Annotated in this window: 51 protein-coding genes (1 of these 51 cut by a window edge); 26 read left to right on the top strand and 25 right to left on the bottom strand. The window is 70.9% G+C overall.

What is annotated here, in order from left to right:
• The 7 genes from EHO50_RS40615 to EHO50_RS40585 all read right to left on the bottom strand — a co-directional run.
• Positions 1-2,669, bottom strand: the 5' portion of a protein-coding gene (locus tag EHO50_RS40615; RefSeq protein ID WP_128436884.1) for a lipopolysaccharide biosynthesis protein. Its footprint begins 1,189 nt before the window's first position; the window shows 2,669 of its 3,858 coding nt (coding positions 1-2,669); the start codon lies at positions 2,667-2,669; its stop codon lies beyond the left edge, outside the window.
• Complete coding sequence (locus EHO50_RS40610; RefSeq protein WP_128436883.1) at positions 2,662-3,462, bottom strand: polysaccharide deacetylase family protein; 801 nt, start codon at positions 3,460-3,462, stop codon at positions 2,662-2,664. Before EHO50_RS40610 ends, EHO50_RS40615 begins: the two co-directional genes overlap by 8 nt.
• On the bottom strand, positions 3,459-4,517 hold the full coding sequence (locus EHO50_RS40605) for a glycosyltransferase family 2 protein (protein WP_246101825.1): 1,059 nt from the start codon (positions 4,515-4,517) through the stop codon (positions 3,459-3,461). Before EHO50_RS40605 ends, EHO50_RS40610 begins: the two co-directional genes overlap by 4 nt.
• Positions 4,514-5,335, bottom strand: a complete 822-nt coding sequence (locus EHO50_RS40600) for a glycosyltransferase family 2 protein (protein WP_128436882.1) — start codon at positions 5,333-5,335, stop codon at positions 4,514-4,516. Before EHO50_RS40600 ends, EHO50_RS40605 begins: the two co-directional genes overlap by 4 nt.
• 385 nt (positions 5,336-5,720) lie before the next feature.
• Positions 5,721-6,818, bottom strand: a complete 1,098-nt coding sequence (locus EHO50_RS40595) for a GNAT family N-acetyltransferase (protein WP_128436881.1) — start codon at positions 6,816-6,818, stop codon at positions 5,721-5,723.
• A gap of 1 nt (position 6,819) precedes the next feature.
• Complete coding sequence (locus EHO50_RS40590; protein ID WP_246101824.1) at positions 6,820-7,257, bottom strand: hypothetical protein; 438 nt, start codon at positions 7,255-7,257, stop codon at positions 6,820-6,822.
• 156 nt (positions 7,258-7,413) lie between these two features.
• Positions 7,414-8,619, bottom strand: coding sequence for a S8 family peptidase (locus tag EHO50_RS40585; protein WP_128436880.1), 1,206 nt, complete (start codon positions 8,617-8,619; stop codon positions 7,414-7,416).
• 314 nt (positions 8,620-8,933) lie between these two features.
• Here EHO50_RS40585 and EHO50_RS40580 point away from each other — a divergent pair, with 314 nt between their 5' ends.
• Complete coding sequence (locus EHO50_RS40580; protein WP_128436879.1) at positions 8,934-9,743, top strand: SGNH/GDSL hydrolase family protein; 810 nt, start codon at positions 8,934-8,936, stop codon at positions 9,741-9,743.
• A gap of 20 nt (positions 9,744-9,763) precedes the next feature.
• On the opposite strand, the gene EHO50_RS40575 is transcribed toward EHO50_RS40580, so the two are convergent.
• The 4 genes from EHO50_RS40575 to EHO50_RS40560 form a co-directional block, all read right to left on the bottom strand.
• Complete coding sequence (locus tag EHO50_RS40575) at positions 9,764-11,401, bottom strand: serine/threonine-protein kinase (protein WP_128436878.1); 1,638 nt, start codon at positions 11,399-11,401, stop codon at positions 9,764-9,766.
• 63 nt (positions 11,402-11,464) lie between these two features.
• Entirely contained in the window at positions 11,465-13,096 is a 1,632-nt protein-coding gene (locus EHO50_RS40570) for an urease accessory protein UreH domain-containing protein (protein ID WP_128436877.1), read from the bottom strand.
• On the bottom strand, positions 13,093-14,649 hold the full coding sequence (locus tag EHO50_RS40565) for a tetratricopeptide repeat protein (RefSeq protein WP_128436876.1): 1,557 nt from the start codon (positions 14,647-14,649) through the stop codon (positions 13,093-13,095). The genes EHO50_RS40570 and EHO50_RS40565 overlap by 4 nt, the downstream gene beginning before the upstream one ends.
• A 118-nt stretch (positions 14,650-14,767) precedes the next feature.
• Complete coding sequence (locus EHO50_RS40560; protein ID WP_128436875.1) at positions 14,768-16,303, bottom strand: DUF4331 domain-containing protein; 1,536 nt, start codon at positions 16,301-16,303, stop codon at positions 14,768-14,770.
• A 231-nt stretch (positions 16,304-16,534) separates the two neighbouring features.
• On the opposite strand from EHO50_RS40560, the gene EHO50_RS40555 reads away from it, so the two are divergent.
• From EHO50_RS40555 to EHO50_RS40545, 3 genes are all read left to right on the top strand, one after another.
• The gene (locus tag EHO50_RS40555) at positions 16,535-17,077 is read left to right on the top strand and encodes a sigma-70 family RNA polymerase sigma factor (protein WP_128436874.1); all 543 of its coding nucleotides are present in this window, start codon (positions 16,535-16,537) and stop codon (positions 17,075-17,077) included.
• A 5-nt stretch (positions 17,078-17,082) separates the two neighbouring features.
• A complete protein-coding gene (locus tag EHO50_RS40550) occupies positions 17,083-17,892 on the top strand; it encodes an anti-sigma factor (RefSeq protein ID WP_128436873.1) in 810 nt (269 codons plus the stop codon).
• A gap of 126 nt (positions 17,893-18,018) precedes the next feature.
• Complete coding sequence (locus tag EHO50_RS40545; protein ID WP_128436872.1) at positions 18,019-18,288, top strand: hypothetical protein; 270 nt, start codon at positions 18,019-18,021, stop codon at positions 18,286-18,288.
• Between the two features lie 180 nt (positions 18,289-18,468).
• On the opposite strand, the gene EHO50_RS40540 is transcribed toward EHO50_RS40545, so the two are convergent.
• Together EHO50_RS40540 and EHO50_RS40535 are read right to left on the bottom strand one after the other, a co-directional pair.
• The gene (locus tag EHO50_RS40540; RefSeq protein ID WP_128436871.1) at positions 18,469-19,251 is read right to left on the bottom strand and encodes an ABC transporter permease; all 783 of its coding nucleotides are present in this window, start codon (positions 19,249-19,251) and stop codon (positions 18,469-18,471) included.
• Positions 19,248-20,228: an ATP-binding cassette domain-containing protein gene (locus EHO50_RS40535; RefSeq protein ID WP_128436870.1), complete on the bottom strand. Its 981-nt coding sequence runs from the start codon at positions 20,226-20,228 to the stop codon at positions 19,248-19,250. The genes EHO50_RS40540 and EHO50_RS40535 overlap by 4 nt, the downstream gene beginning before the upstream one ends.
• A gap of 63 nt (positions 20,229-20,291) precedes the next feature.
• Between EHO50_RS40535 and EHO50_RS40530 the strand changes: the two genes are divergently transcribed.
• On the top strand, positions 20,292-21,005 hold the full coding sequence (locus tag EHO50_RS40530; protein WP_128436869.1) for a TetR/AcrR family transcriptional regulator: 714 nt from the start codon (positions 20,292-20,294) through the stop codon (positions 21,003-21,005).
• Here the strand turns inward: EHO50_RS40530 and EHO50_RS40525 are convergent.
• The 3 genes from EHO50_RS40525 to hmgA are packed head-to-tail and all read right to left on the bottom strand — an operon-like array spanning position 21,002 to position 24,292.
• Positions 21,002-22,150 (bottom strand): type ISP restriction/modification enzyme, encoded by a 1,149-nt coding sequence (locus tag EHO50_RS40525; RefSeq protein WP_128436868.1) that lies wholly within the window; start codon positions 22,148-22,150, stop codon positions 21,002-21,004. The two genes, EHO50_RS40530 and EHO50_RS40525, sit on opposite strands and share 4 nt — an antisense overlap.
• Positions 22,151-22,189: 39 nt before the next feature.
• Positions 22,190-22,939: a GntR family transcriptional regulator gene (locus EHO50_RS40520; RefSeq protein WP_128436867.1), complete on the bottom strand. Its 750-nt coding sequence runs from the start codon at positions 22,937-22,939 to the stop codon at positions 22,190-22,192.
• A gap of 27 nt (positions 22,940-22,966) precedes the next feature.
• Positions 22,967-24,292, bottom strand: a complete 1,326-nt coding sequence (hmgA, locus tag EHO50_RS40515) for a homogentisate 1,2-dioxygenase (RefSeq protein ID WP_128436866.1) — start codon at positions 24,290-24,292, stop codon at positions 22,967-22,969.
• Positions 24,293-24,452: 160 nt separating this feature from the next.
• Here hmgA and EHO50_RS40510 point away from each other — a divergent pair, with 160 nt between their 5' ends.
• The 12 genes from EHO50_RS40510 to EHO50_RS40455 all read left to right on the top strand — a co-directional run bounded on the left by EHO50_RS40510 (position 24,453) and on the right by EHO50_RS40455 (position 38,502).
• Positions 24,453-25,091, top strand: a complete 639-nt coding sequence (locus EHO50_RS40510; protein WP_128436865.1) for a hypothetical protein — start codon at positions 24,453-24,455, stop codon at positions 25,089-25,091.
• Entirely contained in the window at positions 25,088-25,702 is a 615-nt protein-coding gene (locus tag EHO50_RS40505; RefSeq protein WP_128436864.1) for a TetR/AcrR family transcriptional regulator, read from the top strand. Before EHO50_RS40510 ends, EHO50_RS40505 begins: the two co-directional genes overlap by 4 nt.
• A gap of 209 nt (positions 25,703-25,911) precedes the next feature.
• Complete coding sequence (locus EHO50_RS40500) at positions 25,912-28,164, top strand: molybdopterin oxidoreductase family protein (RefSeq protein ID WP_128436863.1); 2,253 nt, start codon at positions 25,912-25,914, stop codon at positions 28,162-28,164.
• Positions 28,165-28,298: 134 nt separating this feature from the next.
• Positions 28,299-29,711, top strand: coding sequence for a CitMHS family transporter (locus EHO50_RS40495; RefSeq protein ID WP_128436862.1), 1,413 nt, complete (start codon positions 28,299-28,301; stop codon positions 29,709-29,711).
• A gap of 102 nt (positions 29,712-29,813) precedes the next feature.
• Positions 29,814-31,058: an MFS transporter gene (locus EHO50_RS40490; protein WP_128436861.1), complete on the top strand. Its 1,245-nt coding sequence runs from the start codon at positions 29,814-29,816 to the stop codon at positions 31,056-31,058.
• 101 nt (positions 31,059-31,159) lie between these two features.
• Positions 31,160-31,819, top strand: coding sequence for a hypothetical protein (locus tag EHO50_RS40485; protein WP_128436860.1), 660 nt, complete (start codon positions 31,160-31,162; stop codon positions 31,817-31,819).
• Positions 31,806-32,486, top strand: coding sequence for a class F sortase (locus tag EHO50_RS40480; protein ID WP_128436859.1), 681 nt, complete (start codon positions 31,806-31,808; stop codon positions 32,484-32,486). Before EHO50_RS40485 ends, EHO50_RS40480 begins: the two co-directional genes overlap by 14 nt.
• 125 nt (positions 32,487-32,611) lie before the next feature.
• The gene (locus EHO50_RS40475) at positions 32,612-33,961 is read left to right on the top strand and encodes an ABC transporter ATP-binding protein (protein WP_128436858.1); all 1,350 of its coding nucleotides are present in this window, start codon (positions 32,612-32,614) and stop codon (positions 33,959-33,961) included.
• A 29-nt stretch (positions 33,962-33,990) separates the two neighbouring features.
• Positions 33,991-34,461: a DUF3574 domain-containing protein gene (locus tag EHO50_RS40470; RefSeq protein ID WP_128436857.1), complete on the top strand. Its 471-nt coding sequence runs from the start codon at positions 33,991-33,993 to the stop codon at positions 34,459-34,461.
• A gap of 111 nt (positions 34,462-34,572) precedes the next feature.
• A complete protein-coding gene (locus EHO50_RS40465; protein ID WP_128436856.1) occupies positions 34,573-35,961 on the top strand; it encodes an aldehyde dehydrogenase family protein in 1,389 nt (462 codons plus the stop codon).
• 11 nt (positions 35,962-35,972) lie between these two features.
• On the top strand, positions 35,973-37,052 hold the full coding sequence (locus tag EHO50_RS40460; protein WP_128436855.1) for a Zn-dependent alcohol dehydrogenase: 1,080 nt from the start codon (positions 35,973-35,975) through the stop codon (positions 37,050-37,052).
• Between the two features lie 124 nt (positions 37,053-37,176).
• Positions 37,177-38,502 (top strand): MFS transporter, encoded by a 1,326-nt coding sequence (locus EHO50_RS40455; RefSeq protein WP_128436854.1) that lies wholly within the window; start codon positions 37,177-37,179, stop codon positions 38,500-38,502.
• Here EHO50_RS40455 and EHO50_RS40450 read toward each other — a convergent pair.
• The 3 genes from EHO50_RS40450 to EHO50_RS40435 form a co-directional block, all read right to left on the bottom strand.
• Positions 38,494-39,435: a DMT family transporter gene (locus tag EHO50_RS40450; RefSeq protein ID WP_128436853.1), complete on the bottom strand. Its 942-nt coding sequence runs from the start codon at positions 39,433-39,435 to the stop codon at positions 38,494-38,496. The two genes, EHO50_RS40455 and EHO50_RS40450, sit on opposite strands and share 9 nt — an antisense overlap.
• Before the next feature lie 227 nt (positions 39,436-39,662).
• Positions 39,663-40,373, bottom strand: a complete 711-nt coding sequence (locus EHO50_RS40440) for an ArsR/SmtB family transcription factor (protein ID WP_128436852.1) — start codon at positions 40,371-40,373, stop codon at positions 39,663-39,665.
• 47 nt (positions 40,374-40,420) lie between these two features.
• A complete protein-coding gene (locus EHO50_RS40435; protein WP_128436851.1) occupies positions 40,421-41,062 on the bottom strand; it encodes a TetR/AcrR family transcriptional regulator in 642 nt (213 codons plus the stop codon).
• A 102-nt stretch (positions 41,063-41,164) separates the two neighbouring features.
• Between EHO50_RS40435 and EHO50_RS40430 the strand changes: the two genes are divergently transcribed.
• The 3 genes from EHO50_RS40430 to EHO50_RS40420 all read left to right on the top strand — a co-directional run bounded on the left by EHO50_RS40430 (position 41,165) and on the right by EHO50_RS40420 (position 43,379).
• Positions 41,165-42,316, top strand: coding sequence for an acyl-CoA dehydrogenase family protein (locus EHO50_RS40430; RefSeq protein WP_128436850.1), 1,152 nt, complete (start codon positions 41,165-41,167; stop codon positions 42,314-42,316).
• A gap of 60 nt (positions 42,317-42,376) precedes the next feature.
• Positions 42,377-42,664, top strand: coding sequence for a YiaA/YiaB family inner membrane protein (locus tag EHO50_RS40425; RefSeq protein WP_128436849.1), 288 nt, complete (start codon positions 42,377-42,379; stop codon positions 42,662-42,664).
• A 91-nt stretch (positions 42,665-42,755) separates the two neighbouring features.
• Positions 42,756-43,379: a TetR/AcrR family transcriptional regulator gene (locus EHO50_RS40420; protein WP_128436848.1), complete on the top strand. Its 624-nt coding sequence runs from the start codon at positions 42,756-42,758 to the stop codon at positions 43,377-43,379.
• Positions 43,380-43,391: 12 nt separating this feature from the next.
• Here EHO50_RS40420 and EHO50_RS40415 read toward each other — a convergent pair whose 3' ends face one another.
• Positions 43,392-43,853, bottom strand: coding sequence for a MaoC family dehydratase (locus EHO50_RS40415; protein WP_128436847.1), 462 nt, complete (start codon positions 43,851-43,853; stop codon positions 43,392-43,394).
• 113 nt (positions 43,854-43,966) lie between these two features.
• On the opposite strand from EHO50_RS40415, the gene soxR reads away from it, so the two are divergent.
• Positions 43,967-44,482 (top strand): redox-sensitive transcriptional activator SoxR, encoded by a 516-nt coding sequence (gene soxR / locus EHO50_RS40410; protein ID WP_128436846.1) that lies wholly within the window; start codon positions 43,967-43,969, stop codon positions 44,480-44,482.
• 73 nt (positions 44,483-44,555) lie between these two features.
• Here soxR and EHO50_RS40405 read toward each other — a convergent pair whose 3' ends face one another.
• A complete protein-coding gene (locus EHO50_RS40405) occupies positions 44,556-45,623 on the bottom strand; it encodes an RNA ligase (ATP) (RefSeq protein WP_128436845.1) in 1,068 nt (355 codons plus the stop codon).
• A 151-nt stretch (positions 45,624-45,774) separates the two neighbouring features.
• On the opposite strand from EHO50_RS40405, the gene EHO50_RS40400 reads away from it, so the two are divergent.
• Positions 45,775-46,506, top strand: a complete 732-nt coding sequence (locus tag EHO50_RS40400) for a hypothetical protein (RefSeq protein WP_128436844.1) — start codon at positions 45,775-45,777, stop codon at positions 46,504-46,506.
• Here the strand turns inward: EHO50_RS40400 and EHO50_RS40395 are convergent.
• The gene (locus EHO50_RS40395; RefSeq protein WP_164905091.1) at positions 46,452-47,189 is read right to left on the bottom strand and encodes a 3-keto-5-aminohexanoate cleavage protein; all 738 of its coding nucleotides are present in this window, start codon (positions 47,187-47,189) and stop codon (positions 46,452-46,454) included. The genes EHO50_RS40400 and EHO50_RS40395 overlap by 55 nt on opposite strands.
• A 131-nt stretch (positions 47,190-47,320) precedes the next feature.
• Positions 47,321-47,926 (bottom strand): hypothetical protein, encoded by a 606-nt coding sequence (locus EHO50_RS40390; protein ID WP_128436843.1) that lies wholly within the window; start codon positions 47,924-47,926, stop codon positions 47,321-47,323.
• 230 nt (positions 47,927-48,156) lie between these two features.
• Here EHO50_RS40390 and EHO50_RS40380 point away from each other — a divergent pair, with 230 nt between their 5' ends.
• A complete protein-coding gene (locus EHO50_RS40380; protein WP_128436842.1) occupies positions 48,157-50,961 on the top strand; it encodes a penicillin acylase family protein in 2,805 nt (934 codons plus the stop codon).
• Positions 50,962-50,979: 18 nt separating this feature from the next.
• Here the strand turns inward: EHO50_RS40380 and EHO50_RS40375 are convergent, their stop codons facing one another.
• Together EHO50_RS40375 and EHO50_RS40370 are read right to left on the bottom strand one after the other, a co-directional pair.
• The gene (locus EHO50_RS40375) at positions 50,980-52,308 is read right to left on the bottom strand and encodes a serine-threonine protein kinase (protein ID WP_128436841.1); all 1,329 of its coding nucleotides are present in this window, start codon (positions 52,306-52,308) and stop codon (positions 50,980-50,982) included.
• 107 nt (positions 52,309-52,415) lie between these two features.
• Positions 52,416-53,654: an exo-beta-N-acetylmuramidase NamZ family protein gene (locus EHO50_RS40370; protein WP_128436840.1), complete on the bottom strand. Its 1,239-nt coding sequence runs from the start codon at positions 53,652-53,654 to the stop codon at positions 52,416-52,418.
• Positions 53,655-53,818: 164 nt separating this feature from the next.
• Here EHO50_RS40370 and EHO50_RS40365 point away from each other — a divergent pair, with 164 nt between their 5' ends.
• Genes EHO50_RS40365 through EHO50_RS40355 form a run of 3 tightly spaced genes read left to right on the top strand, consistent with a single transcriptional unit; the run spans position 53,819 to position 56,889 of the window.
• The gene (locus EHO50_RS40365; RefSeq protein WP_128436839.1) at positions 53,819-54,592 is read left to right on the top strand and encodes an SDR family oxidoreductase; all 774 of its coding nucleotides are present in this window, start codon (positions 53,819-53,821) and stop codon (positions 54,590-54,592) included.
• Positions 54,589-56,256: a class I adenylate-forming enzyme family protein gene (locus EHO50_RS40360; RefSeq protein WP_128436838.1), complete on the top strand. Its 1,668-nt coding sequence runs from the start codon at positions 54,589-54,591 to the stop codon at positions 56,254-56,256. Before EHO50_RS40365 ends, EHO50_RS40360 begins: the two co-directional genes overlap by 4 nt.
• 39 nt (positions 56,257-56,295) lie before the next feature.
• Entirely contained in the window at positions 56,296-56,889 is a 594-nt protein-coding gene (locus EHO50_RS40355) for a TetR/AcrR family transcriptional regulator (protein WP_128436837.1), read from the top strand.
• Positions 56,890-57,058: the final 169 nt, after the last annotated feature.

Below are 57,058 nucleotides of genomic sequence, written 5' to 3'. Positions count from 1 at the left end.
ACGAGCGCCGTCAGCACGCCCAGCATCACGAACGGCGTGAGCTGGTGGGCCGGGACGCTCGCCGCGAACAGGCCGGTGACGACCATGAGCAGGACGGCCTGCTGCCGCCGGTTCGTCGGCTCGACCTCGATCTCGCCGGGGCGCCGCTTCGTCCAGATCACATGCGGCGCGCGGAACCAGACCAGCAGGATCGCCGCGAACACCAGGTACAGCAGATAGGTGAAGCCCTGCGGCGAGAAGTAGTCCTGGCCCACCCAGCCGCTGAGCACGAAGATCCAGATGCCGGTCCACTTGGCCCGCCAGCTCGCCCGCATCGAGCGCACGAGAAGGAACATCGGGACCAGGTACAGCAGTTGCATGGCCAGCGGCCACCAGCGGATGACCGCGGTGAGGTCGCTGACCCCGCACGCCTTCGCGGCGAACGCGGCCACCGCGAAGAAGCCCGGCCAGCTCCAGCGCGCGTCCAGGTCGGGCACGGCGGACCCGGTGCGGTCGATGTAGTCGAGGAAGCCGAGGTGCTGCCAGGCCGTCGCGAACCGCGGCTCGGTCTCGATCAGGGCGGGCAGGGAGTGCAGCGACACGACCGTCGCGAGCAGGGTGACCAGCAGCAGCGCCTTGTGCTCGCGGCCCAGCCACAGCAGCGAGGCGAACACCACCGCCAGCAGCGCGGCGCCGACCAGCGTCGGCAGCGGCAGCACGGAGATCAGCCCGAGCCCGCCCATCGCGTCCAGATCGGCCTCGCCGAGCCGCAGCGCCGGCACCCAGTACAGCAGCAGCGCGGCGACCAGCAGACAGCCGAGGACGACCCCGAGACGCGTCGGCAGCAGCCGCTCACGCCGGCTCGACGAGGGCGCCTCGGGCTGTCGTACGGCCTCTTCGGACGGCATGGGCGGCTCTTCCCGTACGGCGGACTCCTGCCGTACGACGGCCTCCTCCCGTACGGCAGCCTCCTCGCGCTCCTCCGGTAGGGACTCTTCGCCCTTGCCCACGTCGAAGTCGGCCTCGAACGGCGCGTCCACCTCGGCGGGCCCCAGCGAGGCCTCCGAGCCCGGCTCGCGATCCTGGACCGGCAGCCCGACTTCCGGCTTGCGCGCCCAGGTCGGCCGGTGTTCCGGGCGTACCGGCGGCGTGCCCGTGGGCGGCGTTCCCGGGCCCGGGCGGACGTCCGGCCGGCGTTCCAGGTGGTCGAAGTCGACGTGGACGCCGAGGGCGAGCGTGTCGGTGTCGAGCGCCCAGCCGGGCATGCGCCCCCGCGCCCCCTCGGGCACCTCACGCGCCCCCAGGTCGGCGAGGTCACCGTCCGGGGCCGCGTCCTCGGGCACCTCGGCCGACGACGCCCGCGCGGTCCGGTACAGCTTGGGCGCGGCGATCGCGACGATCACCGCGAGGGAGAAGATCTCGGCGACACCGGCGCCGGTCAGACCCATGCGGGGAAGCAGCAGCAGCGTCAGGCCGAGTACCAGGGCGCAGAGCAGGCCCTGCAGCCAGGCCAGTCCGGCGGTGCGGCTCTGGGCCCGCAGGACCGCGAAGTACGTCTCCATCACGACCCGCAGCAGCGCGCCGACGGCGAACCAGCGCAGCAGCGGGGTGGCCGCGTCCGCGTAGCCCTGGCCGAAGACGCCCAGGATCCAGGGCGCCCCGAAGAACAGGATCGCGGCGACCGGCAGCATGATCCGCGCCATGCGCCGCAGCGCGGCACGGGTGTTGGCCGCCAGCCGTCCCGGGTCGTGCGAGCCCTCGACCGTGAGGGAGGCGCCCATGTTGATGGCGAGCAGATTGACCGTGCCGCCGATGGTGGCCGTGATGTAGAAGTACGCGTTGTCCTCCGAGGAGACCTGCGCCGCCACGATCACGGGGATCAGATAGACCACGGCGAGGGAGAACAGCGAGCCCGTGTAGTCGCCCGCCAGGAACTTCCCGATCTCCCTCAGCGACGGGGGAGTGGTGCGCTCTTCGGTCGCCTCCATATGGCGTGGCACCAGGCGCCGGAACACCAGCCAGCCCAGCGGCAGCACCGACACCGCGATCGCCGCGACCCACGACACGAAGACACCGGCGGTGGGGATCGCCACCGCGAAGGCCACCAGCAGACCCAGCTTCACCGCGGAGAACACGGTGTTGCCGACCGGCACCCACACCGCACTGCGCAGCCCGGTCAGCACACCGTCCTGGAGGGTGAGCAGGTTCCAGGCGATGACGGCCACGACGAAGAAGAGCCCGCCCGCCGCCCCGTTCAGGAAGCGGTACGACGGCCCCCACAAATCCAGCGTCAGCAGGAAGGCGCCCGCAGCGAGAGCGACGACCACGCAACTGCCCGCGTACGTCTGGAAGATCAGGCGGAGGCTCCTGCGTCCCGCCACCGGGATGAAGCGGGCCAGCGCCCCCGTCAGCGTCACCGCCGTCAGTCCCGCGAGGAACTTCATCGCGGCGATCGCGGCGGAGCCCTGGCCGACCGCGGACTCGGAGTAGTAGCGGGCGGCGGCCAGCCAGAAACCGAGCCCCAGCACGGCGGAGATGCCCGTGTTGATCATCAGGGCGTAGGCGTTGCGGAACAGCTGACTGCCCCCGGAGGGCCCGCCCATGCCGGGCAGGCGAAGCCGGCGCCCCGACTGCTCGGGCGCCGCCGCGTCCGTCGACGCGGGCTCGGTCGTGGTCGTCGTGTCAGACACGGGAACGGCTGGCCTTCCGGCGGACCTGTCGGGCTCTGCGGACCACGGCGTACCCCTTGGTCAGGGCGCGGTCCCTGGCGAAAGTGCGGGTGATCGCACGGCCCTCGACCATCCGCCGGAACTCCTCGATTCCGGTGCCTCGGCGCACGGTCAGGCGGGTGAGGGCGTACGGCCCCTGCCGCCGCCGTGCGAGGCCGTTGTTGACGGCGAGCGCCTGGGCGTACCCCGTCTCGTGCACCGCCTCGCGCACCCGGCGGCTGGAGTAGCCGTACGGGTAGGCGAACGAGGCCGGGACGGTGCCGAGTTCGTCCGAGATGATCTCCTTGCAGAGGATCAGCTCGGAGCGCAGCCTGCCGTCCGGGAGCTGGTCGAGCTGGGGGTGCGTGTGGCTGTGGCCGCCGATCTCGACGTCCGCCTCGGCGAGTTCGCGGACCTGGTCCCAGTCGAGCATGGTGTCCAGGCCGCCGCCGGTGTCGTGCGGGCCCTTCAGCCAGCCCGTGGAGACGAACAGCGTGGCCGGGAAGCCCTGCTTGGCGAGCACGGGCAGGGCGTGTCGGTGCACGCCCTCGTAGCCGTCGTCGAAGGTGATCAGCACCGGCCGTTGGGGCAAGGGTTTGCCGGAGCGCCAGCGCGCCGCGAGATCGGCCGTGCGTACCGGAGTCAGGCCCAGATCGCCGATCAGCGCCATCTGCTCCGCGAACGCCTCCGGCGCCACCGACAGTTCGCGGGTGGCGTCGTTCGGCGAGGTGGAGACGGCGTGGTACATGAGAATCGGCACGCGCGCGTCGCTCATCTGATGCCCCCCTTGATGCCGGCTTCCCCCTCCGTGCCGGCTTTCCCTTCGCTCCCGGCTTTCCCTTCGGTGTCGGCCTTCTCCTCCATCCCCGCCACCGAGTACGTAACGCCGCCCCGGCGGGCCCGGACACTCCCCACGACGTACCCACCGGCCGCCGTGAGTACCCCGGCGACGATCGCGCCCGCCCGCCCCGCACCGCCCGGCCGGGCCAGCACGGCGTCGCGCAGCCCACGCGCCACCCCGGCCGGCAGCACCCGGGTGGTGTACCGGCGTTCGGACTCAAGCCCCTTGTCGGCGCCCACACTTCGGGCCACCAGCGCCTTCGACAGGCCCTCGGCGTACGTACGCGTACGGAAGTACCGGAAGTGCTCGCGCGCTCCGGGCACCCGGTGGTGGATCACCGCACGGTCGTCGATGAGCAGCACCGCGTCGGGCCGGGCCCGCGTCAGCCGGATGCACAGCTCCGTCTCCTCGCAGCCCAGCGGCAGCCGGTCGCCGTCGCGCCCGATGCCGGAGGCGAAACCGCCCGCGAAGTCGAACGCCGTACGCCGGAAGGAGGCGTTGCCGCCCAGGACGTTGCGCACTCGGACCCGACCGCGCGGCAGGCCCCGGTAGGTGCAGCCGACCACCCAGTCGAACTCCTCCGGGAACCAGTCCGGCCGGCGCCCCGACGCCCAGATCGGCTCCGTGCGCCCGCCGACGGCCATGACGTGCGGATCGGCGTACCCCGCGGCAAAGTGCCGGAGCCAGTCGCGCTCGGCCACGGCGTCGTCGTCGAGGAAGGCGATCACCTCGCCGTACGAGGCCGCGATGCCGGTGTTGCGGCCCGCGGACAGCCCGCGGGGGCCCGCGTTGGCGAGCACCCGCACATCGGTCGCCTCTTTGTATTCCTTGGTCAGCCGGTCCAGGAGCGCCTCGTTGTGGTCGACGACCAGCAGCGTCTCCAGGGCCGGGTACGACTGCGCGCGCACCGAGGAGACCGCCGCGAGGATGTCCTCCCAGCGGTCCTCGGTGTACGCGCAGATCACGACGGAGATGTAGGGACCGCTCAAGACACCTCTCCCCGCACCGAGTCGAGCATCGGGGAGTGGGGCGCCCGGCGGCGCAGGGCACGCCGGTTGGAGCGCTCCTTCAGGATCACCTTGAGCACCCTCAGCCCGTCCCGCACGGCCCGCAGATTGCTCGTGCCGTGGATGCGGAGGTACTCGTGGCTGGGTATCTCCTGCACCTTCAGCCCCGCCTTGACGACCCGGATGTTCATCAGGGTCTCCACCTCGAAGCCGGTGCAGTCGAGGTCGATCTTGTCCAGGCAGTGCCGCCAGAACGCGTTGTATCCATAGCAGAGATCGGTGTAGCGGGCGCCGAACTTGCGGTTGACGGCCGTGCACAGCGCCCAGTTGCCGAGCTTGCGGATCGGCGTCATGTCGTCGGTTCCGCCGCCGTTGGCGAAGCGGGACCCCTTGGCGAAGTCCGCGCCCGAGACCAGGGCGGAGACGTAACTGACGATCTCCTGGCCGTCGGCCGAGCCGTCCGCGTCGACCATCACGATGATGTCGCCGGTGGCCGCCTCGAACCCGGTGATCAGGGCATCCCCCTTGCCCTTGCCGCGCTGCCGCACGACCTTGACCTCCGGCCACAGCTCACGGGCCACTTCGACGGTGTTGTCGGTGGAGTTGCCGTCCACCAGGACGACCTCGTGTATCCAGTCCGGAAGGGTCTTGAAGACGTACGGGAGATTCTCGGCCTCGTTCATGGCCGGAATCACCACGCTCACCGGCGGGGTGATGGCCATGTGCGAGGAGACAGGGCGGTACTTGCCGACTGTTGACAGACCTTCGTCCGCAACCGCCGGGCGCAGAACAGAACTCATGAGTCTGGTCCCTCTCGTCCGGTGGACCGCCCGCCCCTGGGCGGCCCGGTATTTTGTCCGGTTCGAAAGGGGGGTTCTCACTCACGGCACGGCTGACCGGCTCCCTGCCGACTGGCTTTCCGTGTACGTGAAGTGAGCTGGCAAATCTGGCCGACCGCCGCCAAAACGGCAGCCGGTCGCGCGGCACGACTCGGTCACACATGCGAACACCGTCACCGAGCACCCCCCTACCGCGCCCCGCGCCGGGACCGTCGCGGTCCTTGAGCCCTCCCCTAGAGCCGCCTATGACCGTCCGATGCGCGTGATATGTACGACGGTATTGATGATTGAGCCTGTATGGCAAGAGCTGGAACGAGCCCTCACGTTTTTGTTGGTTTGACCGGAGTTACCTGCCTACCGAGCGGATCTTCCCCATGCGCTTGAGGAGCCGGTCCGCCGGTTCGAACAGCTCCGGCCGGGTCTGCACCGTGTTGCGCAGCGCGCGGACCGGGGCACGGCGTGCCCGGTGTCCGAACGCGACCGGGTGACGCCGGGTCACCCACCCCTCCGACACCTGCAACTCGCGGGTCTTCAGGGAGTCCTTGTATTCCTTCTGGCCCCGGCCGAGATCGAGATAGGCGATGCCGTCGGTGGCTGCCGCCTCGGCCATGCGCAGATGCAGGACCAGGCCCGGCGAGTACTTCGAGAACGCCGGGTCGTAGGCCGGGAACCAGCAGGCCAGCACCCGCTCGGTGCGCAGCCCGAAGTGCGCGGCGATCGGCTTGCCGGCCGCGTACAGCACCGACAGGATCCCCGCGAACGGATCGGAGCGGGTGTGGAACAGCTGGTCCACGAGCCGGGTGATCCACTCGTGCGCGAAGCGGTCGCTGCGCCCGGTCCTGCGGTACTGCGCGGACTTCCAGGCCATCAGCGTGCGCAGCGCGGCCGGATCACGCTCGTCGTGCACATAGCGCACACCCTCGTGGTCCCGGCCCAGCTTGCGCTCCTTGGCGAGCGTCGTCCTGGTGAACTTCGGTGACTGCTCGCGGAGTTGGCGCAGATACGCCTCGTACCCCTGGTCGACGTCCATGACCGGGGACGGGAACGTGCCGGACGCCTCCGCCTCGAATGCCGCCTGGCCCTCCACCAGGTGGTCGAACTCCCATACGGCGAGCCCGCACGCCTTCAGCAGCTCCCTGGCATCCCAGGTGAACCCGGGCCGGTGCACCACACCCTGGGCGTCCGAGACGCCGAGGCCGACGGCCCGGCCGACACCGGCCGCCGTCCGCTGGAACGGGAAGAACGCGGCCGGTTCGCCGCCCTCCCGTACGACCGCGATCCGCACCCCGCGCCGGCAGCGGCCGACCGCGAGCGCGAACTCGGGGGACAGAAAGGGGTTGCCCAGCTCGGGCGAACCCTGCAGATGGGCCTTGGACTGCATCGATGTCCATGCCGCCCGGTCGGCGGAGCTGAGCTCGCCGGGGCGGTACACGCTGATGTCCACGTCAGTCAGTCCGCCTTCGCGTCGTACGGCCGCGCATCCGCCGCAGCAGAACCAGCAGGAGAATGACGGCGCTGATCGCGGTCACGGCCACGATTCCGCCGCGTACCGACCACCGGTGCACGGCGAGCATGCCCTGGGCCACCAGCATGTTGACGACGACGGCGCCCGCAACCGCGGCGACGGTCCGGCCGAAGGGTTCCAGCCCGCGCAGTGCGGCGGCGATCGCCGCGGCCGGTGCGGCGAGCAGGAAGAACAGCGTGAACGGGCCGCGCAGCGGCGAGCCCGAGTCGACCAGCGCGAGCACCGCGCCGAATCCCCCCGCCGCCGTGGCGGCGCCCGCGAGCAGCGGCGTCAGGTCCCTCCCCGGTCCTGGCCGCGCACGCTCGGTGTCCTGAGCTTTGGCTCTGGATGAAGCTGTCTTGATACGTAAGGTCTGCATTGGCGACTTTGCCCCCCGAAGCGCCGGATGCCGGGCTTCAATGTGGCTCAGCTCCGTGGGGGCCGTCAAGACGTCCCCCGCAGACGCCGGGCGTCTGCGGGGGACGGTTCGTTCAGATCGTGCGGTGTGCTGTGACGGGAGTTGTCACGGGGGCTGCTACGGGACGAGCTTCAGCAGCCGGTTGGGCGAGCCGCTGCCGGCGCTGGTGACGACGTTGGTGGTGGCGCCGCTCGTCAGGGCCGAGGCGACCGTGGCCGGGGTGGCCGAGGTGTGGCCCGCCAGGTACACCGCGGCCGCGCCCGCGACGTGCGGGGTGGCCATCGACGTACCGGAGATGGTGTTCGTCGCCGTGTCGCTGGTGTTCCAGCCCGCCGTGATCGAGGAGCCGGGCGCGAAGATGTCCAGGACCGAGCCGTAGTTCGAGTAGCTGGCCCGGGCGTCCGAGCTGGTGGTGGCGCCGACCGTGATCGCCGCCGGGACGCGGGCCGGGGAGTACGAGGAGGCGTTGGCGCTGCTGTTGCCCGCCGCGACCGCGTAGGTCACTCCGCTGGCGATCGAGTTGGCGACGGCGGTGTCCAGCGAGGTGGAGGCGCCGCCGCCGAGCGACATGTTGGCGACCGAGGGACCGGAGTGGTTGTTGGTCACCCAGTCGATGCCCGCGATCACACCCGCGGTGGTGCCGGAGCCCGCGTTGTCGAGCACGCGCACCGCCACGATCTTCGCCTGCTTGGCGACGCCGTAGGTGGTACCCGCGATCGTGGTGGCCACATGGGTGCCGTGGCCGTTGCCGTCGGAGGCGGTGGTGTCGCCGTCGACGGCGTCGTAGCCGTAGGAGGCACGGCCACTGATCTGCTGGTGCGTGATGCGGACGCCGGTGTCGATGACGTACACCGTCACGCCGCTGCCCGCCGTGTCCGGGTAGGTGTAGGTGCCCGACAGCGGGAGCGAGGTCTGGTCGATGCGGTCCAGGCCCCACGGGGCGCTGGACTGCGTGGCGTCCATCCGGACGCGCTGGTTCTGCTCCACGGAGGCCACCGCCGGGTCGGCGGCGAGTCTCTTGGCCTCGGTCGCGGAGAGGGTGGCGGTATAGCCGTTCAGTGCCTTGGTGAAGGTCTTCTTCACCGTGCCGCCGTACTCCTCCACCACGTCCTTGCCGGCGGCCGAGGACGCCTTGAGGCCGGCGCTCTTCTTGAGCGTGACGATGTAGCTGTCCTTGATCGCCGTGGGGGAGCCGGCGGCCAGGACCTTGCCCTCGGCCGGGGCGGCCTGGGCGGGCAGGGACGTGAGTCCGCCGACGAGGGCGGCGGTCGCCAGGCTGGTTATCGCGGCGAACCGGATCTTCTTGCTACGCAGTTGTGCCATTACGAGGGAGTCCTCCTCTTGGCGGCGCGCATGGGTGGTGCGCGCACATGTGGGGGGTGCGCGCGTCCTCGCACGCACGGCCCGGAACGTCGCGTTCCCGTTCCAAGCCGAGGTAAAGGATCTGTGCTCCAGCCATGGAGAACAAGAGAGTTGACGACCTGTCAACAATCCTGTCATGAACACGAAATCAAACGGACAGTGAACCCACAGGGTGAGGTCCTCGATGACCGGAAAAGTCTTGGCATGGACACTTCCCGTCAACACGCGTAGTTGGTACGACGGTTATGGCAGTGATCCTGCTATAGGGAGGTTCCATGAGACGTTCCCGACTTTCCGTATACGTCGCCTCACTCCTCCTCGCCGTCGGCACCGCCCTCACCGGGGCCGCCACCGCGCAGGCCGCCGACACCGCCGCCGCCGGCGGCTATGTGGCTCTCGGCGACTCCTACTCCTCCGGCCTCGGCGCGGGCAGCTACATCAGTGCCAGCGGCGACTGCAAGCGCAGCACGAAGGCGTACCCGTACCTGTGGGCCGCCGCGAACTCACCCTCGTCCTTCGACTTCACGGCTTGCTCGGGCGCTCAAACGAGTGATGTGACCGCCAATCAGCTCGGCCCGCTCGACTCCACCACCGCACTCGTGTCCATCACGATCGGCGGCAACGACGCAGGCTTCGCCGACATCATGACGACCTGTGTGCTCCAGTCCGACAGCGCCTGCGTCTCACGGATCAACACCGCGAAGGCGTTCGTCGACTCGACGCTGCCCGGCCGTCTCGACACCGTCTACACGGCCATCCGGAGCAAGGCCCCGTCCGCCCATGTGGTCGTGCTCGGCTACCCCCGCTTCTACAAGCTGGGCGTGTCCACGTGCCTCGGCCTGTCCGAGGCCAAGCGCAGGGCACTCAACGACGCGGCCGACTACATCGACGCCGCGACCGAGAAGCGCGCCCTGGACCACGGATTCACCTTCGGCGACGTACGACCCACGTTCACCGGGCACGAGCTCTGCTCCGGCAGCTCGTGGATGCACGCCGTGAACTGGCTCAACATCCCGGAGTCGTACCACCCGACGGCCGCGGGCCAGTCGGGTGGTTATCTGCCGGTACTCAACAGCGTGGCCTGACCCGTCGCGAGTCGCCGGTCCTATGAGCTCGGCGACTCGTCAGGCGTTGGCGAGACCCCGCCCGTCGGGGTCTCCGTCTCGCAGGTCACCGAGAACGGCACCGAGTTGGACTTCGTCTCCACCGGGTCACGCACCTCGACGCTGATCTCGTTCTCGAACGTCCCGCTGTCCGAATTCCCGGGGGATGTCGTCACGAACGCCCGGTCCTGCTTGGTCCGCCCCTCGCCCTCCTGGAACGACAGGGTCTTCCAGCCCTGGTCCATGACGTCGCCGTCTTTCGACACCCAGCGATAGCTGACCTGTGCCGGCAGTCGCCCCACCGTGAACGTCGCCGTGAAGGCGGGGGCGTCGCCGCTCGGCGGCGGACAGGGCCCGGAGTACTCCAGGTTCGAGCCCGCCAACGTCACCTTCACGGACTGCGGTGCCGAAGAGGGCGTGTCACTGCTGCTCGGGCTGGGGCTCGGCGTCGGGCTCCGGCCCCCTCCGGAGGCGTTCTCCTCCTCGGTCTCCTTCGGTGTGGCCCCGCCGGTCCGGCTGGTGGTGCTGTCGCCGCCCGCCTCGCCCCCGCCGCCCCCGCGGTTGAGGAGGCCGTACGTCAGACCTGCCACGGCCAGTGCGAGGACGACGATGCCCGCGATCAGGGTGAGGGTGGCGCGCCGGTTGCGGTCGGGGCGGTCGGGCGCACTGTCCCGGGCAGCGGCCGCGGCCGGTGAGGGCCTGGTCGGTCCGGGCGGGGGGACGGGGGCCGTGGGGGCGGTCTGCGACGGCGCCGGGAAAGCCGCGACGGTCGGGGGGTACGGGGACGCCTGCACGGGGTCCGCGCGAAGCGTCCCGCCCGCGCCGATGATGCGCAGGTCCTGCTCGGCCCGGTCGGCCGGCAGTCGCTCGGCCGGGTCCTTGCGCAGCAGCCCCTCGATGACGGGGGTGAGCGGACCGGCCCGGTGCGGCGGCGGCAGTTCCTCGTCGACGATCGCGCGCAGGGTGCTGAGCGGGGTGTTCTGGCGGAACGGGGAGTTGCCCTCCACGGCCGCGTAGAGGAGTACGCCGAGGGACCACAGGTCGGACTCCGGGCCGGGCGTGCGGCCCAGCGCCCGCTCCGGGGCGAGGAACTCGGGGGAGCCGATGACCTCGCCGGTCATCGTCAGCGCGGAGCTGCCCTCGACCATGGCGATGCCGAAGTCGGTGAGGACGACCCGGCCGTCGTTCGACATCAGCACGTTGGCCGGCTTCACATCCCGGTGCAGCACCCCGGCCTCGTGCGCCGCCCGCAGCGCTGCCAGCACCTCGGCGCCGATGTGCGCGACGCGCTGCGGGTCCAGCGGGCCCTCGGCGTCCAGCAGCTCCGCCAGCGAGATGCCGCGGACCAGCTCCATCACGATCCAGGGTCTGCCGTCCTGCGTGGCCACGTCGTACACCGTGACGACATTGCGGTTGGCGACCCGCGCGGCCGCCCACGCCTCGCGCTCCAGCCGGGCGTACATCCGCTCGACCTCCGAGGCCGGCAGCCCGTGCGGCGCGCGCACCTCCTTGACCGCGACCTCGCGGTACAGCAGCTCGTCACGGGCCCGCCACACGGTGCCCATGCCGCCCTCGCCGAGCGGGGACAGGAGGCGGTAGCGGCCCGCGATCAGACGTTCACTGCCCGATTCTTCGGACACGGGCGTCCCCCATTCGCATCCGTGTGAAATCTCCACTCCGCACGATTTCTACCCAAAAGTAGCTCAGCCGAGTGCGGATGCCGCCCCCTGGAGAACCAATCCGGCCCCGATCAGTACGACGAGCACCGCGGATCCCAGTGGTGCGGTCCTGCGGACGAAGACCGTCAGGGGGTGGGTCGTCCAGCGGGGCTGCCTGTCCAGCACCCGCGTCACTCCGGTACCCAGCCGCACGACGGCGAACCCGGCCGCGGTGAGGGTGAGCGCGAGCCCCACGCCGTACGCCACGACGAGCAGCAGCCCGAACCACGCCTTCCCGAGCGCCGCCGCGCCGACGAGTACGACGACCGCGGAGGGACTGGGCACGAGCCCGCCGGCGAAGCCGAGGAGGATCGTGCCGCGGAGGGTGGGGGCGGTGGCGTGGGTGTGGGTGAAGCCGCCGTGGGTGTGTTCCACGGCGGAGTGCGGGTGGTCGTGGTGGTGATGGTGGTCGTGAGCGTGAGCGTGAGCGTGAGCGTGGTCGTCGGTGTGGTCGTGGTGGTGACTGGGGGCGTGCGTGTGGCCGTCCGATGCGGAGTGGCTGTGCGCGGCGACCAGAACCGGTACCCGCTCATGGGTGTGGTCGGCTTCGTGTACATGGGTGTGGGCGTGCCCGTGCGCGTGACCCCGGTTCCGCCATGCCCGGCGTACCAGCGTCGCCCCCGCCAGTGTCACCAGGGCGCCGCTCGCGATGCCCAGCCAGGTGATGACCGACGGTGCCGCCGCCGAACCGGCCGTGACCAGGACGCCCAGGGCCACCACGCCCAGGGTGTGAGTGACCGTCACCGAGGCGGCCAGCGGGAGGACGTCCTTCATACGGGCCTTGCCGCCGCGGGCCGCCGCCACCGCGGCCATCAGGGTCTTGCCGTGGCCCGGGGCGAGCGCGTGCATCGCGCCGAGGAAGACCGCGATGACCAGGGCGAGGGCGGCGAAGCCGACGGTGAGGTCCTGGCGGGAGACCAGGCCGTCCAGGGCCCGCGTCCAGCGGTCGGCGCCGCGCGGCAGCACGGAGGAGGTGGCAGCGTCCTGCTCCGCCTCGGCCAGGGCCGGTCCGCCGGGGCGCACGCGCACGGACGCGGTCCTGGTGTCGGCCGGAGAGGAGAGCAACTCGCCGGGGTACTCGGTCAGTTCGCGGGAGACCGACTCCTTCGGCACGTCCGAGGCGGTGAGTGTCGTACGGTCGCCGCGCGCCGTGATCTCCCGCCAGCCGGGGCCGGATTCAGCGCCCGCGCTGCGGAAGCCGAGGGCGACCGTGGCGTCCTCGGGGAGCGGCGCCGTCAGCCGGCACTCCACGCGCAGGGTGTCCAGCCCGGCCTGACCGGGCCGCACGCGCGCGTGGCTGCTGTTCAGCGTCAGAGCGACCGTACGGCCGTCCACGGTGACCTCGCTGCCCCGCGCGGCGTTCTCGCAGCGCTGCCGGGCCCACCCCGCGAGGCCCGCCTTCTCGATCTCCGGCTCGGCCTGCGTCGCCGGGATCTCGGCGAGGTCCTCGACATGGTGGACGCGCAGTTCGCCGGGGGCGGCGACGAGGCCGTCGTAGCGGTTGACGGTGAAGTTGCCGAGGGGGTGCGCGCTCGCGGGAGAAGTGGGGAACAGCGCGAGCGCGCAGGCCGCCGTGAGGACGGCGGCGCAGGAGGCGAACAGTCGACGGGGGGTCACTTGGCCGCCTCCAGGTCCTTGAGCGCCGTACGGGCTTCGCGGGCGCCCAGCGGTGAGAAGCCGGGGTTCAGCTTCAGCGCGGCTCGCAGGTGCTCGCGGGCGTCCTCGGCGTGGCCCGTGGCGCGCTCGATGATCCCGCGGTGATAGAGGAACGCGGCGCTGCGGTAGCCGGTCGCCGTTGCCCTGCGGGCGTAGGGAAGGGCCTCCTCGTCCTTGCCGTTGACGTGCAGCGCCCAGGCGAGGGCGTCCGCCGTGTGCACGGTGCGGCGGCGGTCCCACTCGGCGCGGGCGGCGCGCAGGGCGGAGGCCTTGTCGCCGTGGTCGGCGGCCGCGAGGGCGGTGTCGAGGTCGGCGTTGACGCCGTTGGCACGGGCCAGGGCGGTCCAGGCGTCGACGAGGGCGTACTGGTCGTCGGCCCTGACCTTGTCGCCGGCCGCTTCGTACAGCTCGCCGAGTTCGACGAGCGGGCCGGGCAGGGGATACCGGGAGACGACGTCCGCCAGGCCCTTCGTCGCGGCCTCCCGCTCCCCGCTCGCGGCCTGCGCGCGGGCGCGGCCTTCAAGAGCGGGGACGTAGTTCTCGTCGGCGGCCAGGGCGCGGGCGTAGTGGGTGAGCGCCGTGTCGTAGTCGCCCTGGTTCCAGGCGAGTTGGCCCAGCTGGGTGGCGACATACGCGATGTCGCCGGGCGTGACGGCGGAGGAGAGCGCCTGTTCCAGCACGCGCTCGGCGGTCGTCACGTCGCCGCGCAGCTCGTGCACGTAGGCGTACCGCGTGAAGACCGGGATGCCCGGGCGGCGGTCGTCGGCGGTGTCGGCGGCCTTGGCGGCGTCGGTGTAGCGGCCGAGTTCGACGAGGGCGTCGACGCGGGTGCACAGGGCGCGTTCGCTGTAGGGGTTCACCTTCAGGGCCTGGTCAGCGTACTTCAGGGCGTCCTCGAAGTCGTGCCGGGCCGCGGCGAGGGCGGCGCGGCCGGCGAGGGCCTGGTCGTTGTCGGGTTCCAGGGACAGGGAGCGCTTGAAGGCCTGGTCGGCCTGGGGGTAGCGGGAGGGGTCGCCCTTGGTGCGGGCCTGCTCGACGTAGGCGAGGCCGAGGGTCGACCAGCTGCTGAAGTCCCTCGGCTGGTCACGGAGGTGCGCCTGGAGGGAGGAGATGCCGGTGTCGAGGTCGCCGGTCGCGAGGAGGCCGGGTGACACGGGGACTGACGCGGCGGCGACGCTCTGGCCGGTGTTGTCGCGTGCGGCGCCGAGTGCGATGGAGCCGGCGGTGAGGGCGATGGCCAACAGGGCGGAGCATCCCGCGACATGGAGTGCCCGGCTGCGGCGGGCGGCCGCGGCGACGCGGCGTACGGCGGCGATGCGCTGCGCGCGGGCTTCCTCGCCCCCGCCGCCCCTACCCGTCCCATCCTCAAGGGGCTCCGCCCCTTCGACCCCGTCAGGGGCGCTGTCCCCGGACCCCGCAGAGGGCTGCGCCCCCGGACCCCGCTTCGGCCTGGACGGCCTCGTCCTCAAGCGCCGGACGGGCTGGGGTGCGCTGTCGTTCGTCCGCGGGGCCATGCCCTCTCCTCGATCGGCTCTTCAACAACTCGTTGTCACTGCGGCGGCGCGGCCCGCGCCGTGGGGGATGAGTACTGCGCGGGCCGCGCCAGTTGGGGGGCGGCAGACGACCGACGGCCTAGTACGCCCGGTCCCGCATCCGGCGCCACCACATCAGGGCCCCGCCGATCAGCAGGATCCCCAGCGCGCCGGCGCCGGCCGAACCGGCGATCAGGGTCGTGTCGTCCAGGCCGCCGGAGGCACCCGCCGGCTGGAGTGCGTCGCCGAGCTGGCTGCGGACATCGGTCCCGCCGTCCGTGCCCTTGGCGAGCGGGCCGCGGGAGCCCTCGGTGGGCAGGGCGACGTACGGGAAGGCCTTCTCGAAGTCCTTGTCGTTCTTGTCGACCGCGTCGCCCAAGTCGTTCTTGGCGCCCAGCAGTTCACCCTCGACGACCTGGAGCGAGGCGTCGATCACGTCGTCGGTGAGGCGACGGCCGTTCGGGAAGCCCGCGTTGTCGCCGTCGAGGACACCGAGCCGCTTCGGTTTGGCGGCCGGCTTGATCGAGGTGTTCAGGCGCAGCATCTCCGAAGGCGTCACGTGCGGCGGCTGGTTGAGGTCCTTCACACCCTTGAGGAAGACGTCCACCAGGTCGTTGCGCGGCTCGTCGGGCGCCGGGATCTTGTAGATCGCCTCGATGAGCTTCGGCAGCTCGGGGTTGGTGACGTTCTTCAGGAACTGGGCGTCGTCCCAGGGCGCGGACGCGTTGAACTTGTCCTTGTCCTTGAGAGGGTTCACGACCTCGTTCACCAGCGGGCTGCCCAGGCGCGAGACCTGCTCGTAGTAGCCCTTGGCGTTCTTGCGCTGCGTCGTCGACCAGATGCCGACGATCGGCTGGTCCGCCGACTCGGCGATCATGTGGTTCGGGACCTGCAGGGCTATGGAGTTGACGTTGTAGCCCTTGAGCGTGTCGTTGCCGACCTCGGAGAGGTTCCCGCCGTACAGCAGGTCGAAGACGCGCAGGTCCAGGAAGAACGGGTCGTCGGCCTGCCCGGCGAACGACGTCGCGTCACCCGCGAGCTTGTGGACGGCCTGTTCGCGCAGCTTGGCGTAGTCCGGCATGGACGCCTTGCCCACGTTCGACGGCGCCACCGGTACGTCGTTGGCGACCTTCGTCTTCGACACCAGGTGCTGGTCCTTGAGCTTCAGCAGCTCGACGTCGTACGTCTGCGTGATGTTGAGGTCGGGGTCGTCCAGGCTCTCGACCGGACCGGTGTTGTACAGGAACGTCTTCTTGTTCTTGATGTGCGTGTCGAAGGTGAAGCGGTAGAGCAACTCGCCCTGCGCGTCACCGTTGTTGTCGATGTGGATGTCGTACTGGGCGTCCTCGGCGAACGTGAAGAAGTTCGGGCCGCCGGCCGGCTCCTCGAACGGGATCCAGTTCGCGATGATCGTCGTCGTGTCCGGCTTGTCCGGGCTGACGAACGCGTAGACGTCCGTGTTGTCGTACTGCGGGGTCCCCGAGATCAGCGGGGCCTCCCGGTGGCTGGAGGCGGAGGCCGCCCCCGGTGCCAGCGCGGCGACGCCGGCGGCTGTGAGCCCCCCGGCGGCCAGCGCACCACATACGAGGGTCGCGAGGCCCCTGCGTCCCGCGCCGCTCCTGGAATTAGGTGTCATGCCGTCCGTCCTCAGTGCCAACTTGCCTGACGAACCCGATTCGGAGCCGTCGTCAGGGTGGATTGGTTCGAATCCCAAGCGTTCTTACGGCGGAACTGAAAAGTTGTTTCATCTGTGGGCGACCCGCGTTTTCGGCGCGCTGATCCGTAACCCCATCCGGAGGTGGGTTCGTTGCGAATGCCTCGTGGGACGAGACGGCCGCGCTGCGGTCTGGCTGGAGGGGGAGACGAGTTGGAGGCGGACGAGCTGCTGGTGCTCGTGGCGGGCGGTGACCAGAAGGCGTTCGAGGAGCTGTACGGGCTGGTCTCCGGGCCGGTGTACGGGCTCGTGCGGCGTGTGGTGCGCGACCCCGCCCAGTCCGAGGAGGTGGCCCAGGAAGTGCTGCTCGAACTGTGGCGGTCCGCCACGAAGTTCGACCCGGGCCGGGGCAGTGCCCTGTCCTGGGTCCTCACCCTCGCCCACCGCCGCGCCGTCGACCGGGTGCGCAGCGCCCGCGCGGCCGGCGAGCGTGAGCAGCGCGAGGCACTGCGCGCGAACCACCCGGCCTTCGACCAGGTCGCCGAGGAGGTCGAGGCCGGCCTCGAACGCGAATGGGTGCGCCGCTGCCTGGACCGCCTCACCGCCCTGCAACGCCAGTCCGTCACCCTCGCCTACTACGACGGCTACACCTACCGTGAAGTGGCCGAGCGGCTCTCCCTGCCGCTGGGCACGGTCAAGACCCGTATGCGCGACGGACTCACCCAGCTGCGCAAGTGCCTGGGAGGCGTCGCGTGAGCTTCATGGACCGACTGCTCCGGCGCGCGGACCTGCACTCCCTCGCCGCCCCCTACGCCCTCGACGCCCTGGAACCCGCCGAACGGCTGCGCTTCGAGAAGCACCTCAAGACCTGCGACAGCTGCGCCGCCGAGGTGCGGGCCCTGTCCGAGGACGCCGTCCGCCTCGCCTGGTCGACGGCCGCCCCGGCGCCGGCCGCGATGCGCGACCGGGTCCTGGCCGCCGTACGCACGACTCCGCAGGAGTCCGCCGGGTGGGAGTCGGCACGTGCGCGTGCGCCTCAGCTGCCGCCGCATGTGTGGGGCACCCAGCCGCCGCCACGCAGCCGTGCGGCCAGGTCGCGCCCCTTGCTGGCGCCGTTCGCCACCGCCACGGCCGCTGCGGCCCTCGTCGTCGCCTCGCTCTTCGCCGTCCAGGCCGACAAGACGCAGGATCAGCTGGACGCGCAGCGGGAGCGGGCAAGTGAGATCGCTAACGTTCTGGCCGCGCCCGACGCCCGAGCCGTCGCCGGCGAGGACGCGCAGGGGCGGACAATCGGAGTGGTTGCCTCCGCATCGGAGGGGCGTGCCGTCGTCACTCTGAGCGGATATGGCGAGCTGTCGAGCGGCCGGGTGCACCAGCTCTGGCAGATGCGCCCCGATGCGCAACCGCGCTCCCTTGGGCTCTTCGACGGCGACACGCCCTTGGTCGCGTCCGGTCTCGACAAGTCCGCGACGTCACTGGCTGTGACGGTGGAGCCTGACGGAGGCTCACCGCAACCCACCAGCCAGCCGGTTGTCCAACTCGCCCTGAAATCGGTTGGATTCGGAGAGTAATCAGGGATGGGTTGTCAACACCCTTACGGGGAAGGTGAATCCTGTGACCGCGATACACGCGTGCCCCACCGGGGCGATAGGGTTAACCTGCCCGGGCCGGGTGGACTCGTACGGGTGGGGAGTGACATGGATCAGATAACAGTGCGCAGCAGGGCCAGGGTCCCTGCGATCACCTGCGGGAGCAGCGCGACCAGTTCGCGCCTCGACCGCCATCTCTCGGTGCTGGCGGGTCCCGCCGTGCCACAGACAGAGGCGGCCGAAGCGACCTCGCTGATGCGTGAACTGACCACTCGTGACACCACGACCGCGCGTAGCGACCAGGGTGCGCGGGTTCGCCGCGTCTCGCTCTTCGCCCCGCTGCGTCGGCTGCGCCGTTCGCTGTTCGGCGGTCGCTGAGTCACACCGGCGTTCCCGGCCGAACGTTTTCGAGGGCCCGCGCTCGACATGCCACGCCGTCCCGACGCTGTACTGCGTTGCCGCCGTCCGTCATCCCCACGGCACGCAGCGGCGCCCCGGCGGGCAGGCCGAGCGCGGGTGTAACCCCCCAACCCCCCACTCAGTCTTCCGGCTTCATCGTCACCGCTCGCCGTGTGCGTACCTGCGCACGGCGAGCGGCGCGAACACCGCGATCAGCACGGCGCACCAGGCGAGCGACCCGGCGACGGGATGGGCGACCGGCCAAGCGGCACCGTCCGGTACGGGCGCATTGCCGAAGAGATCCCGCAGGGCCGTGGTGACCGCGCTGATCGGGTTCCACTCGGCGAGCGTGCGCAGCCAGCCCGGCAGGCCGTCGGTCGGAATGTATGCGTTGGACAGCAGCGGCAGGATGAAGGTCGCCCCGCCCAGCTGACCGGCGGCCTCCTCATTGCGCGTCAGCAGCCCCAGGAATATCCCGACCCACGCCATCGCGAACCGGAACAGCAGCAACAGCCCGATCGCGCCTACGGCTTCGAGCGCCGACCCCTCGACACGCCAGCCCACCGCGAGGCCGACCAGCAGGAACGGCACGGTCCCGGCGGCCGTAACGATCAGATCCGCGGCCGCCTGCCCCAGCGGCACGGCGGCGCGGCTCATGGGCAGCGTCCGGAAACGGTCCATCACGCCGCGGTGGGTGTCCTGGGCGGCCTGGAACATGCCGGTCATGAGCCCGTTGGCCGCGGTCGCCACCAGCAGGCCGGGGACCAGGAAGGACCGGTACTGCGCGCCGGGCATCGCCAGCGCGCTGCCGAGGACATAGCCGAAGAACAGCAACATGGTGATCGGCATGGTCTGGGTCAGGATCAGCAGCCCCGGGTTGTTCCGGATCCGCCGCAGCTGCCGGCCCAGCATCGCGCCGCCGTCGTACGCCAGGGTGCTCATGCGGCACGCTCCTCTTCCTGGGCCCCCTGGACTTCCTGGGCTTCCTGGGCTTCCTGGGTGAGTCGTAGGAACACATCGTCGAGAGTCGGTGGTTTGAGGCTCGCGTCGAGCAACGGCACGCCCGCCGCGTCGAGTTCACGCACCAGACGCGGGAGCGTGAGCGTGCTGTCACGGGTCACCGCGGTGACGGCGCGCCTGTCGTGGTCGAACGACGGCTCGGTGCCGGTGAGTTGATCCAGTACGGCCGCCGCCTTCACCATCACGTCGGCCTCGGTGACGACGACTTCGACATGCGCGCCGATCAGCGCCTTGAACTGGGCCGGTGAGCCCGTGTGCGCGACCCGGCCGCGGTCCACGAGGGCGATGTCGTCGGCGAGTCGGTCGGCCTCCTCCAGGTACTGCGTGGTCAGCAGTACGGTCGTGCCGTCGGCGGTCAGCTCGCGCACCGCGTCCCAGATCTGGTTGCGGCTGGCGGGGTCGAGCCCGGTGGTCGGCTCGTCGAGGAACAGGACGTCCGGGCGGCGCACGAGACTCGCCGCCAGGTCCAGGCGGCGCCGCATCCCGCCGGAGTACGTGGACACCGCCCGGTCGGCCGCCTCGGCCAGCCCGAAGCGGTCCAGGAGCTCGTCGGCCCGCCCGGCCGGCCCGCGCACCCGGTGCAGCCGGGCGAACAGCCGGAGGTTCTGGCGGCCGGTGAGGTCCCCGTCGACCGACGCGTACTGCCCGGTGACGCCGATCCGGCGCCGTACCGCCGCCGCCTCCCGCACCAGGTCGTGCCCGGCTATGCGCGCCGAGCCCGCGTCCGGCCGCAGCAGCGTCGTCAGCAGGCGTACGGCCGTGGTCTTGCCCGCGCCGTTCGGCCCGAGGACCCCGCAGATCGTCCCCTCCGCGACCGCGAGGTCCAGTCCACGCAGGGCGTGGACCTCGCCGAACCGCCTCTCCAGACCTTCACTAAGTACAGCGTACGTAGAAGTCATGGCTCGACCATAGCGCACTACGTACGGTGTACGTAACTAGGATGGTGGTCGAGGTGATGATCGATGGCGGGCAAGGCGGCTGAACCCGGAGTGATCTGGGCCCGGCCTGAGCGGACCGGGCGGGGGCCGAGACCGGCGTACACCCGTGCCGACATCGCGGCGGCGGCGGTGCGGATCGCCGACGCCGAGGGGCTGGACGCGGTGTCGATGCGGCGGGTGGCCGGCGAGCTCGGGTGCGGCACGATGTCGCTGTACAACTACGTCCCCCGCAAGGAGGACCTGTACGAGCTGATGGTCGACGCGGTCAGCGCGGAGCACGAGCTGTGGGGGCCGGCCGGGGACTGGCGGGCGGACATGCGCCGCGTCGCCCAGCAGACCCGGGCGCTGATGCACCGGCACCCGTGGCTGACCCGGCTGATGTCACCGGTCTACGGCTTCAGCCCGAACGCCCTGCGCTACCTGGAGCACTGTCTGACCTGCCTGGATCCGCTTCAGGCGCCCTACGGCATGAAGATGCAGCTCGTCGGGATGCTGAACGGCTGTGTGACGTCGTACGTCGCCACCGAACTGGCCGGCGCCGAGCGGACGCGGTCGCTGCCGTGGTCGCAGGAGCAGGAGAACGCGGTCCGGATCGCCTATTTCGGGAGTCAGGTGGCCACGGGGGCCTATCCGAGGCTGGCCGCGGCGTTCACCGAGGACCCGGGGCCGATCGATCTCGAGGGGGCCTTCGAGTTGATGCTGAACCGGATGCTGGACGCCTTCGAGCCCAGGGACTAGAGCAACGCGAACTGACCCTCCGGGCCTTCCTCGTGGTGGTCCAGGACCGATGCCGGGCGGCGTGCCGCTTCCGGCACCGGGAGCACGCCCGCCTTCCTCAACTCCGCCGTCGTGATCGGAGCCGTCACCTTCAACTCCTCGCGCTGCGGACCCAGTTCGGCGAGCAGCGCCAGGATCGTGATCAGCTCCAGGAGCTCCGACGTCCAGGTCTGCGGCCAGGTCGGCGGGCGGATCGCCGCCAGCGTGCCGGGTTCCGGCTCGGCGGTGCGGGCCGTGAACCACTCCTGAAGGACCCGCACCCCGCTCACCTCGAAGTCCCAGGCCTGAGGGGGCACGGGGGAGATGCGGCCGTCGTCGAGGTGGAGGGCCTCCTCGTCGCGGTCGTAGTGGAGAGTCAGCGGGCGGGCCGGGAGGGGGGCGCGCACGTACGGGCGGCGGCCGCCGGGCAGCTTCGGGCGGTCGCCGTGGCGGCGCATGAGCCACAGCAGGCGGTGGCCCAACTCGACGCCGCGCGACCAGAGTTCGGGGTCGTCCGTGAGCGGGACGGTGAGGTCGGGGCGGGCGGCCGCCAGGATCCAGGCCAGGGCGTCGACCGGGGCGGGGGAGTGGCCGAGCCGGGACGTGAGGTGCTTCAGCAGACCCGGGGCCAGATTGGGTTCCTCGCCGCCGGGGCGGCGGTAGAGGGGGTGGATGCGGCCCGGGCGGAGCAGTGGGAGCAGCGAGGTCGCCAGCAAGGGAGAGTCGGGCGTCTGCAGGACGAAGACCTGGTGCTCGTCCGCCACCCGCCACAGCTCGGGGCGGGCCGCGTCGATCAGGCGGTGGTCGGGGATCAGCCACTGCTCGTCGAACGGGGCGGGCAGCACGCGTACCGGCTCGGCACACGGGCCCGTCGCGCGGACCAGCTTCTCCGTGCCGGTGGACTGGCCCGGCAGCTGTCCGACCGCCGAGTGCAGCGTGCGCGAGCGCGTCGGCTCCAGCAGGGCCTCCCGGTCCGGGCCCTCGGCCTTCACAAAGGCGTCCCAGCGGGCCTTCAGGGACGCCGCGTCGGGTCCCGTCGGCCACCCCCGGCCGAGCCGCGGCGGTGCGACGGACCACGGCATGAGGTCCGCCAGCAGCGGAGCGTCGTCGTGCGTCACGCTGGGCATCGTACGACGTGTCGCCGACAGGCATCGGGGTCACATGGGTCAGGTGGCATCGAGGGTCACCGTGAAGGAGAAGCGGTCGCCCCGGTAGTGGATGACCGCCGCGTCCAGCACCCGGCCGCCCGTGTCGTACGTCACGCCCGTGTAGTGCAGGATCGGGCTCAGCAGCGGGACTTGGAGCAACCGCGCCGTCTCCGGGTCCGCGAGGCGTGCCTCCACCGTGTCCGTGATGCGGCTGATGTCCGCTCCGACGACGTCCCGCAGCACCTTGGTCATCGGCCAGCGCGCCAGGTCGTCCAGGTCGATACGCGCGGCCAGTTCGGGACGGACGTAGTTGCGGGCGTGGTTGGTCGGCTCGCCGGTCTTCTCGTCGCTGCGCAGGCGGTGGTACGTCGCCACCTCGTCGACGTCCGGGAAGTGCTCGGCGAGTTCGGCCGGCACCGGCGCCTTGCCGTGGTCCAGCAGCTCGGTCGTCATGCCGGACTGCTGGGCCACGATCGCGTCCACCGAGCCGAGCAGCCGCACGGGGGTGCCCCGGCGGACGTCCGGCTCGATGAAGGTGCCGCGTCTGCGGTGGCGGGTGATCAGGCCCTCGTCCTCCAGCTCCTTCAGCGCCTGCCGCATGGTCAGCACGCTCACGCCGTAGTGCTCGGCCAACTGCTCCTCGGTGGGCAGCCGCAGCGGGTCCTGGGGCCGGCGGCCCAGTATCGAGGCGCGCAGCGACTGCGACACCTGGTACCAGAGCGGCAGCTTGCGGTTCAGGACGATCGAGTCCGGGGCGAAGGAGGTCACGGGCCCATCCGTACCGGTCGGGGATCTCTACTGCAAGGGGCGGAAGTGGCGCTCCAGGCCCTGCCAGACGTCGTCGTAGCGCTGTTGCAGGTGCTCCGCGCCTGCCGCCTGCGGGGTGAGCGTCACCGGCCAGCGGGTCTCGAACATGAACGCAAGGCCGTCATCGATCTTCTGCGGCTTCAGCTCGGCGGCGCTCGCCTTGTCGAACGTCTCCTGGTCCGGGCCGTGCGCCGACATCATGTTGTGCAGCGAACCACCGCCCGGCACAAAGCCCCCAGGACCGGCGGTCTTCGCGTCGTAGGCGCCCTCGATGAGGCCCATGTACTCGCTCATCACGTTCCGGTGGAAGTACGGCGGCCGGAAGGTGTCCTCACCCACCAGCCAGCGCGGCGCGAAGACCACGAAGTCGACGCCGGCCAGGCCCGGGGTGTCCGACGGGGACGTCAGCACCGTGAAGATCGACGGGTCGGGATGGTCGTACGAGATGGTGCCGATCACATTGAAACGGCGCAGGTCATAGACGTACGGCACATGGTTGCCGTGCCAGGCGACCACGTCGAGGGGGGAGTGGTCGTAGGTGGCCGTCCAGAGGTTGCCGCAGAACTTGTTCACCACCTCCACCGGGCCCTCGGTGTCCTCGTAAGCGGCGACCGGCGCCTGGAAGTCGCGGGCGTTCGCCAGGCCGTTGGCGCCGATCGGGCCGAGGTCGGGGAGGTGGAAGGGCGCCCCATAGTTCTCGCACACATAACCGCGCGCTGAGGCATCCAACAGCTCCACACGGAAGCGCACCCCACGTGGAACCAGCGCCACATGTCCCGGCTCCACATGCAGCAGCCCGAATTCCGTGCGCAGCAGCAGTCCGCCGAGCTCCGGCACGATCAGCAGCTCGCCGTCGGCGTCGCTGAAGACGCGGTCCATGGAGGAGTCGGCGTGATACAGGTGCACGGCCATGCCGGTGCGCTGGGTCGCGTCGCCGTTGCCGCCCAGGGTCCACAGGCCGGCCAGGAAGTCGGTGCCGGGTGCGGGCTCGGGCAGGGGGTTCCAGCGCAGACGGTTCGGGTCCGGCACGGACTGAGTGAAGGGGGCCGTACGGATCGCGCCGTTGTCCGTGCGGGTGAACGCCGGGTGCGCGGCCGACGGGCGGATGCGGTACAGCCACGAGCGGCGGTTGTGGGCCCTCGGCTCGGTGAAGGCCGAACCGCTCAGCTGCTCGGCGTAGAGGCCGAGCGGGGCGCGCTGTGGTGAGTTGCGGCCCTCGGGAAGGGCGCCGGGCACCGCCTCCGAGCTGTGCTCGTTGCCGAAACCGGAAAGGTAGGTCAGCCCTTCCGCGGTCTTCCGTGCATCCCCGCTCATGATCGCTCCCTTGAGATCTGATTCCTATGCTTCACCGTAGGATTGCGGTTTCGTGAGCGCAAGAGTTCCGCTGATCCTCCTCTGGAAGTACGACGAGAACCGGACCCCGACCAGACTTCAGGGGGATCCGGCTGTCGGAGGGGTGTTCTAGTCTCCCGGCATGTCGTGGACACGGAGGCTGCTCGCCGTGCCCGCGGTCTGTGTCCTGCTGCTGACCGGATCCGTGGGCTGCGGCTCCAGTGATGCCCGGAATCAGGGGGAGAGCGGCGCGTCGCCCTCCCCGGTGGGCAAGGTCCTCGACGACACCGACGACGGCGGGCGGCACTACCGCGAGGTGGACGAGGACGACGCGCCCGAGGTCGGCATCGAGGTCCAGCCGGACCCGGACGAGGGCGCCTGGGACGTGCGGCTGACCCTTCGCCACTTCCGCTTCTCGCCCGCCGGTACGAAGGCGCAGGCGGTGGCCGGTCGCGGGCTCGCGTATCTCTATGTGGACGGCCGTCTCATCGCCAGGCTCCGCACCCCCGAGTGCCGCCTCGCGGCCGACCTCGTCCCGCGCGGTACGCACAAGGTCACCGTCCGCCTGTACGCCGACGACGGCACGGTGTGGGCGGTGGACGGCGACCCCGTCGAGCGCACCGCCGACATCACGGCGTCGGAGGCGGAGGCGACCGTGCTGCCGACGTCGACCCCCTCCACCACGGCGTCGACCGAGGCGGGCTCGGCACTGAGTGCGCCGGGCACCCGGCTCCGTACAGGGGGTCGAGGTTCACCGGACCGAGGCGGAAAGGCATCATGAAGACCGTGCCCCACCCAGAAACGCTTCGCCGGGCGCCTGTGCAGCGGCGCAGCGCCGAACGGCTCACCAGGATCCTGGACGCCTGTGCCGACCTCCTCGACGAGGTCGGCTACGACGACCTGAGCACGCGGGCCGTCGCCCAGCGCGCCGGCGTTCCCATCGGCTCGGTCTACCGCTTCTTCGGCAACAAACGCCAGATGGCCGACGCCCTCGCCCAGCGCAACCTCGAGCGCTACACCGCCCGCATCACCGAGCGCCTGAAGGGGGCCGGTGACGGCGGCTGGCGGGTGGCCATGGACGCCGTGCTCGACGAGTACATCGCCATGAAGCGCACCGCGCCCGGCTTCTCCCTCGTCGACTTCGGCAACCAGATCCCGGTCGGCACCCGCAGCGAACCCAACCACCGCGTCGCCGACCGCCTCACCGAACTGCTCTCCGGCTACCTCGACCGCGAACCGGACGAGGACCTGCGCCGCATCTTCCTCATCGCGGTCGAGACCGCCGACACCCTGGTCCACCTCGCCTTCCGGGTGGCGCCGGAGGGTGACGAGCGCGTCATCGAGGAGGCTCGGGAGATGCTGCGGGCGTATCTGGCGCGGGTGCTGGACTGACGCGGGTACCGGACGGTGCTGGATTGACGCGGGTGCCCGCGTTGCCGGACTGACGCGGGTACCCGGCGGAGAGGTCCGGTCGCGACCTCCGGGCCGCCGGTGCGCGAATTTCCGACCTCGTCCCCGCCGGGGACTCCCCTCCATGCATACCGGTCGGTATGCTCGGCCTGAGTCCATGCGTCACCGCTGCCGCCACCCCGGGAGGACCCGTGTCCCGCACCGCACTGCGCATCTGCCCCCTGTGCGAGGCCACCTGCGGCCTGACGCTCACCATCGAGGGGACGAAGGTCACCGGTGCCCGCGGTGACCGCGACGACGTGTTCAGCAAGGGGTTCATCTGCCCCAAGGGCGCCTCCTTCGGTGCCGTCGACGGCGACCCCGACCGGCTGCGCACCCCGCTCGTGCGCAAGGACGGCGAGTTGCGCGAGGCCACCTGGGAGGAGGCCTTCGACGCGGTCGCCGCCGGTATCCGCCCGGTCGTCGAACGGTACGGCCCGAACTCGGTGGGCATCGTGCTCGGCAACCCCAACGTGCACACCATGGCCGGCGCCCTCTACCCGACGGTCCTGCTCGCCGGCCTGCGCACCCGCAGCCTGTTCACCGCGTCCACGGTCGACCAGATGCCCAAGCACGTCTCCAGCGGCCTGCTCTACGGCGACGCCAACGCGATCCCGGTACCGGACCTGGACCACACCGACCATCTGCTCCTCATCGGCGCCAACCCGCTGGAGTCCAACGGCAGCCTGTGCACCGCCCCCGACTTCCCCGGCAAGCTGAAGGCCCTCAAGGCCCGCGGCGGCACCCTCACCGTCATCGACCCGCGCCGCACCCGCACCGCCAAACTCGCCGACCGGCACATCGCGATCCGGCCCGGGACGGATGCCTTGCTCCTCGCGGCGATGGCCTACGCGCTCTTCGAGGAGGGGCTCGCCGATCCGCGGGAGCTGACCCCGCACCTCCAGGGGCTCGACGAACTCCGGGACGCCGTACGGGACTTCACCCCCGAAGCCGTCGCCGGCGCCTGCGACGTGGACGCCGGCACGATCCGCACCCTCGCCCGCGAACTCGCCGCCGCCCCCACCGCCGCCGTCTACGGGCGCATCGGCAGCTGCACCGTCCCGCACGGCACGCTGGCCAGCTGGCTGGTCGACGTACTGAACATCCTCACCGGCAACCTGGACCGCCCCGGCGGCGCCCTCTTCCCGCAGGCAGCCACCGACAAGACGCCGCGCCCCGCCGGACCCGGCCACGGCTTCGCGCTCGGGCGCTGGCGCTCCCGGGTCGGGCAACACCCCGAGGCGAAGGGTGAGTTGCCGCTCTCCGCACTGGCCGAGGAGATCGACACCGCAACGACCGAGGGCGAGCCGATCCGGGCCGTCATCTCCATCGCCGCCAACCCCGTCCTGTCGGCGCCCGACGGCGACCGCCTCGACAAGGCCCTCGGCTCGCTCGACTTCATGGTCAGCGTCGACCCGTACCTCAACGAGACCTCGCGCCACGCGGACGTCGTGCTGCCGCCGCCCCCGCCCTCGCAGAGCCCGCACCACGACTTCGCCTTCAACACCCTCGCCGTGCGCAACCAGGTCCGCTACACCCGCCCCGCGGTCCCGCTGGAGCCGGGCAGGATGCCCGAGACCGAGATCCTGGCCCGGCTCATCCTGGCCGCCACGGGCATGCACGGCGCGGACCCGTCCGCCGTCGACGCGATGGTCATCGACCAGACCCTCGGCAAGGCGGTGAAGGAGCCGCACTCACCCGTGCACGGCCGGGACCCGCGCGAACTCGCCGCTCGGCTCGACGGCGTCAACGGCCCCGAGCGGCGACTCGACCTGATGCTGCGCCTCGGCCCGTACGGCGACGGCTTCGGCGTACGACCGGACGGGCTGACCCTTCAGAAGCTGCTCGCCCATCCGCACGGCATCGACCTCGGACCGCTCGCATCCCGGCTGCCGCAGCCGCTGAAGACCGTCAGCGGCAAGGTCGAGCTGCTGCCGCAGCCCATCGCCGACGACCTGCCCCGCCTCCGTGAGGCGCTGCGGGACCGCCCCGACGGGCTGGTCCTGGTGGGCCGCCGCCATCTGCGCTCCAACAACAGCTGGATGCACAACGTGCCCGCCCTCACCGGCGGCACCAACCGCTGCACCCTGCACATCCACCCCGAGGACGCCGAACGGCTCGGCGTACGGGACGGGGCGGCCGTACGCCTCAAGGGCGCCGGGGGAGAGGTGACCGCCCCCGCCGAGGTCACCGACGGCGTGCGCCCGGGCGTGGTGAGCCTGCCGCACGGCTGGGGGCACGACCGCCCCGGCACCCGCCTCAGCCACGCCGCCGCCGACCCCGGCGTCAACGTCAACCAGCTCCTCGACGGCAGCCTGCTCGACCCGCTGTCGGGCAACGCGGTGCTCAACGGGGTGCCGGTCGAAGTGGTCCCGGTGGCCGAAAAGATCACGGCTCTGACCTGAGCAAAGCTCTGACCTGGAGTTTTGCGCTTATTGCTCGCATGTCAACGTCTTGTTAACGCTGTTTGAAGAGACCTAACGTCGTCCCACCGCCGGCCCTGGTGGGTCGTTCAAGGGCGAACGTTAGGTATCCACTCATGCTGACCATCCTTGGCTTCGCCATGATCGCGACCTTCCTGGTCCTGATCATGATGAAGAAGATGTCGCCGATCGCGGCGCTCGTGCTGATTCCGGCACTGTTCTGCGTCTTCGTCGGAAAGGGCGCCAAGCTCGGTGACTACGTCATCGACGGCGTCACCAGCCTCGCCCCCACCGCGGCGATGCTCATGTTCGCGATCGTCTACTTCGGTGTGATGATCGATGTCGGCCTCTTCGACCCGATCGTTCGGGGGATCCTGAAGTTCGCCAAGGCCGACCCGATGCGGATCGTCGTCGGTACGGCGATCCTCGCCTCGATCGTCTCGCTCGACGGCGACGGCTCGACCACCTTCATGATCACGGTCTCGGCGATGTACCCGCTGTACAAGCGCCTGAAGATGAGCCTGGTCGTGATGACCGGTGTCGCCGCCATGGCCAACGGCGTGATGAACACCCTGCCGTGGGGCGGCCCGACCGCCCGCGCCGCCACCGCACTCAAGCTCGACGCCAGCGACATCTTCGTCCCGATGATCCCGGCCCTCGCCGTCGGCCTGCTGGGCGTCTTCGTCCTCTCGTACTTCCTCGGCCTGCGCGAGCGTAAGCGCCTGGGCGTGCTGACGCTGGACGAGGTCCTGGTGGAGGAGAAGGTCGAGGAGAAGGAGTCCGAGACGGTCCTCGTGGGTGCCGGCGGCTCCGGTGACTCGAAGACCCCCGCGGCCTCCGGCGGCGCCGGCTCCGGCACCGACGCCGAGGACGACGAGGAGGAGCGCTTCACGGTCCTCGACCCCAACCGCGCCACCCTGCGCCCCAAGCTGTACTGGTTCAACGCGCTGGTCACGGCCACCCTGCTCACCGCCATGATCATGGAGTGGCTGCCGATTCCGGTGCTGTTCATCCTCGGCGCCGCGCTCGTGCTCACCGTGAACTTCCCGCACATCCCGGACCAGAAGGCCCGCCTCGCCGCCCACGCCGACAACGTCCTGAACGTCTCCGGCATGGTCTTCGCCGCCGCCGTCTTCACCGGCGTCCTTCAGGGCACCGGCATGGTCGACCACATGGCCCGCTGGATGGTCGACGTCATCCCCGAGGGCATGGGCCCGCACATGGCCCTGGTCACCGGTCTGCTGAGCCTTCCGCTCACCTACTTCATGTCGAACGACGGCTTCTACTTCGGCGTCCTCCCGGTCCTCGCCGAGGCCGGCGCGGCCCACGGTGTCTCCCCGCTGGAGATGGCCCGTGCCTCCCTGGTCGGCCAGCCGCTGCACATGTCGAGCCCGCTCGTCCCGGCCGTGTACGTCCTGGTCGGCATGGCCAAGGTGGAGTTCGGCGACCACACCAAGTTCGTGGTGAAGTGGGCGGCGCTCACCTGCCTGATCATCCTCGCGGCGGGCATGCTCTTCGGCATCATCTGAACCGCCTGAACCAAACGAACGATCTGATTCAACCAACCATCTGATTCAACCAACCGTCTGAATCAACCTGGTCCGCAAGTACCTTTCCAGGAGGACCCGTTCATGGCGCCCGGTGGGAATCGCGGCTGGCTGCTCCGCCTCGTCATCGCCTTCAGCTTCGCGCAGGGGGCGGTGTCGATGGCCCGGCCCGCCGTCTCCTACCGGGCGCTGGCGTTGGGCGCGGACGAGCGGGCGATCGGTGTGATCGCGGGTGTGTACGCCCTGCTTCCGTTGTTCGCGGCCGTCCCGCTGGGCCGCCGCACCGACCACGGCCGCTGTGCGCCGCTGCTGCCCGTCGGTGTGGTCCTCATATCCGGCGGCTGCGCGATGAGCGGCCTCGCGAACTCCCTCTGGGCTATGGCCGTCTGGAGCGGTGTGATGGGCCTCGGCCACCTCTGCTTCGTCATCGGCGCCCAGTCGCTCGTCGCCCGCCAGTCCGCCCCGCACGAACAGGACCGCAACTTCGGTCACTTCACCATCGGTGCCTCCCTCGGCCAGCTGGTCGGGCCGATCGCCGCGGGCGCGCTGATCGGCGGCCGGGACATGGCGGGCACCAGCGCCCTCGCCCTGCTGGTGGCGGGCGCGGGCGGCGCGGTCGCGTTCACCTCGCTGTGGCGCATAGAGAGCCGTACGACGGCCAAGTCCCGCAAGGAGCAAGGCGAACGGGTCCCCGTGCAGCGCATCCTGCGGACCCGAGGCGTGCCCGCCGGTATCTTCATCAGCCTGGCCGTGCTGTCCGCGACCGACATCCTCACCGCCTACCTCCCGGTGGTCGGCGAGCACCGGGGCATCGCCCCGTCCGTGATCGGCCTGCTGCTGAGCCTGCGCGCGGCGGCCACCATCGCGTGCCGTCTGGTCCTGACGCCCCTGCTGCGGCTGCTCGGCCGGACCCTGCTGCTGACCGTGACCTGTCTGCTGGCGGCCCTGCTGTGCGCCGGGATCGCGCTGCCGGTGCCGGTGTGGGCACTGGCGCTGATGCTGGCGGTGCTGGGCTTCTGCCTGGGCGTCGGCCAGCCGCTGTCCATGACGACGGTCGTCCAGGCGGCCCCCGAGGGCGCCCGCTCCACCGCCCTCGCCCTGCGGCTGACCGGCAACCGCCTGGGCCAGGTGGCCGCGCCGGCGTCGGCCGGTCTGGTCGCCGGCGTAGCGGGTGTGGCTGCGCCGTTCGTGATGCTGGGGGCGCTGTTGCTGCTGTCGGCGGGCATTGCGCTGCGGGCGCCGGGGCGGCCCGAGGGGCCCGAAGGGTCCGGAACGGACGCGCGGGAGCGGCCGAAGCGTTCCGGATTCCGCCGGACGAGTGGTATCTGACGACGCGCCGGGCGTAGTGCGGCGAGTCGCCGTGCACGTGAAGGAGAGTCAGGCGAAAGAGCGATTTGTATGAAAATCGTCTGAATCCGAGGAGCGTGTTCATGCCCACCCTGACACCCTCACGAACCTTCCGCGCCCGCGCGGGCGCCACAGTCGTCCTCACCGCCCTCGCCGCGGCGGGCGCGTCGTGGGTGGCGGCGCCGACCGCGTCGGCCCAAGGGGAGAACGGCGACATCAGGATCCACCGCGAGGGAGTGCCGTACGGGGTCTCGAAGGACGACCCCGTGGTCTGCCGGTTCTACCTCGACGCGGTCAACTTCGACATCCTCGCCTCGATCGCGTACACCATCACGCCCCAGCCTCCGCTGCCCACCGCCGCCACCGTCACCGGCACCATCGCGCTGGCAGGGGGTGCCGGTCACACCGATGTGCTGGGGCTGGCGGACGGGCAGTACAAGATCACCTGGGTCGTGACGGGCCACCCGCCGAAGGAGAAGGTCTTCCGCGTCAGGTGCCACGACGACCGGCACAACGGGGCACACGGTCCGCGCGGGCACATCGAGGACCACGGCAACAACGAAGGATGGGGGCGTGGCGACCACGACGGCCCGAGGGGCGGTGTGCACGCGGGCGGTGGCGGCCTCGTCGACACCGCGGCCGCGTACGCACCGGTGACGGCCGCGGCCGCCGTGGGCCTGGTCGCCGTCGGCGGCACCGCGTACGTCCGCAGGACCCGCCGGCGGCCCGATGGTGCCGCGTAGGCGCAGACGCAGGCCCTGGCACCGGACCCGCGCCTACCGCCTTGCCAGGACGGCCATGCTCACGGTCGTCCTGGTACTGGTGGTGGTGCGGTGCGACGGACATGGCACGCCGACCGCGCCGGAAGGATCCCACGGCTCCGGCAACCTGGCGGCCGCAGGCCCGGCCCACGCCGCCTCCCCGGCCGAGCCGACGCGCCCACCCCGCCCGCTGCCACGCTCCCGGCCGACGACCGTCCGCATCCCGAGCCTGGGCATCGACGCCCCGATCACGGGCCTCGGGCTCGACGGGAACCGGGAGTTGGAGACGCCGCCCATCGACAAACCGAACATCGTCGGCTGGTACGAGGGCGGCCCCACACCCGGCGAGCCCGGCACCGCCATCGCGGTCGGCCACCGGGACACCACGACCGGCGCCGCCGTGTTCGCCGGACTCGCCTCGGTCAAGCGCGGCAAGCAGATCGAGGCGCGGCGCGCGGACGGCCGTACCGCCGTCTACACCGTGGACCGGGTGAAGGTCTACGACAAGGCGGGCTTCCCCGACAAGGAGGTCTACGGCCCGACCCGGCGCCCGGAACTGCGCGTGATCACCTGCGGTGGCCTGTTCAGCCGACGCACGGGTTACACGAGCAACGTGGTGGTCTTCGCCCACCTGACCGCCACGAAATGACCGGACCCTTCCCCGGCCGGGCACATTCCGTTAACTTCCGTGACTCACGGGCCCCGTACGACCCGCACGAGGCTTTCGGACACACGGAGCAGCGGCGCTCCGAACAGCCCCCGGGGGCGGCAGTCATGACACGCGCCATCTCTCTGCACGACGTGAGCAAGGCCTACACGCGAGGAGTCCGCGTCGTGGACCGGCTCTCGCTGGACATCGAGCCCGGCGAGTTCCTCGTCCTCCTCGGGCCCTCCGGCTGCGGCAAATCCACCGTCCTCAGAATGATCGCCGGCCTGGAGGAGATCGACGAGGGCGAGTTGCTGCTGGACGGCGAGTACGCCAACGACCTGCTGCCCGCTGCCCGGCACATGGCGATGGTCTTCCAGAACTTCGCCCTCTACCCGAGCATGACCAGCCGCGACAACATCGGCTTCCCGCTGCGCATCGAGGCACCCGGCGCGGACCCGCGCCCCCGGGTGGACGCCACCGCCCGCATGCTGGGCATCGAGGACCTCCTCGACCGCTTCCCCGCCCAGCTCTCCGGCGGCGAACGCCAGCGCGTCGCCATGGGCCGGGCCATCGCCCGCCACCCCACCGCGTTCCTGATGGACGAGCCGCTGTCCAACCTCGACGCCAAGCTCCGAGGCCACCTGCGCGCCGAAATCTCCGGCCTCACCCGGAAGCTGGGCGTCACCACGGTGTACGTCACCCACGACCAGGCCGAGGCGATGTCGCTCGGCGACCGGGTCGCCGTCCTGCGCGGCGGCGTCCTCCAGCAGGTCGGCGCCCCGCGCTCCGTCTACGCCCTGCCCCGCAACGTCTTCGTCGCCGCCTTCATCGGCACCCCGCGCATCAACCTCCTGCGCGGCGTCGTTCGTGCCCCGCTCGACGGAGCCATGACCATCAGCCTCGGCAAGCAGTACCTCCGCCTGCCCGAACCCCTGTCCTTGGACCATCAGTTGCTCCGCGTCCAGCAGGGCCGCGAGGTCATCGTGGGCCTGCGCTCGGAGGCCGTACGGATCGCCAAGCCGGCCGCCGCCCGGCCCGGCGAGGTGCACATCACCGGCCTGGTCGAGCATGTGGAGTTCCAGGGGCACGAGGTCCTCGTCCACTTCAACACCGGCTCCCGCCCCGCGGTCGTACCCGATCTCGAAGCGCCGCGCGTCGCGGCCCGGCCCACAAGGCGGCGTCGCCGTGCGGGCGGCCGGGACGGCACCGTCCTGGACCGCCTCCGGGAACGCGCGGGAGCCCTGCGCGCCGGGCCGGTGGTGGTCCTCGACCAGCCGGGCGACGCCGCTCCCGAGCCCGCGCCGCCCGAGGGCCGACTCCCCGGCGACCTCATCGTCCGCACCACGCCCGACATCGACTTCCGCCACGGCATGCAGGTCCCTCTCCTCGTCGACCTCGCTCACCTGTTCGTCTTCGACCAGCACGGCGAACGCATCTGCCCGGCGCCGGCGAGGCTTCCCGACCTGGAGGAGTGAGGTCCGTCCGGTATGGCTAGTTATGGGCCATGAATGTGCACTTCACTCGAACCCGGGCCGTCCTCGCCGCCGTTGGCCTCCTGCTGGCCGTCGGCGCCCCGACCGCGTACGCCACCCTCGACGACGGCGCCACCGCGGCGCCGGCCGCGTCCTCCGCGCCGCTGCGGGGGGAGCCGTACATCGAGACGCAGCTGTTCTTCGGCACCGCGCGCCCCGACGGCGGCCCGGCCGTCACCGACCAGCAGTTCATGGCGTTCGTCGACAAGGAGGTCACGCCCGACTTCCCGGACGGGCTCACGATCCAGGCCGGGCGCGGACAGTGGCGGGACGCGAGCGGCACGATCGAGAAGGAGCGGTCGTACGAGCTGATCCTGCTCTACCCGCGGGCGGGGGCGCAGAGCAGCGACCGCAAGATCGAGGAGATCCGTCGTGCCTACGAGAAGGCCTTCGGCCAGGAGGCGGTGGGGAGGGTGGACGACGAGGCGCGCGTCGACTTCTGATGTCATGGGCCGCGCGGCACAGCCGCATGTCGACACATGCTGGCGCATAAAAACTAACGCCGCTAGTTTATGAGTTCGGACGACGAGGCAGCCCGCCCTGGAGGAAGCGCAATGAAGGCACACGACGGCATGTACATCGACGGCGCCTGGCGCCCCGCCGCGGGCCGGGACGTGATCGAGGTGGTCAACCCGGCCGACGGGCAGGTCGTCGGCCGGGTCCCGGCCGGCACCGCCGAGGACGTCGACACCGCCGTACGGGCCGCCCGCGCCGCCCTCCCGGGCTGGGCCGCGACCCCGCCCGCCGAACGGGCCGCGCGGCTGGCCGCCCTCCGGGACGTCCTGGAGGCCCGCAAGGACGAGATCGCCGAGACGGTCACCGCCGAACTCGGCTCGCCGCTGAAGTTCTCGCAGGGCGTGCACGCGGGCGTGCCGATCGCGGTCGCGGGGTCGTACGCCGAGCTGGCGGCGACGTACGCCTTCGAGGAGAAGGTCGGCAACTCGACCGTGTACCACGAGCCCATCGGTGTGGTCGGCGCCATCACGCCCTGGAACTACCCGCTGCACCAGGTCGTGGCCAAGGCCGCCCCGGCGCTGGCCGCCGGCTGCACGGTCGTGCTGAAGCCCGCCGAGGACACCCCGCTGGTCGCCCAGCTCTTCGCCGAGGCGGTGCACGAGGCCGGGGTACCCGCGGGCGTCTTCAACCTGGTCACCGGCCGCGGCCCGGTCGCCGGCCAGGCGCTCGCCGAGCACCCGGACGTCGACCTGGTCTCCTTCACCGGCTCCACGGCCGTCGGCCGGCAGATCGCCACGGTGGCGGGCGCGGCGATCAAGAAGGTCGCCCTGGAGCTCGGCGGCAAGTCCGCCAACGTCATCCTCCCGAGCGCCGACCTGGCCAAGGCGGTCAACGTCGGCGTCGCCAACGTCATGTCCAACTCCGGACAGACGTGCAGCGCCTGGACGCGGATGCTGGTGCACCGGGACCAGTACGACGAGGCCGTGGAGCTGGCCGCGGACGCCGCCGCGAAGTACGGCGAACGCATCGGGCCGGTGGTGAGCGCCAAGCAGCAGGAGCGGGTGCTCGGCTACATCGAGAAGGGCGTGGCCGAGGGGGCACGGCTGGTCGCGGGTGGCCCCGAAGCGCCGCGCGAGCAGGGCTGCTTCGTCAGCCCGACCGTCTTCGCCGACGTGACGCCCGAGATGACCATCGCGCAGGAGGAGATCTTCGGCCCGGTCCTGTCGATCCTGAAGTACGAGGACGAAGAGGACGCCCTGCGGATCGCCAACGGCACGGTCTACGGCCTCTCGGGCGCCGTCTGGGCGGGCGAGGAGGCGGAGGCGGTGGCCTTCGCGCGCCGTATGGACACCGGGCAGGTCGACATCAACGGCGGCCGCTTCAACCCGCTCGCTCCCTTCGGCGGCTACAAGCAGTCGGGCGTCGGCCGCGAACTCGGCACGCACGGCCTGGCCGAGTACCTCCAGACCAAGTCCCTCCAGTTCTGAGGAGTCTTCACGTGGTTCGCGCAGCAGTCCTGCCCGCAGTGGGCGCTCCCCTGGAGATCACCGAGATCGACCTCCCGGACCCGGGCCCCGGCCAGGTCCGCGTCCGTCTCGCCGCCGCCGGCGTCTGTCACTCCGACCTGTCCTTGTCCAACGGCACCATGCGCGTCCCGGTCCCCGCGGTCCTCGGTCACGAGGGCGCCGGCACGGTCCTGGCCGTGGGCGAGGGCGTCACCCACGTCGCGCCGGGCGACGCGGTGGTCCTCAACTGGGCCCCGTCCTGCGGCAGCTGCCACGCCTGCTCGCTCGGCGAGGTCTGGCTGTGCGCCAACGCGCTGAACGGCGCGGCCGACGTCTACGCCCGCACCGCCGACGGCACCGACCTCCACCCCGGCCTGAACGTCGCGGCGTTCGCCGAGGAGACGGTCGTGTCGGCGGGCTGCCTCCTGCCGCTCCCGGACGGTGTCCCGCTCACCGACGCCGCCCTGCTGGGCTGCGCCGTCCTCACCGGCTACGGCGCCGTGCACCACTCGGCGCGGGTCCAGCCGGGCGAGACGGTCGCGGTGTACGGCGTCGGGGGAGTGGGCCTCGCCGCACTGCAGGCTGCCAGGATCGCGGACGCGGCGAAGATCGTCGCGGTCGATGTCTCCCCGGAGAAGGAGGAGCTGGCCCGGGCGGCGGGCGCCACGGACTACGTCGTCGCCTCCGAGAACACGGCCCGCGAGATCCGCGCCCTCACCGGCAAGCAGGGCGTCGACGTGGCCGTCGAGTGCGTGGGCCGCGCGAGCACGATCCGCACGGCCTGGGACTCCACCCGCCGGGGCGGCCGCACCACGGTCGTCGGCATCGGCGGCAAGGACCAGCAGGTCACCTTCAACGCCCTGGAGATCTTCCACTGGGGCCGCACCCTCTCCGGCTGCGTCTACGGCAACTCCGACCCGGCCCGTGACCTGCCGGTACTGGCCGAGCACGTCCGCGCGGGCCGCCTGGACCTGGGCGCGCTGGTGACGGAGCGGATCGCCCTGGAGGGCATCCCGGCGGCGTTCGAGAACATGCTGGCGGGGAAGGGCGGCAGGGCGCTGGTGGTGTTCTGAGACCCATGGTTGCCCGGAGCGCTCAGGTGCTCCGGGCAACCTTCGCGCACACCCGTTGACCGCATACCGTCCAGTCAGTATGTTCCCGGGAACGTCCCCACCGCACCCACCGGAGTGTGCACGCATGGACACGTCCCCTTCCGCTCCCCCCGCTCCCACCTCGACTGTTCCGCCCTCTGCCAACCGCCGCCGCGTCGCCACCGCCGCGGCTCTGGCTTCCGCGGTCGAGTGGTACGACTACTTCGTCTTCGGCATCGCCGCCGCTCTCGTCCTCGGCGATCTCTACTTCCCCGCCGGCAGCTCGACCGCCGGCGTGCTCGCCGCCTTCGCCACCTTCGCCGTCGGCTTCCTGGCCCGCCCTCTCGGCGGCATCGTCGCAGGCCAGCTCGGTGACAAGCGTGGCCGCAAGCCGATGCTGGTCCTCGCGCTCACCCTGATGGGCATCGCCACCACGGGCATCGGCCTGCTCCCGACGTACGACACGATCGGCGTCGCCGCCCCGATCCTGCTGGTCCTCTTCCGCGTGCTGCAGGGCATCGCCGTCGGCGCCCAGTGGGGCGGCGCGATGCTGATGGCCACCGAGTACGCCCCCGAGGGCAAGCGCGGCATCTACGGCAGCTTCGTCCAGCTCGGCGTCCCCATCGGCGTGGTGACCGCCAACACGGTGTTCCTGCTCGCCGGAGCCTTCACCACCGACTCCCAGTTCGCGGCCTGGGCCTGGCGCGTGCCGTTCCTCGTCGGCCTGCTCGTCCTCGTGCTCGCCTGGTACATCCACACACGCGTCGAGGAGACCCCCGAGTTCCGGGAGGCGGAGAAGAAGCTGGCCGAGCAGGAGAAGGCCGAGCAGTCCTCCCCGCTGCGCACGATCCTGAAGGGCCACCTCGGCACGGTCCTGCTCGCCGGCGGCTCCTTCGCCGTGAACACCGCGACCTTCTACATCATCATCACGGGCGTGCTGGACTACACGACCCGCGAGCTCGGCATGAAGAAGAGCGCCGTCCTCACCGTCTCGCTCTGCATCAGCCTCACCCAGCTGATCCTGATCCCGGCCGCCGCCGCGCTCTCGGACAAGATCGGCCGTATCCGCATCTACGCGCTCGGCGCGGCCGGCATCGGCCTGTGGGCCGTACCGCTGTTCCTGCTGATCGACACCGGGTCGCTGCTGTGGCTGGCGGTCGGCACGTTCGTCGCCAGCTGTTTCCTCAGCATCATGTACGGCCCTCAGGCGGCCCTGTTCGCCGAGTTGTTCACGCCCGAGATGCGCTACACGGGCGCCTCCCTCGGCTACCAGATCGCGGCCGTCCTCGGCGGCGGCCTCGCCCCGTTCGTCATGGTGCTGCTGCTGGAAGCCACCGGCACCTCGATGGCGGTGTCCGGCTACATCATCGGCCTGTCGGTGATCGCCCTGCTGTCCATCAAGGTCCTTGCGGACAGGGCGCGTTCACGCTGACTCCCGGGTCTGCTCGGGTTGTGGTGCCACCGCCACGACCCGAGCCGCCCGCGTCCGGGACCGTGACACGGCGACCCCGGCCAGGCACAGCGCCCCGCCCGCCAGGGTGAGCAGCCCCGGCACCTCGCCCAGCGCCAGCCAGGACATCAGCACGACAAGCGCGGGGACCGCGTAGGTGGTCGCGCCCATCCGGCTGGCGGTCGTGCGGGCCAGGGCGTACGCCCAGGTCGTGAAGGCGAGCGCCAGCGAGAAGACGCCCAGATAGACCAGGTTGAGGGTCGCGGAGAGGGAGGCGTCGGCCACGTCGTCGACGAGCTGCCCGCTGAACGGCAGGCAGACGACCGCGCCGACCAGGCACCCGAACGTCGTCACTTGGAGCGGGCTCGCCTGGCCGAGCGCCGGCTTCTGCGCCACCACGCCGCCCGCGTACCCGACCGCGGCGAGCAGGCACAGCACCACCCCGAGCACCGAGGACCCGCCTCCGCCCGACATCGACAGACCCACGGTCACCGCACCGGCGAACGACACCGCCATCCCCGCCAGCAGCCGCGGCGGCATCGGGTCACCGAGCAGCCGGGCGCCCAGCAGCGCGATGAGGATCGGCCCGATGTTCACGACGAGCGCCGCCGTACCGGCGTCCACCTGCTGCTCGCCCCAGTTCAGCACGACGCTGTAGAAGCCGAACCACAGCAGTCCCGATATCGCGATCCCGGGCCAGGCCGCCCGCGGAGGCACCCCCTCTCGCCGGACGAGACAGATCACCCCGAGCACCAGGGCACCTACGAGCAGCCGCCCCAGCGCCAGCGCGCCCGGCGAGTACTCCTCACCCGCACTGCGGATGGAGACGAAGGCGGAGGCCCACAACACGACGGTGACGGTGGCGGCACCGGCGGCGAGTAGCTCGGTGCGGCGGGCGGGGGAGACGTTCATCATGCTCCAGAGGCTAGGAGGGGAGAGGGACCGAGGGCTTGCGGATTTCGGACGCAGGGGTGGGGCGTGCGGATCTGAGAGGCGCGGCATCTGTCAAAGCGGCGTCTACTGCCGCCAACCAGGGGCGCGGGGCTGTGTTGAATCTGCGGCTACCGCCGCGTGGGGGCGACCAGCCCCCGCACAGCCGCACCCGGCGCACCACACGGCCCCCACCCCCTTGGCCGCCCAGCTCACCGCAATGCCCCCGCTTCGATGCCAAGCAGCTCCCGAAGCGCCCGCTCCCCCGACGGAGTCACCTTCACGGCCCGCTCCGACCCGATCCGCACACACCACCCCACCTCCAGCGCATGCCGGCACAGGGCCGCCCCCGCTACCCCCGCGAGATGGGGGCGGCGTTCGGTCCAGTCGAGGCAGGCGCGGGCCAAGGGGCGGCGGCCGGTGCGGTTGAGGGGGATGCCGGCACTGTCGAACCAGCCGAGCCCCGCGTCCGTCAACGCGAACCCCGTGTCCTGCCGCAGCAGCCCCCGCGAGGTCAACGCGTCCGTGACCGCGATGCCGAGCCGTCCGGCGAGATGGTCGTAGCAGGTGCGGCCGCGCGCCATGGCAGACCCGGCACTGGACTCGCGCAGGTTCCGCGGCCGTACGTCGGCAGTCGGCGACACCTGCGCGGCGAGGTCCTCCACCAGCTGCGCCACGCGCGCGTCGGCCAGCCGCACATACCGGTGCCGCCCCTGCCGCTCCTCGGCGAGCAGCCCGCCCGCGACGAGCTTGCTCAGATGCTCGCTCAGCGTCGACGCCGCGACCCCGGCGTGCCGCGCCAGCTCACCGGCGGTCCACGCCCGCCCGTCGAGCAGTGCCAGCAGACAGGCCGCCCGGGTCTCGTCGGCGATGAGTCCGGCGAGCCGGGCCAGCTGCGGTGCCTGGGGGTCCCTGGTGGTCATGCGTCCCAGCATGCGGCACGGACATTTCGGTGGCCGCCGAACTGTGGCTAGGTGGGCCGCCCGACCTGCTCGTACTGTCGCGCGAGGCCGTCCAGCAGCGCCGTGAGGCCAGTCTCGAAGGCCCGTTCGTCGATCTTCTCCTGCTGCTCGGCGAGAAGATGGGCCTGCCCGAGGTGGGGGTAGTCGGCGGGGTCGTACGCGCTCGCGTCGTCCACGAAGCCCCCGGCGAACGAGCCGAGCGCCGAGCCCATGATGAAGTACCGCATCAGCGCGCCGATGGACGTGGCCTGCGCCGGCGGCCAGCCCGCGGCGACCATCGCGCCGTAGACGGCGTCCGCGAGGCGGAGTCCGGCGGGGCGGCGGCCGGGGCCCTGGGCGAGGACCGGGACGACGTTCGGGTGGTCGCGCAGGGCGGCCCGGTAGGAGACGGCCCAGTCGTGCAGCGCGGTCCGCCAGTCCCGGCCGTCCTCGAACATCGACAGGTCGACCTGGGCGCTGACCGAGTCGGCGACCGCCTCCAGGATCTGGTCCTTCGTGCGGAAGTGGTTGTAGAGGGACGGGCCGCTCACGCCCAGTTCGGCGGCGAGCCGGCGCGTGGAGACGGCTGCGAGGCCCTCCGCGTCCACGAGTTCGCGAGCCGTCTCGACGATCCGGTCGTAGCTGAGGAGGGGCTTGCGCGGTCGGGCCATGGCGCACATAGTAGGGCTGCCGAACGGAAACTAGCAGTGCTAATTTAAATGTACGGCTTTCAAGTGTGGTGGTGATTCCACCGTCTGTGGGGTGACTTCGGTATGAACCTGGAGCTCAGCGAGGAGCAGACCGCCGTCCGGCGGCTCGCCCGGGACTTCGTGGAGCGCGAGATCGCCCCGAATGTCATCGCCTGGGACCGCGCCGAGGAGGTCGACCGCGCAGTCGTGAAGAAGCTCGGCGAGGTCGGCTTCCTGGGTCTGACGATCGACGAGGAGTACGGCGGCTCGGGCGGCGACCATCTCGCGTACTGCCTGGTGACCGAGGAACTCGGCCGCGGCGACTCGTCCGTGCGCGGCATCGTGTCCGTCTCCCTGGGCCTGGTCGCCAAGACCATCGCCGCCTGGGGGAGTGAGGAGCAGAAGCGGCAGTGGCTGCCGGGGCTCACCGCCGGCGACTACGTCGGCTGCTTCGGCCTCACCGAACCCGGCACCGGATCCGACGCGGGCAACCTCACCACGCGCGCGGTCCGCGACGGCGACGACTACGTCATCAGCGGCACCAAGATGTTCATCACGAACGGCACCTGGGCCGACGTCGTCCTGCTCTTCGCCCGCTCCACCGACGCACCGGGCCACAAGGGCGTCTCCGCCTTCCTGGTCCCCACCGACACCCCAGGCCTGACCCGCCGCACCATCCACGGCAAGCTCGGCCTGCGCGGCCAGGCCACCGCCGAGCTGGTGTTGGAGGACGCGCGGGTGCCCGCCGAGGCCATGCTGGGGGAGGAGGGCAAGGGCTTCTCGGTCGCCATGTCGGCCCTGGCCAAGGGGCGGATGTCGGTCGCCGCGGGGTGCGTCGGCATAGCCCAGGCCGCCCTGGACGCGGCCGTCCGATACGCCGGTGAACGCGAGCAGTTCGGCCGGACCATCGCCCACCACCAGCTGGTCCAGGAGCTGCTCAGCGACATCGCCGTGGACGTGGACGCGGCCCGGCTGCTGACCTGGCGGGTCGCCGACCTGATCGACCGGGGGCAGCCGTTCACCGTCGAGTCCTCCAAGGCCAAGCTCTTCGCCTCCGAAGCTGCCGTGCGCGCCGCCAACAACGCCCTCCAGGTCTTCGGCGGCTACGGCTACATCGACGAGTACCCGGCGGGCAAGCTGCTGCGCGACGCCCGCGTGATGACCCTCTACGAGGGCACGAGCCAGATCCAGAAGCTGGTCATCGGGCGGGCGCTGACGGGGGTTTCGGCGTTCTGAGTACCTTGCTGAGTACTTCAGCGGATGTGGCCGGTGTCACCGTCGCCGACCCTGTTCTCCATGAGTGACACACCGGTCAAGCAACAGAGCACGGCGGCGTTCTACGGTCAGGCCGTGGCCTCCTTCGCCATCGCCATGGCCGCCACCGCGATCGGTATCTTCCGGTTGAACGCCGACGCCTGGGTGCGGGGCTTTCTCGCGATCGCGGTCCTCTACCTGGTGACCTCGGCGTTCACGCTCGCGAAAGTGATCCGGGACCGCCAGGAGGCCGGACAGATCGTGAGCCGGGTGGACCAGGCGCGGCTGGAGAAGCTCCTGTCGGAACACGATCCCTTCGAAAAGCTCTGAAAGCCCTGAAAGCTCCGAACGGCCACGCTAAGCGCCCGCTCACCTTCGGCGGTATGGTGGTTCCTCTGTCAGCGAGAGGGGCGAGTGAGCGATGAGTACGGCGGAGGAGACGGCCGGCGGAGAGACGTCGGCGTGGGGTGAGGTCACGCCCGACGCGGCCCGGCGGCTGCTGATCGCCGCCGTGGAGGCCTTCGCCGAGCGCGGCTACCACGCCACGACGACCCGTGACATCGCGGGCCGCGCCGGCATGAGCCCGGCCGCGCTCTACATCCACTACAAAACCAAGGAAGAGCTGCTCCACCGCATCAGCAGGATCGGCCACGAGAAGGCGCTCGAGATCCTGCGTACGGCCTCCCGCCGCGAGGGCACGGCGGCCGAGCGGCTCGCCGACGCGGTGAGCTCCTTCGTCCGCTGGCACGCCGGCGGGCGCACGACTGCCCGGGTCGTGCAGTACGAGCTGGACTCGCTCGGCCCGGACGCCCGCGCCGAGATCCTCGCACTGCGCCGGCAGTGTGACGCCGAGGTGCGCGGGATCATCGAGGACGGTGTGGCGGCGGGCGAGTTCGACGTCCTGGACGTCAAGGGGACCACCCTCGCCGTGCTCTCCCTCTGCATCGACGTGGCCCGCTGGTTCAGTGTCGACGGTCCTTGGACGCCCGACGAGGTCGGCGCGCTCTACGCCGACCTCGTCCTGCGGATGGTGGGGGCGAAGTAGCCTCCGGGCCGCTCAGACGTAGAAGCGGGCCACCGACTCGGCCACACAGACCGGCTTGTCCCCGCCCTCGCGCTCCAGGGTGTAGGCGACGGTCAACTGGGCGCCGCCGGGCACGTCCTCGACGTTGCTGATCTTCGCGGTGGCGCGCAACCGCGAGCCGACGGGCACGGGCGAGGGGAAACGGACCTTGTTGGTGCCGTAGTTGACGCCCATCTTCACGCCCTCGACCTTGATCAGCTGGGGTCCGAAGAGCGGCAGGAGCGACAACGTGAGGTACCCGTGGGCGATGGTGGTGCCGAAGGGGCCGGCGGCGGCCTTCTCCGGGTCGATGTGGATCCACTGATGATCGCCGGTGGCCTCGGCGAACAGGTCGATCCGCTTCTGGTCGATCTCCAGCCAGTCGGTGTACCCCAGCTGCTCGCCCACCGCCGCCTTCAGGTCGTCGACGGACGTGAAGATCCTCGGCTCTGCCATGTCCCGGCCTCTCGTGTCGCAGTTCCGCACATCTAAGCGACTGCTTAGCATGGTCGGGGTCGGGGCTCATGTCAACGGAACGGGTGTCCGACGCGGTAGGTAGGCTCTGAGGGGTGCCCCAGATCCCCGAGAAGATCCACGAGCTGACCGTCGGCCAGCTGTCGGCGCGTAGCGGCGCCGCCGTCTCCGCCCTGCACTTCTACGAGTCCAAGGGCCTGATCAGCAGTCGCCGCACCTCCGGCAACCAGCGGCGCTACACCCGTGACACCCTCCGCCGGGTCGCCTTCGTGCGGGCCGCGCAACGCGTCGGCATCCCCCTGGCCACGATCCGCGAGGCCCTCGCCGAACTCCCCGAGGAGCGCACGCCCACCCATGAGGACTGGGCGCGCCTGTCGGAGGCCTGGCGCTCGGAGCTGGAGGAGCGCATCAAGCAACTGAACCGCCTCCGCGACCACTTGACCGACTGCATCGGTTGCGGCTGCCTCTCCCTGGACACGTGCGTGCTGTCCAACCCGGACGATGTGTTCGGCGAACGGCTGACGGGGTCGCGGCTGCTGGTGGAGCAAGGGGGAGGGGGAGGCCGTCAGGGGCGGAGGCAGGGTGAGCCGGGGGCGGGGACCTGCAGCTGACGGCGCCGGGATGCTGGACCGGCTTGGGCGGGGGTGGTTCGCCCCGCCCGTCAAGACGCCGCAGCGCCGCCCTTCACTCGTACTCCGTCCCGCCCTTCCGTGTCAGGTACGCCGGGCTGACCGCCTTCGCGATGGCCCGACCCCCGGTCACCGTGCTGTACCGCTCGACTGCCGGACGTATCACCACGCCCTCCCGCAGATGCAGCTCCCGCCCCGAGACGGTCTCGCGCCCCGTGGCGACCTCCAGCACCCGCTCGATGTCGTACGGCCCCTCGAACAGCCTTGGCGCCAAGGGGAGTTCGCCCTCCAGCACCTCCGCAGCGTCCAGCCACCGCACCCGACCGTCGATCTCCGCGGACACATCGAACACGGCGTACCCCAGGGTCGCCCGTCGCCCGTCGGCCCCGTACGTCAGGTCCTGCACGCCCGCGCCGTACACCTCGCCGAAGATGCCCACCCGGCGCGCCCCCAGCCGCTCGGCCAGCCGGGCCGCCGCCTCGGCGACACCGTGCCCGCGCACCGCCCGCCAGTACAGGTTCCGCGACTCCTCCTTCAGGGCCAGCGACTTCGCCCCGAAGCCCTTGGAGGAGACGTACACCCGGTCCTCGTCGGCCACATACGTCAGCAGGCACGCCGAGCCGTGCAGCTTCTCGGTCAGCACGACGGGCTCACCCGGCACGAAGATGTCCGGATACCGCTGGATGTTCTCGATGTCGACCCAGGGCAACAGATCCGGCGCCGACTCCACCTCACCGGACATCGTGGGCGGGATCGGCGGCACCCACTTGGTGACCCCGAGCACCTCGGCGAAGTCGGTCCCCTCCGCAGCCGCCCGCGCCAGATCGACGTCGGCCAGTGCCTTCGGCCGGCACACGATCCCCTGCGACAGCTCACCGCGCAGCCGCACCGCCTTGACCCGGTCGGCCTTGCTCCCCGCCAGCCGCCCGGTCAGCCCCAGCTCCTCGATCAGCTCGGCGGGCAGCACGGACTGCTCGGGGATGTACACGGCGGCCTCGCCGGTGCGGTACGCGCCCTTGGCGACAACGGCCCGGTACAGGCCCACCTGGGCCAGTTCGAGGGCGTCGGCGTTCGGATGCTCGTGGACGGTCAGCACTTCGGCGGTGACGCGCAGCGTCGACATGAGGGGCTCCTTCAGGACCTCAGGTTCGTTTCATCGCCCCCAACTGTCCGGACGGGAAAGGGCTGGAGCGACCGGAATTGCGGCTGGTATCGTCGCGATCTTCGGCCGGCGGCACGCTGCCGCGCACGGAGTCCTGACGGGGTCGACTTCCATGCCCTCACCTGCCCTTGACGCTGCTCTCGCGGACATCGAAACGGTCTTCAACGGGTTCGCCAGCCCTACGGAGATCGGCTGCGAGCGGTGCTTCGATCCGGAGGAGACGGCGTATCTGCGCACGCCGTACACGCGTGTGCCCGCCGACCTGGTTCGCAGGTTCGTCTTCAAGGTTCCCGATCACTTCGAGGACCACGCCGCCGTGATGCGGCGCCTGCTGCCGCAGATGGCGCGGGCGATGGCGGACGGCAGCATGGACGTGGCGTGGTGGGGGCACGGGCTGACCCGCGTGGACTGGCACTCCTGGCCGACGGAGCAGTCCGACGCCATCCAGGCGTTCCTGACCGCCTGGTGGCGGGATGCCCTCGCGTCCCCCGAGCCGCCGCATCCGGTCACCGACGTATTCGACTGCTGTTCCGCGATCGCCGGGACCGTGACGCCCTTCCTTGCCGACTGGATCCGGCATCCCGTCGCCGACACACACCTCGTGGCTTGCGCACGCCGGTGGCTGGCCGACCTCCTCGCCGATGACCTGCCGCTCACCTGCGGGTTCGACGAGGGCAACGAGGCGGCCGTCGCGGAGTTGCAGTCTTGGTTCGCTCGCAACGCTCCCGCCCGCCTCCGCGCCCGAGGCGAGCCCGACCTCGCGATGGAGGCCGAACTCCTCGCCCTGCCCTACGACGACCGCTGGACCCACCCGTACTGGTACAAGCCCTCCGCCACCAACTGAGCGTTCGACACGGCCCGTTCCCCGTCCGGCAGGACCAGCGTGTCCTCCAGGCCGATGCGCGTCGCCAGCCCCAGCCGCCCCGCCAGCCGCAGCACCGGCCACGCGCCCCCGTCCTCCCCGTGCAGCAGCACCGGGCGGCCGAACGCCGAGCCCAGGTCGGTCAGCAACGCACGCGCGGTCTCCTCGGCCGACTCCGCGGACGTGTCCGTCACCTCCGCCAGCACCCGCAGCACCCTCGGCCCCAGCGGCGAGGCGGCGAACCGGGCCGCCCCATCGGTGCCGGACCAGATGCCCGCCTCGACGCCCACGCCTTGCTCGATCAGCGCCGCGGCCACCTCCTCGGCGCCCGGCTCATGCCAGTTGACCGAGGCGTGGTCGGGAAGAACAGAGAGCGCCGACCAGCTTCGTATCCGCTCCACCCGGGCCGCCGTATCCGGTTCCGCCCAGGCGCCCGTCGTCACGCCGACCGGCACCGACACCCGGGCCCGTATCGCCTCCAGCGTCGGTGCGAGCACGCGCGGCGACAGACTGTCCTGCCCGCAGGGAGTCTTGGGGTGGACATGGATGTCCGTGGCCCCGGCCGCAACGGCCTCGGCCGCGGAGTCGGCCAGTGCCTCCGGCGAGAGCGGCACCACCGCACCGTCGCCCGCCCCTCGGGGCCCGTTCAGACACACCTGGATCATGTCTCGATGGTGCCAGCCACCACTGACAACGGGGATGGCCGAGAGGGCACTGACGAGGGGAGTGGGTCGGCAAGGCGGCGAAATCGCTGCGGCAAAAGGGGGTGCGGCATCCCCAGCGCACCCCCGTCGTACTAGGCGGAAACCAGCAGCCGCCGTTCGCGCCGCGACGCCGCCAGCGCTTCGGGCGTGAGCACCGGACGCGGCACCACGATCCCGCAGTCCGTGCAGACCGGCCCCGACGACGGTTCATGGGCCAGGTCGTACTGCCAGATCAGCCGCTCACCGCCGCACACCGGGCACTCCGAACCCGGTTCGCGCTCCAGCGCGGAGATCAGTCGGCGCAGCACCTCGGCCAGCGGTTCATCCGGGTGGACCCGGGGGTTGTCGCACCAGGCGACTCCGAAACCGCCCCAGGTCAGCCGGTGCCAGTCGTCCACGGTGCCCGGCCTGCGCAGTCCGTCGTGCTTCTCCTTTTTGCGTCGCTCGGCGAACTCGACCTCATAGGCCAGCCAGACCGAACGCGCCTCCTCCAACTCGTCCAACGCGGCCACGAGCCGCGCCGGATCGGGGGAACGGTCCTCCGGACCGAACCCTGCCCGGGAGCACAAGTGGTCCCAGGTCGCCCTGTGCCCGTAAGGAGCGAACCGCTCAAGGCACTTACGCAGCGAGTAGCGTCGCAGCGCCAGATCGCACCGTGGGTCTCGCACCTGTCTCGCCAGACTCCGGAAACCGGCCATCGCCCTGCACCTCCGTCACACCTGCACCTGTACTTCGGTCACTTCGGCGTCGTCGCACGGACTTCGCGCGACGTTGACGAATAGACGTATCGACAAGCGATTCGGCTCCATTGGATTTCCGATGACCTCCATAGCGAGCCCTGGTGACTCCAAAAAGTGACGCATGTTCACCTTCAATCCCGGGGATACCGCCGGTAACGTCCGGCCCACCCACGTCGGTAGGAGCTGCCATGCCACGGCGTACCCCACGCAACGCCCTAGACAGACTGAGAACTCCCGGCAGATTCCCCGGGTTCCTGAAGACGGCATCCATATGCGCCTTGATTGCCGGTCTTTTGTCGCCAATCTCTCAAGCCGCCACCGCGCCCGAGGCGTCCGCAGCGGAGGCCGAGGTCACGGCCGCGAACGACCACTGCGGGAACCAGTGCTCCGACATCCTGCCGCCGGGCCAGAACGGCAACGCCACTCTCGCCCAGATCCTGCTCAACCAGGCCTTCGGCACCCTGCCCGAACATGCCTCGGACCAGCTGGGCCCCTACGCCAACCTGGCCAAGGGCTACTCCGGCCTCACCAACGCGACGATCAACAACTTCTTCAACGACGCCTCCTTCGGCGTCCCCTCCGACCAAGTCGCCTCCACCATCAATCCCGCCGGACGCAGCGACGTGACGATCGTCCGTGACAAGAAGACGGGTGTGCCGCACATCACCGGTACCACCAGATACGGCACGGAGTTCGGCGCGGGCTATGCGGCCGCCCAGGACCGGCTGTGGCTGATGGACGTCTTCCGGCATGTCGGACGCGGTCAGTTGACCTCGTTCGCCGGCGGAGCGCCCTCCAACCAGGGCCTCGAGCAGGAGTTCTACCGCCACGCGCCGTACACCGAGGCGGATCTGCAGGCACAGATCGACAACGCCGTCGCCGCGGCCGGCGACCGGGGCAAGCAGGCACTCGCCGACGTGGGCGCCTACATCGACGGCATCAACTCCTACATCGACGCCTCCGACAGCGGCCGTTACTTCCCCGGCGAGTACGTCCTGACCGGGCACAAGGACTCGGTCACCAACGCGGGCACGATCGAGCACTTCAAGCCCACCGACCTGGTCGCACTGGCGTCCGTGATCGGCGCCCTGTTCGGCTCCGGAGGCGGCGGCGAGGTCAACAACGCCCTCTCCCTGCTGGCCGCCCAGGAGAAGTACGGCGTGACCGAGGGAACGAAGCTCTGGGAGTCGTTCCGCGAGCGCAACGACCCGGAGGCGGTCGTCACCGTCCACGACAAGAGCTTCCCGTACGCCACCAAGCCCGCCGATCCGCAGGGCGAGGCCCTGCCCGCCGCGGACTCGGTGACCGAGGAGCAGCTGGTCTACGACCGTACGGGCAGCGCGGCCGGATCCGCCGCGACGACCGCCTCCACCACCGCGGCCGAGACCGCCATGACCTCGGCCAAGCGGGGCATGTCCAACGCCCTCGTGGTCAGCGGCGAGCACACCGCGAGCGGCCACCCGGTCGCCGTCTTCGGCCCGCAGACCGGCTACTTCGCACCCCAGCTGCTCCTGCTCCAGGAGATCCAGGGGCCGGGCATCAGCGCCCGCGGCGCCTCCTTCGCCGGTCTGAGCATGTACGTCGAGCTCGGCCGCGGCCAGGACTACGCGTGGAGCGCGACGACCTCAGGCCAGGACATCATCGACACCTACGCCGTCGAGCTGTGCCAGGACGACTACCACTACCTGTACCGCGGCACCTGCACCGCGATGGACAAGGTCGAGCAGAAGAACGCCTGGAAGCCGACGACCGCCGACGGGACCGCCGAGGGGTCGTACACGATGCGCGTGTGGCGGACGAAGTACGGTCCCGTCACACACCGCGCGACCGTCGGCGGCAAGAAGGTCGCCTACACCACCCTGCGCTCCTCCTACCTGCACGAGGCCGACTCGATCGTCGGCTTCCAGATGCTGAACGACCCGGACTACGTCAAGGGCCCGGAGGACTTCCAGAAGGCGGTGCAGCACATCAACTACACCTTCAACTGGTTCTACGCCGACTCCGAGCACACCGCCTACTACAACAGCGGCGACAACCCGGTCCGGGCGACCGGCGTCGACGCGGAGTTCCCGGTATGGGCGCAGTCGGCGTACGAGTGGCGGGGCTGGGATCCGACGACGAACGCGGCGCAGTACACCCCGCCCTCCGCCCACCCCAACTCCATCGACCAGGACTACTACATCTCCTGGAACAACAAGCAGGCCAAGGACTACACCACCGCCCCCTGGGGCGACGGCTCGGTCCACCGCGGCAACCTGCTGGAGAGCCGGGTGAAGAAACTGGTCGACGCGGGCGGCGTGACCCGGGCCTCGCTGGTGAAGGCGATGGCCGACGCGGGCCTTGCCGACCTGCGGGCCGAGGACGTACTGCCGGATCTGCTCAAGGCCGTCACCAGCTCCACGGTGACCGACTCGACGGCCGCGGCGGCCGTGAGCAAGCTCCAGGCGTGGATCTCGGCGGGCGCCAAGCGCACCGAGACGTCGGCCGGTTCGAAGACGTACGCCAACGCCGACGCGATCCGGATCCTGGACGCGTGGTGGCCGCTGCTGGTGAAGGCCGAGTTCGAACCGGGTCTGGGCAGTGAGCTCTACGCCGCCATGACCGCCAACCTGCCCATCGACGAGTCCCCCTCCGCCGCGCACGGCCCGACCGGCTCGCACGCCGGAAGCTCCTTCCAGTACGGCTGGTGGTCCTATGTCGACAAGGACATCCGGGCCGTGCTCGGGGAGTCGGTACAGGGTCCGCTCGACCGGAAGTACTGCGGCGGCGGCAGCCTCAGCGCCTGCCGGGACATCCTGATCAGCACCCTGAAGGAAGCGGCCGGCAAGACCGCGGCCCAGGTCTACCCCGGCGACGACCAGTGCTCGGCGGGCGATCAGTGGTGCGCCGACTCGATCGTCCAGCGGACGCTGGGCGGCATCAAGCACAGCAAGATCAGCTGGCAGAACCGGCCGACGTACCAGCAGGTCGTGGAGTTCACGTCACATCGGTGACGGGTCAGCGGCGGCGGGTCACTCGATGCGGCCCGCCGTCAGCACCACCTGCGCCAACTCCCGGTGCAGGATGTCGCTGTGCGCTCCCGCAGGCGGTCCGCCGCGCCTGACGACCGCCGCCGCGTCGATGTTCACGCATCCCGACGTCGGCAGTGTCGCCTTCAGCGCGTCGGCCAGCTTGAGCGACCGTGTCCCCGGCACCGCCTGCACCCCGTCGTGCCCCATCGCACCCCACTTGGCACCCAGCATCCGCCCGATGTCCAGGGCCGCGACCCCTTCCGCGTCGCCCGCCATGCGGGAGGCCAGCGGATACATCGTGGACAGGGCCGAGTCGTGCCGCGAGTAGCAGCACACCAGCGGCCCGTCGATCCGGTTGTGCTGGCCCTCCAGCACCCCGCCGGCCCGGGTGTCGTGCGGCAGCCGGGACGCGAACGCGTAGTGCGAGAAGGCACCTTGGAGCAGCGTCACGGACTTCACGGTGTGCACCCCCTTCGGCAGCCCGCGCAACGCGAACGACACCAGCCGCGCACCGAAGCTGTGGCCGACGAGATGCACCCGCACCTCGGGCGCCCGTGCGGCCAGTTGCCCGACCAGCCGGCCCAGCCCACGCTCACCGACCGTGCCCGCGCGCCGCTTCATGGCGTAGTACGTCGCCTGCCGCAGCAGTTCGTGCGCGCCCTCCCACGGGTTCGGCAACGAGAACGATGCCGCTCCGTCCGGCGCTCCGTCGGGCGCTTCGAGATGTGTCAGCGCCTGCGCGAACTCCTCGCACACGGCCGCGGTCGACCCCGAGAACATGTCCGGCGAGTTCTGCGGCACGCCCTCCGCCAGCGTGTCCGCCGCGAACAGCACCTGCGGCCCCGGCGGCACGATGTCCACCAGCATCCGCACCAGCCGCCCGAACTCCTCCAACTCCCCTTCCTCACGGGGCTGTTGATCCAGCATCCGGGCGATCTGGTCGATCACGGTCGCCCGCCCCGGGAACGTCTCCAGCAGCGCGTGCCGCGTGTCCTTGTCGAGCGCCGGGCGGCGGGGCATCTCGGCCGCCACGGCCCGCGGAAAGTCCGGGATCGGCTCGTCCGAGAACCGCATCGACGGCCAGACCACACCCACGTACCCGATCTTCGCCGCCGGAGCGAGCTGCGGGATCGGCGCGAAGAAGCGGTCGTAGAGCCGGGTCGCCCCCGAGCGGTCGTTGTTCCAGCCGTGCGCGAAGACGATCAGATCACGGACGTGGTGCTGCGCCACCCCGGCCAGCAGCCGGTCCCGCTTGCCGGCGTCCGGATCCCCGTCCGCGTCGAAGGTCAGCTCCCAGTAAGGAGTCACGCTCACTGCCGGATTCGCCATGACAGGCCCCCTCGTCCCCCGTAGTGGTGCGATACGGGCGCATCGTCCTGCTACCGGGCGCGAATGGCCATACGTCGTCACTCATCCGGGGCACGCAATTGAGGCGCTCATTTGTACAGCAGGTACTCCCTGCGCACCCGCCGGAACGCCGCGAGCTCCTGGTGCCAGCCCGCCACCACCTCGTCGGCGCTCGCGCCCGCGTCGATCATCGTGCGCACCTGTGTGGAGCCGGTGAGCTTGTCGATCCAGTTGTCGGGGCGCCAACCGAAGCCGCTCCAGACCTTCTTGGCGGTCACGAGCAGGGCGATTCCGGTGCGGACGGGGTCGTACGCGGCCCGGTCGTGCACATGGATCTGTACGCCGCCGATGGTCTTGCCCTGGAACTTCGAGAACGTGGGCGCGAAGTACGCCTCCCTGAAGTGCACGCCGGGCAGGTCGAGTTCGCCTGCGGCGGCCGCCCAGCGTCCGTCGATGCCTTCCGCGCCCAGCAGTTCGAAGGGGCGGGTGGTGCCGCGTCCCTCCGACAGGTTCGTGCCCTCGAAGAGGCAGGTCCCCGAGTACACCAGCGCGGTGTCCGGCGTCGGCATGTTCGGGCTCGGCGGCACCCAGGGCAGGCCCCAGGCGTCGTAGAACTCGGACCGCCGCCAGCCCGTCATCCGTACGGTCTCCAGGGGTACCGGGGTGGTGAGGAACTCCCCGTTGAACAGCCGCGCCAGCTCGGCGACCGTCATGCCGTGCGCCTGGGAGATGGGCCGGCGGCCGACGAAGCTGGCGAACTCCTCGTGCAGGACCGGGCCTTGGGCCGCCCGTCCGGTCACGGGGTTCGGGCGGTCGAGTACGACGAAGCGCTTGCCGGCGAGTTGGGCCGCCTCCATGCAGTCGTAGAGGGTCCAGATGTACGTGTAGAAGCGGGCGCCCACGTCCTGGATGTCGAAGACGATCGTGTCCACGCCGGACGCGGTGAAGATGTCGGCGAGGGGACGGCCGCTCTTGAGGTACGTGTCGTAGACCGGGAGACCGGTCGCGGGGTCGTCGTAGCGGCCCTCGGAGCCGCCTGCCTGGGCGGTGCCGCGGAAGCCGTGTTCGGGGCCGAAGACGGCCCGTAGGTTCACCCGGTCGTCGGCGTGCATGACGTCGACGATGTGACGTACGTCGCGGGTTACGCCGGTGGGGTTCGTCACGATACCGACGCGCTGGCCGCTGAGCTGGGCGTAGGCGTTTGCGGTGAGGTTCTCGAAGCCTGTGCGTAGGTGCCTGCGGAGCTCGGCCCCGGAGGCCTGGGAGGCTGTGGTGAGTGAAGCTGCTGCCGTTGTCGCTGCGAGAAGGGCTCGTCTGGATAGGCGCATGGGGGGCACGGTATTGCTCCCGCAGGTTGTGTGGAAGGTGCCGGGCGGTTGGTGGCTGGTCGCGCAGTTCCCCGCGCCCCAGGTGGGCTGCCGTTGCCCTTCCTCTGATACATACCGACCGGTTAGTCTGTCCAGTGCAAGAGAGCCGCAGCCGAAGGAGACCGATGGTGGAAGCCGTTCAGGGTGCCGGAGTCGTCGTTACCGGGGCTGGGGGTGGCATCGGGGCGGCCCTCGCCCGGCGCTTCGCCGCCGAGGGGGCTCGTGTCGTCGTCAATGATCTGGATGCCGGGAAGGCCCAGGCGGTCGCCGATGAGATCGGCGGCGTCGCGGTGCCGGGTGATGCCTCCTCGATCGTCTCCGAGGCCCGCGAGGCGCTCGATGGCACCGTCGACGTCTACTGCGCCAACGCCGGTGTCGCCTTCGGAGGCGAGGACCCAGGTCAGTCTCTCGACGAGAAGGCCTGGACGGTGTCCTGGGACGTCAATGTCATGGCACACGTGCGTGCCGCCAACGAACTGCTCCCGGCCTGGCTGGAGCGGGGGAGCGGGCGGTTCGTGTCCACCGTCTCCGCCGCCGGGCTGCTGACGATGATCGGGGCCGCGCCCTACGCCGTCACCAAGCACGGCGCCTACGCCTTCGCCGAGTATCTGTCGCTGACGTACCGCCACCGCGGGATCAAGGTCCACGCCATCTGCCCGCAGGGTGTGCGCACCGACATGCTCGCCGCCACCGGCAGCGCGGGCGACCTGGTGCTCCACCCGACGGCCATCGAGCCGGACGACGTCGCGGACGCCCTGTTCAAGGGCATCGACGAGGACCGCTTCCTGATCCTGCCGCACCCCGAGGTCGCCGGGTACTACCAGGCGCGGGCCACCGAACCGGACCGCTGGCTGACCAGCATGAACCACCTCCAGCAGAAGTGGGAGGCGAACCGGTGACCGACGCCTCCGCCTACGCGGCCAAGCCCTGGCTGGCCCTGCTCAGCGACGCCCAGCGCGCCCCGATAGACCCGGCCGACACCCTCGTGCACGCCCTGCGCCGGGTGGTCGCCGAGACCCCGGACCGCACCTTCCTCGCCTACTTCGACGGCCGCCTGACCTACCGCGAGGTCGACGAGCTCAGCGACTCCGTCGCCGGACACCTCGCCGCCCGCGGCCTGGAGCGCGGCGACCGGGTGGCGATCCTGCTGCAGAACTCCCCGCACTTCGTGCTCGCGCTGCTGGGCGCCTGGAAGGCGGGCGCGATCGTCGTGCCCGTCAACCCGATGTACAAGTCGGGGGAGGTCGGTCACGTCCTGCGGGACGGTGAGGTGGCCGCACTGATCTGTTCCGACCGGGCCTGGGAGTCGTATCTGCGCGAGACGGCGGCCGAGTCGCCGGTGCGGATCGCCCTCACCGGCTGTGAGTTGGATTTCCAGACTCGCAACGACGCGCGCGTGCTGTCCTTCGAGCGGCTGCCGCAGGCCGACGACGCCGAGGACCTGGCGGTCGTCGCACGCGCCGGGCACAAGGCGCCGCAGGGCCGTGACCTCGGCCCGTCCGACATCGCGCTGATCAGCTACACCTCGGGCACCAGCGGCACCCCCAAGGGCGCCACCAACACGCACGGCAACATCATGTACAACGCCGAGCGGCAGCGGACCGGACTGGAGCTGCCCGAGGTGCCCGTCTACTTCGCGATGGCGCCCCTGTTCCACATCACCGGGATGGTCTGCCAGCTCGGCGCCTGTCTCGACAGCGCGGGCACGCTCGTGCTGGCGTACCGCTTCGAGGCCGGTGTCGTGCTCGACGCGTTCGCCGAGCACGGGCCCCACTACACCGTCGGCCCGTCGACCGCGTTCATGGCGCTGGCCGCCCACCCGGCGGTCACCCGCGACCACTTCGCCTCCTTCCGGATGATCTCCTCCGGCGGCGCCCCACTGCCGCCCGCCCTGGTGGAGAAGTTCCGGGCCGGCCTGGGGCCGTACATCCGCAACGGCTACGGCCTCACCGAGTGCACCGCCCCCTGCGCCTCCGTCCCGCCAGGCCTGGAGGCCCCCGTCGACCCGGTCTCCGGCACGCTCGCCGTGGGGCTGCCGGGGCCCGAGACGGTCGTACGGATCGTCGACGACGCGGGCGAGGAAGTGCCGTTCGGCGAACAGGGCGAGATCCTGGTGCGCGGGCCGCAGGTCGTCCCCGGCTACTGGCGGCGCCCCGACGCCACCGCCGAGACCTTCCCCGACGGCGAGCTGCGCACCGGGGACATCGGGTTCATGGACGCCGAGGGCTGGCTCTACGTCGTCGACCGCAAGAAAGACATGATCAACGCGTCCGGCTTCAAGGTCTGGCCGCGCGAGGTCGAGGACGTGCTCTACACCCACCCGGCGGTGCGCGAGGCGGCCGTCGTCGGGGTGGCCGACGGGTACCGCGGGGAGACCGTCAAGGCGTACATCAGCCTCCGTCCGGGTGCGGAAACGGACCCCGACGCACTCGCTGCGTACTGCAGGGAGAGACTGGCCGCCTACAAATATCCGCGGCAGGTGGAGATCCTGCCCGACTTGCCCAAGACGGCAAGTGGGAAGATCCTCCGTCGGGAACTTCGTTCCCGCGCGAACGACGGCTAGACAGCAGGCAGACATCTCGGAAAGGCAGGTGGCGGCACAGTGGCCAGGACGACGGACGGTGACGGCACGCCCGTCCCGCAGCGGCTGCTCGCCGCCGCCACCCGGCTCTTCGCCGAGCGGGGTTACGACCGCACCTCGGTGCAGGAGATCGTCGAGGCGGCCGGCGTCACCAAAGGGGCGCTGTACCACTACTTCGGTTCCAAGGACGACCTTCTGCACGAGGTGTACGCGCGCGTGCTGCGCGTTCAGCAGGAGCGGCTGGACGCGTTCGCGAACGCCGACGAGCCCATCGAGAAGCGGCTCAGAGGCGCTGCCGCCGACGTCGTCGTCACGACGATCGAGAACCTCGACGACGCGATGATCTTCTTCCGCTCCATGCACCACCTGAGCCCGGAGAAGAACAAGCAGGTGCGCGCCGAGCGCCGGCGCTACCACGAACGCTTCCGTGCGCTCATCGAGGAAGGTCAGGAGTCGGGCGTCTTCTCGAAGGCGACCCCGGCCGACCTGGTGGTCGACTACCACTTCGGGTCCGTCCACCATCTGTCGACCTGGTACCGCCCGGACGGCCCGATGGGCCCCCAGGAGGTCGCGGACCATTTGGCGGACTTGCTGCTGCGGGCACTGCGTCCCTGACGCCGGTCCAGTTCCTCGCCCCCGCCGCCCCTACCCGTCCCGTCCCTGGGGGCCTGCGGCCCCCAGACCCCCGCTTCGGCCCTGAAGGGGCCTCGTCCTCAAACGCCGGACGGGCTGAAAAAACTCAGCCCCTCCGGCGTTTGAGGAGCGGGGGTCCAGGGGGCAGAGC

Origin of the sequence: Streptomyces cyaneus (assembly GCF_004028635.1) — a bacterium.
GTDB classification, from domain to species: Bacteria; Actinomycetota; Actinomycetes; order Streptomycetales; family Streptomycetaceae; genus Streptomyces; species Streptomyces cyaneus.
Note: the sequence above shows the minus strand (reverse complement) of the source record. Positions and strands in the feature narration are given on the sequence as shown.

Coding starts and splice junctions, on each gene's coding strand:
- EHO50_RS40545 (WP_128436872.1), top strand. CDS start 18,019: ATGGATCAGATAACAGTGCGCAGCAGGGCCAGGGTCCCTGCGATCACC.
- EHO50_RS40535 (WP_128436870.1), bottom strand. CDS start 20,228: ATGACTTCTACGTACGCTGTACTTAGTGAAGGTCTGGAGAGGCGGTTC.
- EHO50_RS40480 (WP_128436859.1), top strand. CDS start 31,806: ATGGTGCCGCGTAGGCGCAGACGCAGGCCCTGGCACCGGACCCGCGCC.
- hmgA (WP_128436866.1), bottom strand. CDS start 24,292: ATGAGCGGGGATGCACGGAAGACCGCGGAAGGGCTGACCTACCTTTCC.
- EHO50_RS40395 (WP_164905091.1), bottom strand. CDS start 47,189: ATGATCCAGGTGTGTCTGAACGGGCCCCGAGGGGCGGGCGACGGTGCG.
- EHO50_RS40380 (WP_128436842.1), top strand. CDS start 48,157: ATGCCACGGCGTACCCCACGCAACGCCCTAGACAGACTGAGAACTCCC.
- EHO50_RS40425 (WP_128436849.1), top strand. CDS start 42,377: ATGAGTGACACACCGGTCAAGCAACAGAGCACGGCGGCGTTCTACGGT.
- EHO50_RS40565 (WP_128436876.1), bottom strand. CDS start 14,649: ATGGCCCCGCGGACGAACGACAGCGCACCCCAGCCCGTCCGGCGCTTG.
- EHO50_RS40550 (WP_128436873.1), top strand. CDS start 17,083: ATGGACCGACTGCTCCGGCGCGCGGACCTGCACTCCCTCGCCGCCCCC.
- EHO50_RS40540 (WP_128436871.1), bottom strand. CDS start 19,251: ATGAGCACCCTGGCGTACGACGGCGGCGCGATGCTGGGCCGGCAGCTG.
- EHO50_RS40490 (WP_128436861.1), top strand. CDS start 29,814: ATGGCGCCCGGTGGGAATCGCGGCTGGCTGCTCCGCCTCGTCATCGCC.
- EHO50_RS40560 (WP_128436875.1), bottom strand. CDS start 16,303: ATGACACCTAATTCCAGGAGCGGCGCGGGACGCAGGGGCCTCGCGACC.
- EHO50_RS40525 (WP_128436868.1), bottom strand. CDS start 22,150: ATGCCCAGCGTGACGCACGACGACGCTCCGCTGCTGGCGGACCTCATG.
- EHO50_RS40370 (WP_128436840.1), bottom strand. CDS start 53,654: ATGCGCCTATCCAGACGAGCCCTTCTCGCAGCGACAACGGCAGCAGCT.
- EHO50_RS40390 (WP_128436843.1), bottom strand. CDS start 47,926: ATGGCCGGTTTCCGGAGTCTGGCGAGACAGGTGCGAGACCCACGGTGC.
- EHO50_RS40405 (WP_128436845.1), bottom strand. CDS start 45,623: ATGTCGACGCTGCGCGTCACCGCCGAAGTGCTGACCGTCCACGAGCAT.
- EHO50_RS40440 (WP_128436852.1), bottom strand. CDS start 40,373: ATGACCACCAGGGACCCCCAGGCACCGCAGCTGGCCCGGCTCGCCGGA.
- EHO50_RS40590 (WP_246101824.1), bottom strand. CDS start 7,257: ATGCAGACCTTACGTATCAAGACAGCTTCATCCAGAGCCAAAGCTCAG.
- EHO50_RS40505 (WP_128436864.1), top strand. CDS start 25,088: ATGAAGACCGTGCCCCACCCAGAAACGCTTCGCCGGGCGCCTGTGCAG.
- EHO50_RS40400 (WP_128436844.1), top strand. CDS start 45,775: ATGCCCTCACCTGCCCTTGACGCTGCTCTCGCGGACATCGAAACGGTC.
- EHO50_RS40450 (WP_128436853.1), bottom strand. CDS start 39,435: ATGATGAACGTCTCCCCCGCCCGCCGCACCGAGCTACTCGCCGCCGGT.
- EHO50_RS40600 (WP_128436882.1), bottom strand. CDS start 5,335: ATGAGTTCTGTTCTGCGCCCGGCGGTTGCGGACGAAGGTCTGTCAACA.
- EHO50_RS40495 (WP_128436862.1), top strand. CDS start 28,299: ATGCTGACCATCCTTGGCTTCGCCATGATCGCGACCTTCCTGGTCCTG.
- EHO50_RS40435 (WP_128436851.1), bottom strand. CDS start 41,062: ATGGCCCGACCGCGCAAGCCCCTCCTCAGCTACGACCGGATCGTCGAG.
- EHO50_RS40530 (WP_128436869.1), top strand. CDS start 20,292: ATGGCGGGCAAGGCGGCTGAACCCGGAGTGATCTGGGCCCGGCCTGAG.
- EHO50_RS40415 (WP_128436847.1), bottom strand. CDS start 43,853: ATGGCAGAGCCGAGGATCTTCACGTCCGTCGACGACCTGAAGGCGGCG.
- EHO50_RS40470 (WP_128436857.1), top strand. CDS start 33,991: ATGAATGTGCACTTCACTCGAACCCGGGCCGTCCTCGCCGCCGTTGGC.
- EHO50_RS40420 (WP_128436848.1), top strand. CDS start 42,756: ATGAGTACGGCGGAGGAGACGGCCGGCGGAGAGACGTCGGCGTGGGGT.
- EHO50_RS40580 (WP_128436879.1), top strand. CDS start 8,934: ATGAGACGTTCCCGACTTTCCGTATACGTCGCCTCACTCCTCCTCGCC.
- EHO50_RS40510 (WP_128436865.1), top strand. CDS start 24,453: ATGTCGTGGACACGGAGGCTGCTCGCCGTGCCCGCGGTCTGTGTCCTG.
- EHO50_RS40455 (WP_128436854.1), top strand. CDS start 37,177: ATGGACACGTCCCCTTCCGCTCCCCCCGCTCCCACCTCGACTGTTCCG.
- EHO50_RS40610 (WP_128436883.1), bottom strand. CDS start 3,462: ATGAGCGACGCGCGCGTGCCGATTCTCATGTACCACGCCGTCTCCACC.
- EHO50_RS40430 (WP_128436850.1), top strand. CDS start 41,165: ATGAACCTGGAGCTCAGCGAGGAGCAGACCGCCGTCCGGCGGCTCGCC.
- EHO50_RS40365 (WP_128436839.1), top strand. CDS start 53,819: ATGGTGGAAGCCGTTCAGGGTGCCGGAGTCGTCGTTACCGGGGCTGGG.
- EHO50_RS40375 (WP_128436841.1), bottom strand. CDS start 52,308: ATGGCGAATCCGGCAGTGAGCGTGACTCCTTACTGGGAGCTGACCTTC.
- EHO50_RS40465 (WP_128436856.1), top strand. CDS start 34,573: ATGAAGGCACACGACGGCATGTACATCGACGGCGCCTGGCGCCCCGCC.
- EHO50_RS40585 (WP_128436880.1), bottom strand. CDS start 8,619: ATGGCACAACTGCGTAGCAAGAAGATCCGGTTCGCCGCGATAACCAGC.
- EHO50_RS40485 (WP_128436860.1), top strand. CDS start 31,160: ATGCCCACCCTGACACCCTCACGAACCTTCCGCGCCCGCGCGGGCGCC.
- EHO50_RS40475 (WP_128436858.1), top strand. CDS start 32,612: ATGACACGCGCCATCTCTCTGCACGACGTGAGCAAGGCCTACACGCGA.